Origin of the sequence: Microbacterium sp. CPCC 204701, from assembly GCF_004010105.1 — a bacterium.
Taxonomy (GTDB): Bacteria; Actinomycetota; Actinomycetes; order Actinomycetales; family Microbacteriaceae; genus Microbacterium.
In genome coordinates this window covers 1-57155 of the sequence record NZ_RRYE01000002.1, presented here as the reverse complement: position 1 = coordinate 57155, position 57155 = coordinate 1, and the positions used below count along the sequence as shown (strand labels likewise).

The 57155-nt window shown below is 69.1% G+C and carries 53 protein-coding genes (1 of these 53 running past the window's edge); 30 read left to right on the top strand and 23 right to left on the bottom strand.

Going from position 1 to position 57155, the window contains the following annotated elements:
• The 13 genes in view from EIO58_RS00615 to EIO58_RS00555 are tightly spaced (at most 19 nt apart) and all read left to right on the top strand, a layout consistent with a single transcriptional unit that may run on beyond the window.
• Positions 1-687 carry the 3' portion of a branched-chain amino acid ABC transporter ATP-binding protein/permease gene (locus EIO58_RS00615; protein WP_127817758.1) on the top strand. 1185 nt of this gene lie to the left of the window's left edge, so the window shows 687 of its 1872 coding nt (coding positions 1186-1872); the start codon falls outside the window, past its left edge; it ends in the stop codon at positions 685-687.
• A complete protein-coding gene (locus tag EIO58_RS00610; RefSeq protein WP_127817757.1) occupies positions 684-1457 on the top strand; it encodes an ABC transporter ATP-binding protein in 774 nt (257 codons plus the stop codon). Before EIO58_RS00615 ends, EIO58_RS00610 begins: the two co-directional genes overlap by 4 nt.
• Positions 1454-2158 carry a cyclase family protein gene (locus EIO58_RS00605; RefSeq protein ID WP_127817756.1) on the top strand — a complete coding sequence of 235 codons (705 nt, stop codon included), beginning with the start codon at positions 1454-1456 and terminating at the stop codon, positions 2156-2158. The genes EIO58_RS00610 and EIO58_RS00605 overlap by 4 nt, the downstream gene beginning before the upstream one ends.
• The gene (locus tag EIO58_RS00600; protein WP_164861446.1) at positions 2155-2946 is read left to right on the top strand and encodes an NAD-dependent epimerase/dehydratase family protein; all 792 of its coding nucleotides are present in this window, start codon (positions 2155-2157) and stop codon (positions 2944-2946) included. The genes EIO58_RS00605 and EIO58_RS00600 overlap by 4 nt, the downstream gene beginning before the upstream one ends.
• A 19-nt stretch (positions 2947-2965) precedes the next feature.
• Positions 2966-4126 (top strand): hypothetical protein, encoded by a 1161-nt coding sequence (locus EIO58_RS00595; RefSeq protein WP_127817754.1) that lies wholly within the window; start codon positions 2966-2968, stop codon positions 4124-4126.
• 5 nt (positions 4127-4131) lie between these two features.
• Entirely contained in the window at positions 4132-5193 is a 1062-nt protein-coding gene (locus EIO58_RS00590; protein ID WP_164861445.1) for an Ldh family oxidoreductase, read from the top strand.
• Positions 5190-5963, top strand: a complete 774-nt coding sequence (locus EIO58_RS00585; RefSeq protein WP_127817752.1) for an aldolase/citrate lyase family protein — start codon at positions 5190-5192, stop codon at positions 5961-5963. Before EIO58_RS00590 ends, EIO58_RS00585 begins: the two co-directional genes overlap by 4 nt.
• Positions 5950-6906, top strand: coding sequence for a hypothetical protein (locus EIO58_RS00580; RefSeq protein WP_127817751.1), 957 nt, complete (start codon positions 5950-5952; stop codon positions 6904-6906). The genes EIO58_RS00585 and EIO58_RS00580 overlap by 14 nt, the downstream gene beginning before the upstream one ends.
• Complete coding sequence (locus EIO58_RS00575) at positions 6903-8426, top strand: class I adenylate-forming enzyme family protein (protein ID WP_127817750.1); 1524 nt, start codon at positions 6903-6905, stop codon at positions 8424-8426. Before EIO58_RS00580 ends, EIO58_RS00575 begins: the two co-directional genes overlap by 4 nt.
• Positions 8423-9550, top strand: a complete 1128-nt coding sequence (locus EIO58_RS00570) for a CaiB/BaiF CoA transferase family protein (protein WP_127817749.1) — start codon at positions 8423-8425, stop codon at positions 9548-9550. Before EIO58_RS00575 ends, EIO58_RS00570 begins: the two co-directional genes overlap by 4 nt.
• Positions 9547-10302 carry an enoyl-CoA hydratase/isomerase family protein gene (locus EIO58_RS00565; protein ID WP_127817748.1) on the top strand — a complete coding sequence of 252 codons (756 nt, stop codon included), beginning with the start codon at positions 9547-9549 and terminating at the stop codon, positions 10300-10302. Before EIO58_RS00570 ends, EIO58_RS00565 begins: the two co-directional genes overlap by 4 nt.
• Positions 10299-10787: a MaoC family dehydratase gene (locus EIO58_RS00560; RefSeq protein WP_127817747.1), complete on the top strand. Its 489-nt coding sequence runs from the start codon at positions 10299-10301 to the stop codon at positions 10785-10787. Before EIO58_RS00565 ends, EIO58_RS00560 begins: the two co-directional genes overlap by 4 nt.
• Positions 10780-11151, top strand: coding sequence for a hypothetical protein (locus tag EIO58_RS00555; protein ID WP_127817746.1), 372 nt, complete (start codon positions 10780-10782; stop codon positions 11149-11151). Before EIO58_RS00560 ends, EIO58_RS00555 begins: the two co-directional genes overlap by 8 nt.
• Positions 11152-11809: 658 nt before the next feature.
• Here EIO58_RS00555 and EIO58_RS00550 read toward each other — a convergent pair.
• The 6 genes from EIO58_RS00550 to EIO58_RS00525 are packed head-to-tail and all read right to left on the bottom strand — an operon-like array spanning position 11810 to position 17262.
• Positions 11810-13132, bottom strand: coding sequence for a M20/M25/M40 family metallo-hydrolase (locus tag EIO58_RS00550; RefSeq protein WP_205789051.1), 1323 nt, complete (start codon positions 13130-13132; stop codon positions 11810-11812).
• On the bottom strand, positions 13129-13863 hold the full coding sequence (locus tag EIO58_RS00545) for an HpcH/HpaI aldolase family protein (RefSeq protein WP_127817745.1): 735 nt from the start codon (positions 13861-13863) through the stop codon (positions 13129-13131). Before EIO58_RS00545 ends, EIO58_RS00550 begins: the two co-directional genes overlap by 4 nt.
• Positions 13860-14576 (bottom strand): RraA family protein, encoded by a 717-nt coding sequence (locus EIO58_RS00540; RefSeq protein WP_127817744.1) that lies wholly within the window; start codon positions 14574-14576, stop codon positions 13860-13862. The genes EIO58_RS00545 and EIO58_RS00540 overlap by 4 nt, the downstream gene beginning before the upstream one ends.
• Entirely contained in the window at positions 14573-15349 is a 777-nt protein-coding gene (locus EIO58_RS00535) for an amino acid ABC transporter ATP-binding protein (protein WP_127817743.1), read from the bottom strand. The genes EIO58_RS00540 and EIO58_RS00535 overlap by 4 nt, the downstream gene beginning before the upstream one ends.
• Positions 15346-16278 carry an amino acid ABC transporter permease gene (locus tag EIO58_RS00530; RefSeq protein WP_127817742.1) on the bottom strand — a complete coding sequence of 311 codons (933 nt, stop codon included), beginning with the start codon at positions 16276-16278 and terminating at the stop codon, positions 15346-15348. Before EIO58_RS00530 ends, EIO58_RS00535 begins: the two co-directional genes overlap by 4 nt.
• Positions 16279-16332: 54 nt before the next feature.
• Entirely contained in the window at positions 16333-17262 is a 930-nt protein-coding gene (locus EIO58_RS00525; RefSeq protein ID WP_127817741.1) for a transporter substrate-binding domain-containing protein, read from the bottom strand.
• 157 nt (positions 17263-17419) lie between these two features.
• Between EIO58_RS00525 and EIO58_RS00520 the strand changes: the two genes are divergently transcribed.
• The gene (locus EIO58_RS00520; RefSeq protein ID WP_164861443.1) at positions 17420-18331 is read left to right on the top strand and encodes an amidohydrolase family protein; all 912 of its coding nucleotides are present in this window, start codon (positions 17420-17422) and stop codon (positions 18329-18331) included.
• Positions 18332-18350: 19 nt separating this feature from the next.
• Here EIO58_RS00520 and EIO58_RS00515 read toward each other — a convergent pair whose 3' ends face one another.
• Both EIO58_RS00515 and EIO58_RS00510 read right to left on the bottom strand, forming a co-directional pair.
• The gene (locus EIO58_RS00515) at positions 18351-18920 is read right to left on the bottom strand and encodes an Lrp/AsnC family transcriptional regulator (protein WP_127817739.1); all 570 of its coding nucleotides are present in this window, start codon (positions 18918-18920) and stop codon (positions 18351-18353) included.
• An 87-nt stretch (positions 18921-19007) separates the two neighbouring features.
• Positions 19008-20213: an MFS transporter gene (locus tag EIO58_RS00510; RefSeq protein WP_127817738.1), complete on the bottom strand. Its 1206-nt coding sequence runs from the start codon at positions 20211-20213 to the stop codon at positions 19008-19010.
• A gap of 91 nt (positions 20214-20304) precedes the next feature.
• On the opposite strand from EIO58_RS00510, the gene EIO58_RS00505 reads away from it, so the two are divergent.
• Together EIO58_RS00505 and EIO58_RS00500 are read left to right on the top strand one after the other, a co-directional pair.
• Positions 20305-21555, top strand: coding sequence for an aminotransferase-like domain-containing protein (locus tag EIO58_RS00505; protein WP_164861442.1), 1251 nt, complete (start codon positions 20305-20307; stop codon positions 21553-21555).
• Positions 21552-22712, top strand: coding sequence for an amidohydrolase family protein (locus EIO58_RS00500; RefSeq protein WP_127817737.1), 1161 nt, complete (start codon positions 21552-21554; stop codon positions 22710-22712). Before EIO58_RS00505 ends, EIO58_RS00500 begins: the two co-directional genes overlap by 4 nt.
• Before the next feature lie 839 nt (positions 22713-23551).
• Here EIO58_RS00500 and EIO58_RS00490 read toward each other — a convergent pair.
• From EIO58_RS00490 to EIO58_RS00480, 3 genes are all read right to left on the bottom strand, one after another.
• The gene (locus tag EIO58_RS00490; RefSeq protein ID WP_240658505.1) at positions 23552-24319 is read right to left on the bottom strand and encodes an IclR family transcriptional regulator; all 768 of its coding nucleotides are present in this window, start codon (positions 24317-24319) and stop codon (positions 23552-23554) included.
• A complete protein-coding gene (locus tag EIO58_RS00485; RefSeq protein ID WP_164861441.1) occupies positions 24319-25026 on the bottom strand; it encodes an IclR family transcriptional regulator in 708 nt (235 codons plus the stop codon). The genes EIO58_RS00490 and EIO58_RS00485 overlap by 1 nt, the downstream gene beginning before the upstream one ends.
• Positions 25027-25189: 163 nt before the next feature.
• Positions 25190-27235: a ThuA domain-containing protein gene (locus EIO58_RS00480; protein WP_127817734.1), complete on the bottom strand. Its 2046-nt coding sequence runs from the start codon at positions 27233-27235 to the stop codon at positions 25190-25192.
• Positions 27236-27572: 337 nt separating this feature from the next.
• Between EIO58_RS00480 and EIO58_RS00475 the strand changes: the two genes are divergently transcribed.
• From EIO58_RS00475 to EIO58_RS00465, 3 genes are all read left to right on the top strand, one after another.
• Positions 27573-30551, top strand: a complete 2979-nt coding sequence (locus EIO58_RS00475) for an outer membrane protein assembly factor BamB family protein (RefSeq protein ID WP_127817733.1) — start codon at positions 27573-27575, stop codon at positions 30549-30551.
• Positions 30552-30658: 107 nt separating this feature from the next.
• A complete protein-coding gene (locus tag EIO58_RS00470) occupies positions 30659-31273 on the top strand; it encodes a hypothetical protein (RefSeq protein WP_205789049.1) in 615 nt (204 codons plus the stop codon).
• A 150-nt stretch (positions 31274-31423) separates the two neighbouring features.
• On the top strand, positions 31424-32407 hold the full coding sequence (locus tag EIO58_RS00465; RefSeq protein ID WP_164861440.1) for a COG1470 family protein: 984 nt from the start codon (positions 31424-31426) through the stop codon (positions 32405-32407).
• A 326-nt stretch (positions 32408-32733) separates the two neighbouring features.
• On the opposite strand, the gene EIO58_RS00460 is transcribed toward EIO58_RS00465, so the two are convergent.
• Genes EIO58_RS00460 through EIO58_RS00445 form a run of 4 tightly spaced genes read right to left on the bottom strand, consistent with a single transcriptional unit; the run spans position 32734 to position 36453 of the window.
• The gene (locus EIO58_RS00460) at positions 32734-33396 is read right to left on the bottom strand and encodes a TetR/AcrR family transcriptional regulator (RefSeq protein ID WP_240658503.1); all 663 of its coding nucleotides are present in this window, start codon (positions 33394-33396) and stop codon (positions 32734-32736) included.
• A complete protein-coding gene (locus EIO58_RS00455) occupies positions 33393-34313 on the bottom strand; it encodes a shikimate dehydrogenase (protein WP_127817731.1) in 921 nt (306 codons plus the stop codon). The genes EIO58_RS00460 and EIO58_RS00455 overlap by 4 nt, the downstream gene beginning before the upstream one ends.
• Positions 34310-34612 (bottom strand): Dabb family protein, encoded by a 303-nt coding sequence (locus EIO58_RS00450; protein WP_127817730.1) that lies wholly within the window; start codon positions 34610-34612, stop codon positions 34310-34312. The genes EIO58_RS00455 and EIO58_RS00450 overlap by 4 nt, the downstream gene beginning before the upstream one ends.
• Complete coding sequence (locus tag EIO58_RS00445) at positions 34609-36453, bottom strand: bifunctional sugar phosphate isomerase/epimerase/4-hydroxyphenylpyruvate dioxygenase family protein (protein ID WP_127817729.1); 1845 nt, start codon at positions 36451-36453, stop codon at positions 34609-34611. Before EIO58_RS00445 ends, EIO58_RS00450 begins: the two co-directional genes overlap by 4 nt.
• A gap of 127 nt (positions 36454-36580) precedes the next feature.
• Between EIO58_RS00445 and EIO58_RS00440 the strand changes: the two genes are divergently transcribed.
• Both EIO58_RS00440 and EIO58_RS00435 read left to right on the top strand, forming a co-directional pair.
• Positions 36581-37333: an IclR family transcriptional regulator gene (locus EIO58_RS00440; RefSeq protein WP_127817728.1), complete on the top strand. Its 753-nt coding sequence runs from the start codon at positions 36581-36583 to the stop codon at positions 37331-37333.
• Positions 37334-37336: 3 nt separating this feature from the next.
• Positions 37337-38101 (top strand): IclR family transcriptional regulator, encoded by a 765-nt coding sequence (locus EIO58_RS00435; protein ID WP_127817727.1) that lies wholly within the window; start codon positions 37337-37339, stop codon positions 38099-38101.
• Between the two features lie 81 nt (positions 38102-38182).
• Here EIO58_RS00435 and dctP read toward each other — a convergent pair whose 3' ends face one another.
• Positions 38183-39241 (bottom strand): TRAP transporter substrate-binding protein DctP, encoded by a 1059-nt coding sequence (gene dctP / locus EIO58_RS00430; RefSeq protein WP_127817726.1) that lies wholly within the window; start codon positions 39239-39241, stop codon positions 38183-38185.
• Between the two features lie 279 nt (positions 39242-39520).
• Between dctP and EIO58_RS00425 the strand changes: the two genes are divergently transcribed.
• The gene (locus EIO58_RS00425) at positions 39521-40639 is read left to right on the top strand and encodes a Gfo/Idh/MocA family protein (RefSeq protein ID WP_164861439.1); all 1119 of its coding nucleotides are present in this window, start codon (positions 39521-39523) and stop codon (positions 40637-40639) included.
• 42 nt (positions 40640-40681) lie between these two features.
• Complete coding sequence (locus tag EIO58_RS00420; protein WP_127817724.1) at positions 40682-42022, top strand: FAD-dependent oxidoreductase; 1341 nt, start codon at positions 40682-40684, stop codon at positions 42020-42022.
• Positions 42023-42097: 75 nt separating this feature from the next.
• Here EIO58_RS00420 and EIO58_RS19225 read toward each other — a convergent pair whose 3' ends face one another.
• Positions 42098-42289, bottom strand: coding sequence for a hypothetical protein (locus tag EIO58_RS19225; protein ID WP_240658504.1), 192 nt, complete (start codon positions 42287-42289; stop codon positions 42098-42100).
• Here EIO58_RS19225 and EIO58_RS18550 point away from each other — a divergent pair.
• Positions 42240-42383 (top strand): hypothetical protein, encoded by a 144-nt coding sequence (locus EIO58_RS18550; protein WP_164861437.1) that lies wholly within the window; start codon positions 42240-42242, stop codon positions 42381-42383. The two genes, EIO58_RS19225 and EIO58_RS18550, sit on opposite strands and share 50 nt — an antisense overlap.
• Before the next feature lie 40 nt (positions 42384-42423).
• On the opposite strand, the gene EIO58_RS00410 is transcribed toward EIO58_RS18550, so the two are convergent.
• The 3 genes from EIO58_RS00410 to EIO58_RS00400 form a co-directional block, all read right to left on the bottom strand.
• Positions 42424-42873 carry a type II 3-dehydroquinate dehydratase gene (locus EIO58_RS00410; RefSeq protein ID WP_127817722.1) on the bottom strand — a complete coding sequence of 150 codons (450 nt, stop codon included), beginning with the start codon at positions 42871-42873 and terminating at the stop codon, positions 42424-42426.
• Between the two features lie 76 nt (positions 42874-42949).
• The gene (locus tag EIO58_RS00405) at positions 42950-44230 is read right to left on the bottom strand and encodes a TRAP transporter large permease (RefSeq protein ID WP_127817721.1); all 1281 of its coding nucleotides are present in this window, start codon (positions 44228-44230) and stop codon (positions 42950-42952) included.
• 3 nt (positions 44231-44233) lie between these two features.
• Positions 44234-44887: a TRAP transporter small permease gene (locus EIO58_RS00400; protein WP_164861436.1), complete on the bottom strand. Its 654-nt coding sequence runs from the start codon at positions 44885-44887 to the stop codon at positions 44234-44236.
• A 258-nt stretch (positions 44888-45145) separates the two neighbouring features.
• Between EIO58_RS00400 and EIO58_RS00395 the strand changes: the two genes are divergently transcribed.
• From EIO58_RS00395 to EIO58_RS00380, 4 genes are read left to right on the top strand one after another with little or no spacing between them, the layout of a single operon-like run.
• Entirely contained in the window at positions 45146-46597 is a 1452-nt protein-coding gene (locus tag EIO58_RS00395; RefSeq protein WP_127817719.1) for an aldehyde dehydrogenase family protein, read from the top strand.
• Positions 46594-47481, top strand: a complete 888-nt coding sequence (locus EIO58_RS00390) for a citryl-CoA lyase (protein WP_127817718.1) — start codon at positions 46594-46596, stop codon at positions 47479-47481. Before EIO58_RS00395 ends, EIO58_RS00390 begins: the two co-directional genes overlap by 4 nt.
• A complete protein-coding gene (locus tag EIO58_RS00385; RefSeq protein WP_127817717.1) occupies positions 47478-49241 on the top strand; it encodes a thiamine pyrophosphate-binding protein in 1764 nt (587 codons plus the stop codon). Before EIO58_RS00390 ends, EIO58_RS00385 begins: the two co-directional genes overlap by 4 nt.
• A 22-nt stretch (positions 49242-49263) precedes the next feature.
• Positions 49264-51957, top strand: coding sequence for a TIM barrel protein (locus EIO58_RS00380; protein WP_127817716.1), 2694 nt, complete (start codon positions 49264-49266; stop codon positions 51955-51957).
• A 4-nt stretch (positions 51958-51961) separates the two neighbouring features.
• Here the strand turns inward: EIO58_RS00380 and EIO58_RS00375 are convergent, their stop codons facing one another.
• The 3 genes from EIO58_RS00375 to EIO58_RS00365 all read right to left on the bottom strand — a co-directional run bounded on the left by EIO58_RS00375 (position 51962) and on the right by EIO58_RS00365 (position 55704).
• Positions 51962-52933, bottom strand: a complete 972-nt coding sequence (locus tag EIO58_RS00375) for a YncE family protein (protein ID WP_127817715.1) — start codon at positions 52931-52933, stop codon at positions 51962-51964.
• A gap of 532 nt (positions 52934-53465) precedes the next feature.
• The gene (locus EIO58_RS00370; protein WP_164861435.1) at positions 53466-54659 is read right to left on the bottom strand and encodes an ice-binding family protein; all 1194 of its coding nucleotides are present in this window, start codon (positions 54657-54659) and stop codon (positions 53466-53468) included.
• Positions 54660-55068: 409 nt separating this feature from the next.
• On the bottom strand, positions 55069-55704 hold the full coding sequence (locus EIO58_RS00365) for a hypothetical protein (protein WP_127817713.1): 636 nt from the start codon (positions 55702-55704) through the stop codon (positions 55069-55071).
• A 153-nt stretch (positions 55705-55857) separates the two neighbouring features.
• On the opposite strand from EIO58_RS00365, the gene EIO58_RS00360 reads away from it, so the two are divergent.
• Together EIO58_RS00360 and EIO58_RS00355 are read left to right on the top strand one after the other, a co-directional pair.
• Entirely contained in the window at positions 55858-56799 is a 942-nt protein-coding gene (locus EIO58_RS00360) for a hypothetical protein (protein WP_127817712.1), read from the top strand.
• Between the two features lie 113 nt (positions 56800-56912).
• A partial coding sequence (locus tag EIO58_RS00355; protein WP_205789045.1) for an alanine racemase occupies positions 56913-57155 on the top strand: 243 nt, incomplete at its 3' end.

Genomic DNA, 57155 nt, shown 5'->3' with positions numbered 1-57155 from the left:
GGCAACGGATCGGGCAAGACGACGCTCGCGAACATCGTCTCCGGCCTGCTCAAGGGCGACAGCGGAACCGTCGTGCTCGACGGGACCGACGTCACGCGCATCGCGCCGAACCGCCGGCGCGGACTCGCCCGCACCTTCCAGCACGTTCAGCTCGCGCCCGAGCTCACCGCCCTCGACAACGTCGTGCTGGGCTTCCACCGCGACCGCGGCGCCACCCTGCTCGGCGAGATACTCGGCCTGCCCAGAGCACGCCGGGCCATGGCCGACCGGCGGAGTCGCGCGAGGGAGATCCTCGAGCTGCTCGGCGTGGGAGACGTCGCGGACACCGCGACCGGCGATCTGTCCTACGGCCATCAGCGGCTCATCGAGATGGGCCGGGCGATCGCGCAGCGACCGACCGTGCTGCTCTTCGACGAGCCCGCGGCCGGGATGGGCCGCGACGGGCTGCCGCTCATCGCGCGCGCCATCCAGGTGCTCGCATCGCAGGGCGTGACGGTCGTGCTCATCGAGCATCACGTCGACCTCGTGTTCGCCGTGTGCGAGCGGCTGATCGTCCTGAACGAAGGCCGCAAGATCGCCGACGGCGACACCGACACGGTCCGCGACGATCCCGCCGTCATCTCCGCCTACCTCGGCGGGCACATCGCGCCCGAGGATCGCGACAGCGAAGTGGAGGCAGCGCGATGATGCTCGAGATCCAGGGCCTGAGCGTCGCATATGGGCCGACCCTCGCGGTGAAGTCCGTGGACCTCGAGGTCCCGCGCGGCACGATTGTCTCGGTCATCGGGCACAACGGGGCTGGCAAGAGTTCCACGCTGCGCGCCGTGGCCGGTCTCGTGAAGCCGTCGGCGGGCGACATCCGCTTCGACGGCGCTCCGCTCAAAGGCGTTCCCGCGCATCGCCGACCCGAACTAGGGCTGGTGCTCGTTCCCGAGGGGCGGCAGCTCGTGCCCCAGCTCTCCGTGCAGGAAACGCTGACGGCGGCCGTCGGCTCGTCGAACGCCTCGCGCAGCGAGCGGGCGGGACTGCTCTCGAGGGAGTACGACCGGTTCCCGATCCTCGGCGAGAGGCACAAACAGCAGGCAGGCCAGCTCTCCGGCGGCGAGGCGCAGATGCTCGCGCTCTCCCGCGCGCTCATCAAGAATCCCACCCTCATCATGCTCGATGAGCCCTCGCTCGGACTCGCGCCTCAGGTCGTGGCACGGCTGGCTTCGGAGTTCCGGCGGCTGCGCGACGAGGGCATGACCGTGCTCCTGGTCGAGCAGCAGCCCGAGCTGGCGATCAGCGTCGCCGACACCGTCGTGGTCATCGAGCGCGGCGAGGTGACCCGCCGCGTGGACGGCGACGACGCCCGGCGCCTCGGGGTCGTCGAGCTGCTCGCACCCCAGGGCGGCGCCGCGCACCGCAGCACCTCCCCCGAGAACCCTGCCGAACCCCACACGAAAAAGGACCGATGACCTCCCAGACACTGCTCCGCGAATCGCTTACCCTCCCCGGGGGCGAGTTCGACATCTACGACCTGTCGCACCCCATGTCCGAGACGGATACCGGCCACACCGGCCATCAGCTCGGGATGGAGCACGGCAACTTCGACTACGACGGCACAGCCTGGATCCGCATGTCGATCCATAGTCACGCGGGCAGCCACATGGAGCTGCCGCGCAACCTTCGCGCCGACCTGGCGGACGCCATCGAGACGCCGCTGAGCACTGGGATCGGCTGGATGGAGATCCTCGACCTCAGTGACCTGCCACCCGAGCACGTGCTGACGGTCGAGGACCTCGAGCGAGCCGGCCTCGACCGCGTCAAGGACGGTGAGCTGGCGGGGATATTCTCGAACCCGGCCGCGACGAAGACGGCGGAGGCCGATCGGCGCATCCGGCTGAGCTCCTCCGCGATGCAGGCGATCGCCGACCGCGGGATTAGCGCGATCTGCATGGACAACGGGACGCTCGCCATCGAGGCCACGCCCGAGGAGTGCATCGCGATCCACAACATCTTCCTCGGACACGGCATACCGATCATCGAGAATCTGTACAGCCTCGGCGAAGTTCCCGCCTCGCGCGTGTTCTTCGTCGCCCTGGCCCTCCCCGTCCAGGGCTTGGACTCCTCGCCGGTGCGCGCGATTGCCCTCGTCCCGAAGACGGGAGAGCGGTGACGGCTCGACGGGTGGTCGTCCTCGGGGCGGCCGGGCGCCTGGGATCGGTGCTGCGAGCCGGGCTGGCCGACGAGTACTCCCTGATCTGCGCCGGTCGCGACTCGACCGCCGCCCGGCCCGGGGAGCAATGGGTCACCGTCGACGTCACCGACCTCGTTCAGGTGGAGGCCACCCTCGCGGGCGCGGAGGCGGTGGTGCATCTCGCGGGCATCTCGCAGGAGGGCGCCCCCGCCGACATCCAGCGCGTGAACATCGGAGGGACCGTCAACGTGCTCGAGGCCGCGCGGCGCGCCGGGGTACGCCGGGTGGTGCTGGCCGGATCGAACCACGCGGTGGGCGGATACGAGGCACACGCCGACGAGCTTCCGCCCACGCGGATGGTGTCGGAGGACGATCCGGTGTGGCCGGACAGCTTCTACGGAGCGGCCAAGGCGCACGACGAAGCCGTCGGCCGCTGGTACGCCGAGCGCGACGAGCGCGGCCCGAGCGTCGTGTGCCTGCGCATCGGCACCTGCGGCTTCGACGCCGACGAGAACGCGATGCGCAACGCTCGCATGCGCTCCACCTGGCTGAGCGAACGCGACTTCGTGTCGTTCGTCCGGGCGTCGATCGAGGCATCCGTGCGGTTCGGCATCTACTTCGCGGTCTCCGACAACGACCGCCGGTTCTGGTCGCTCGAACGAGGACAGGCCGAGCTCGGCATCCGTCCCCTCGATCGGGCGGAGGACCTCCGTCCCGCCGGTGAGTGGGACCGATACGACTACCGGCTGCCCGACTGGGTCAGCTGATCCCCGAGGAGGAACAGACATGAACGAACTGCAGCTCGCCGTTGAGCGGCTCCACGACGGCGCGCGCGGGATCATCCGCGAGACCCTGTCGGGTCCCGGCATCCCGAGCCTCGACACCGATACCGGCCGGTATCGCGTGCGTCCCGACTACACACCCAACGAGTGGAAGCACTTCCAGTGGACCGGCTTCCTGACCGGGAAGCTGTGGCTGCTGTCGGAACTCACCGGCGACGCCGCGCTCGCCGACGGGGCGGCCGAGATCTGCCGCCGCATCGAGCCGGTGCTCTCGTCGGGACCGGTCACGAACGAGAACGCCGGATTCGACATCTTCTACACCTTCAGCATCGGCTACAACATCACCGGAGACGAGTGGTACCGGCAGGCCGCGATGCGCGCGCTCGACCACTACCGCACGATGTACCGCCCCGAACTCGGCGTCTTCCTCTGCGACGCGGACGTGTCGGAGATGGTGATCGACACGTCCGGTCCGCTCATGGAATTCTTCTGGGCGCGCGGGTGGGATGCCGACCTAGGACGTGTGCTCAAGGATCACATGGATCGCACGCTCGAACTGGGCTTGGTCAAGGACGATGGATCCACGATGCAGGGGCTCGAGTTCGACCTGCACACCGGCGATGTGGAACGCTACTGGGCGCGCCAGAGCGCCACCGGCTCGTCCCACTGGACGCGGGCGCAGGGCTGGGCGATGTGCAACTACATGAACGGATACGAGGCGACGGGCGACCCCGTGCATCTGGAGACGGTCCTGAACACGGCGCGTTGGTTCGTGGACCACACCCCGCACGACACCTGGGTCAACGCCTACGACTTCGATGACGAGCGCGACGACGCCCCGCGGGACACGTGCACGTCGCTCATGGCGGCGAGCACGTTCCTGCGGCTCGGTCGCACCGAGGTGGCGGACGCGGCGGAGTGGTCGGCGCGCGGGCGGGAGATCCTCGAGGTCGTCTGCCGCGATCACATGACCTACGGCGGCGTCGTGCTGCACGGCTCGTGGGGCAACGTGCGGGCGAGCCGCGGGATCGGGCGCTTCCCGCTCGAGGACGTCATGCCGTACGGCAACTACTGGGTCGTCGAGGGCCTCTACCGGGCACTGCGCGACGACTGGAGCGCGCTCACGCTCACGCCCGCCGCGGAGCGCGCGGCCGCACCGGCATGAGCGGCGTGCTGGTCTCCGCCGGCGAACTCGAGCAGTTCGTCATCGAGGTGCTCACCGGGGCAGGCGTGCCCGGCGACGACGCGGCGACGACGGCGCGCCTGCTGGTGGCCGCCGACGCGCGGGGCGTGTCCACGCACGGCGTCATCCGTCTCATCCCGTATCACCAGCGGCTCGTCGGGGGAGTCGTCAGACCCGATCCGACGCTGGCGACGATCGCGGATTCGGGCGGTTTCGTGCTGCTGGACGGCGACGACGGTCTCGGTCAGGTGAGCGGCACGAGGGCCGCGGCGCTCGCGTCCGACCGAGCGCGGCAGCAGGGCATCGCCGCGGTCGGGGTGCGCAACTCGCATCACATCGGGATGCTCGGGCTCTACGTGGAGCAGATCGCCCGCGCCGGCCAGATCGGCGTCGTGATGAGCAACACGGCCCCCCTCATGGCGCCGACCGGCAGCGCGGAGCGCATCCTCGGCAACAACCCGCTCGCGATCGGCGTGCCGCGGGCCGCTGGAGGTGACCCCGTCGTCGTGGATCTGGCGCTGTCGCCGACCTCGTTCGGGAAGGTGCAGGAGTACGCGCGACGCGGTGAGCCGCTGCCGCCGGGGCAGGTGATCGACGTCGACGGCAATTGGATCACCGACGCCCAGGTGGCGACGAAGACCGGCACGATGGTGCCGATCGCGGGTCATAAGGGTTACGGACTCGCGCTGGCGGTGGAGCTGCTCGCGGGCGCGCTGACGGGATCGGGAACGCTCGACCGCGTCAGCTCGCTGTTCCGCGAGCCGATGCTCCCTATGGCGGCGGGACACCTCACGATCGTGATCGATCCAGACGCCGCCACAGGCGACGCAGCCGCGTTCCTCGCGGCCGTCGAGCGCGTGTGCGAGGTCATCCTCGCCGCCCAGCCGCTTCCGAACGTGGACGGCATTTTGCTTCCCGGGATGCCCGAGCAGCGCTCTCGCGAGCGCGCCGAGGCAGTTGGCATCCTTCTCGCCGAGAACGTGGTGGCCGAGCTCACCCGCTTCGCCGAGACGGCCGGGGTCGCTCTCCCGTCGATGGAGCCGGCGTGACTCTGCTGCCCACCGTCTCGTTCCGCGACCGTCGCGGCCGGCTGATCCGGGCCGTCCGCGAGCGCATCGCCGGCGGCGGCATCCTGCGCGGGTGCTTCATCGGTTTCACCGATCCTCGGATTATCGACGTCTGGGCATCCGCGGGCATCGACCTCGTCGCCCTCGACCTCGAGCACGGTGCGCACACCACCGAGTCGGCGGACGAGATCATCGCGGCGGCCGTGGATGCGGGCGTGCTGCCGCTGGTGCGAGTGTCTGCGACCGACACGCAGCTCGCTCTGCGCGCCCTCGACTCGGGTGCTGCCGGGGTCATGGTCGCCGACGTGCGCACCGCAACGCAGGTGCGCGAATGGCGGACGCGGATCGAGTATCCGCCGGCGGGCACACGCGGCGTATCATCGACGCGGGCCCTGGACTGGGGACTACCGCTCCTGACCACCGACGGTGCGTCGTCGCCGCTGCTCGTGCCGATGCTCGAGACCCTCGAGGCATCGGAGGGGGTGAGGGAGCTGGTGGCGGCGCCTGGCGCGGACTGGTGGCACATCGGCCGCACCGACCTGACGGCGGACCTCACCGTGTACGCCGACGCGCCACCGGTCGGACGGGTCGTCGATGCGATCCACGCCGAGGCCCAGGCGGTGGGCATGCCGCTCGGCGAGAACGGCTCGCTCACCGACGCCGCGGGCGCGGCGCGGGCGCGGGTGGTCATGGTGACGGATCGGCAGCTGACCTTCGCGGCCGGGAGCGGATTCGCCGATGGCCCACGCTGAGACTCCCATCGACTGGTACCCGGGGCCGGTCATCGATGCGCACTGCCATCTCTTCCCCGACCTGACGTTCGTCGGCGCGGATCCCGAGCGGTATCTGGCCGATGCGCCCGTCGACGCGCTCGTCGATGCGGGAACGTTCGGGCCGGATACCTTCGCGGGGTTCGCGGCGGCGGTCGCCCGTCGCGGCCGCGAGCGACCGGCGATCCGGTGCCTGCTCAACGTCGCACGCCGCGGCTTCGTCGAGATCCCGGAGATACGCCGGCCCGACGACTTCGCCCCGGAGGATGCCGCGGCGCTCGCCGCGGAGTCGGCACTCGGCGTCGGTCTGAAAGTGCGCATCACCCGGGCATCCTGGGATGTCGTCGGCAGCGCCCTCATCGAACGCACGACCGCCGCGGCCCGCGCGGCAAACATCCCGGTCGTGGTTCACGTGGGGGAGCAGTCTCCCGACCGCCCGAAGGAGATCCCGCCGGAGGTGTTCGTTCCCTTCCTGCGCGCCGGCGACGTCGTGACGCACCTCTACAGCGCCAAGCCGGGTGCGGTCTTCGGCAGCGCGAGATCGATCGACGCGGCCGGGGAGGCGCGCGACCGCGGCGTGCTGTTCGACCTCGGCCACGGTGCCCACAACTTCGACATCCGCGTCGCGCGGCGCGCGATCCGGCTGGGCTTCGCCCCCGACCTCATCACGAGTGACGTCACCGCCCAAACGCTGGGCTCCCTCGACCTGGGTCGATCGATCGAGACGGCGGTGGCGGCCGGGATGCCGGTGCGCGACGCCGTCGCCGCGGCGACCGCGAACGCGGTGGCGTGGCTGGGGGACAGCATCCCGAAAGACTCCGGCTCGCGCATCGGCATCGAGCACCGGCGACGGATGCGGCGGGACTCCCAGGGCATGCTCTTCACCACCCCCGTGCGCGTGCACATCGAGGCGGGTGCAAGATGATCACCATGAATCTCGGCGCGACGTTGCTCGACTTCGATACGGACCAGGGAGCGCGGAACGCTCTGCTCTCCACACACCGGTCGCTCACGTTCGACGAGTTGAGGAAACGCGCGCACTCGGGCGCGGCCGCCCTCGTCGCGCTCGGTCTCGGATCCGGTGATCGTGTCGCCATCTGGAGCTGGAACCGGGTGGAGTACGTCGAGGCGCTGCTCGCCTGCTTCCTCGCCGGCATCGCCGTCGTGCCGCTGAACCGTCGGCTGCACCCGACGGAGGTCGACACCCTGCTCGCGGCGAGCGGGAGCCGCGCGCTGCTCCACGACGCCGAGTCCGGCGAGCTCGAGATGCTGCACACGGCGGCGTCACTGGTCGGTATACCGCTCGACTCCGCCGACCCGGCGGGCTGGAACGGTCTCGTCGATGCGACGCCGCCGTTGCGTCGCGCGGCCGACGTCGTCGGCGACCACCCCGCGTGGATCTTCCACTCCTCCGGGACGAGCGGCGTGCCGAAGGGCGCGGTCCACACACACGCGTCGGTCGTGAACGGCCTGGTGACCGCGCGTGCCGCGGGCATCGCCTTCCTTCCCACGGATCGGCTGATCCTGGTCTCGCCGCTCTCGCACGGCAGCGGGTTCATGGCGATGCTGGCGCTCACGGCGGGCGCGTGTCAGCTCGTCTACGACTCGCCGCGGTTCGATGGGGAGCGCGTTATGGAGGTGATGCGCGAGCACGACATCAACGGCGTCACCTATCTCGTGCCGACCCAGCTGGAGCGCCTCGTCGAAGCCGTCGCCGACCGCGAGGCCATGGACCTGCGCGTGGTCGTCTACGGCAGCGCCTCCATCGGCGTTGCGGCCCTGGAGCGCGCGGTCGAGGTGTTCGGCGCGGGACTCGTTCAGATCTACGGACAGGCCGAGGCGCCGCCGGTGATCTCCCTGCTCGATGGGCCGTCGCACGTGGAGTTCGCCCGCACGGGCGATCCCCGGCTGCTGTCGGCTGGGCGGTTCGCGCCGGGCGCGCAAGTGCGCCTGGCCCCCGTGGCGCATGGCGGCGGCGACGGGGCGGGGGAGATCCAGCTCCGCGCGACGTTCACCGCGGCCCGGTACTTCGGCGCAGCCGCGCCGGACTTCCCCATGACGGAGGACGGTTGGCTGCGCACCGGCGACGTGGCGAGGGTCAGCGACGACGGATACGTCTTCCTGGTCGATCGCGTCCGCGACATCATCGTGACCGGTGGCACGAACGTCTACGCCGCCGAGGTAGAGCGCGTGCTGCTCGCGCATCCGGCGATCCGCGAGGTGGCTGTGGTCGGCGCGCCGGACGAGCGCTGGGGCGAGCGGGTGCACGCGGTGATCGTTCCCGCGGCGGAGCGGCCCGAGCCCGACGAGCTGTCCGCTTTCGTGCGCACACGCCTCGCGGGCTTCAAGGCGCCCAAGACATACGCATTCGTCCAGGAACTCCCGCGCAACTCCGCCGGGAAGGTGCTCAAGCGTGTGCTGCGAGACATGGTGGGAGAACAATGACAGCCGATCATCCGATGGGGAACGGACTCCCCCTCGACGGCATCCGTGTGATCGACTTCACACAAGTCGAGTTCGGTCCGTGCGGCACGCAGGTGCTCGCCGACTTCGGCGCCGAGGTCATCAAGATCGAGGCGCCACGCGGCGATCATTCCCGGCACCTCGATCCCGATGCCGACTCGATCGACGACTCGTCGTACTACCAGAGCCTCAACCGCAACAAGTCCTCGATCGTCCTCGACCTCAAGGACCCTGCGGGCAACGCGACCGTGCGCGAACTAATAAGGAGTGCCGACCTGGTGGTGCACAACGCGCGCCCCGGGGCCATGGAACGGCTCGGCCTGGGGTACGAGCAGTTGTCGCAGGAGCATCCATCCCTCATCTACGTCTCGGGATCGGGCTTCGGGCAGACGGGGCCGTGGGCGGACCGCAAGGGCCAGGACTTCCTCGCGCAGTCGCTGTCGGGGGCAGCGCACCTCAACATGGGCGACGACGGGCGGCCACGGCTCTACCCCATCGCGATCGCCGACTACACCGCGGGGATGATCCTCGCGCAGGGGGCCCTGCTCGCGATCGTCGAGCGAGCGCGCTCGGGGCAGGGGCAGCTCGTCACCGTCAATCTTTTCGACGCGATGGTGGCCATGCAGTTGCAGGAGCTGACGCTGTACCGCCGACGCGGACGGGTCGCGAACACGCTGAAGGACTTCCTCGTCGGAGTGTTCCAGACCAGCGACGGCTTCGTCACCATCGCCGGGTTCTTCCGCCCCGATCCGCTGTCGGCGATCGGCGAGGCGCTCGAACTGGATGCCGACGACATGGCCCGGCTGCGCGAGCTCGAGGTGAGCGGTCGCGGGAATGCGGAGCTGCTCAGCGAGCTGGACGCGGCGTGCCGGAGGTTCCCGACGCAAACGCTGGTCGACAGGCTCGTCGAGCGCGACGTCCTGGTCGCCCCGGTCCTCGACTACGACGGCCTCCTCGCCCACCCGCAGTTTCGTGAGAACGGCATGGCGATCGAGGTGACGTCGGGCGGGCGTCCGGTGCCCACGATCGGCAACGCCATTCGCATGAGCCGCACCCCGTACCGCGCGTCCGCAGGCGCGCCGGCCCTGGGGGCGGATCGTCCGTGACCGCCGCAGCGCCCGAAGGGCTCACCGACTTCGCCGTCGAGCTGAACGACGGCATCGTGCACGCGAAGCTCGTGCGCCCGGCCGCCCGCAACGCGATCCGCTCGGCGACGCTCGACGACCTCGAATCGCTGCTCGGCTGGCTCGAGGGTGCCGAGGCGCGCGCCCTCGTGCTCTCGGGCGACGGCGGCGTGTTCTCCGCCGGTGCAGATCTCAAGGAGATGGATGCCGCGAGCCCCGACCGGCTCCGGTCGTTCGTCGCTCGCGGCGCCGACCTCTTCCGCGCCCTGTCCGAGCTGGGGATCCCGACCGCTGCAGTCATCGAGGGCGTGGCCGTCGGGGGAGGCCTCGAGCTGGCGCTCGCCTGCGACGAACGGCACGCGGTGGCCGGGTCGCGGGTGGGACTGCCGGAGGTGACGCTCGGTCACCTTCCCGGCTGGGGTGCCGTGGAGCGCGTTCCCGGCCTCGCCGGAACCGACGCGGCGATCGAGGTGCTCGCGACCGGGCGGATCGTCGACGCCGAGCGAGCCGTGGGACTCGGCCTCGTGACGGCCGTGCATCCCGACCGGGCCACGGCGTTGGACGTCGCCGCCCAGCGCGCCGCTGCGCGCCCGCGGGGGCCCCACATCGCGGTGATCAAACGGGCGATGGCCCGCCGTGTGTTCGGAAACGGGGACGCGAGCCGGATCGTGCTCGACGGTGTGATCGACGGGATGCTCCGGTCGCGGACGCTCTCGAGGGAAGGAGTGCGATGAAGGTCGGGATGAGGACGACGTACCGGCGCCGCCTGGAGCAGGTCGACATCGACGGGTTCGCGGACCTGAGCGGTGACACGAACCGCAACCACGTCGATCCCGAGTACATGAGGACCACCCCGTACGGCGGCACTATCGCGCATGGCGCGTTAATGGTCGCGTTCATGACCGGTGCAGCGCATCAGCTGCTTGAAAGGAACTCCGGTGAGATCGCGCTCGCCGACCTCATCATCGTCTCGTATGGATACGACCGTGTGCGGTTCGTCCGTGCTGCTCGGCCGGGCGACGACCTCAGCATCTCCTACGAGGTCGTGGAGATCGACGAGGACGATCACAGAGCGGTGGCCGACGTTCGGGTGACTAATCAGCGCGACGAGGTGGTCGCCGTCGCGAGACACATCTCGAAGCTGTCACCACGAGCTGAGGCTCATCCCGTTTCGGAAAGCGATGCAGTTCGCTCACGGATCCGTGGCGACGATGACTGATCGTTCCGACGCCGCCGTCACTTACTCGCTCGGGGAAACGGCCCAGACGACGCGAATCTTCTCAGCGCATGCGAACAGCGAGGGCAGGGCGATAGTCGACGCCGTTCTTCAGCTTGCCGCCAGTGGCTCCGGTTCGTTCATCTCGGAGATCGCAGGAGCGACGCACTTGTCACGCTTCTCCGCGTCTCGACACCTCGCAGTCCGCCGCGGCGCGGGGATCCTCAGCGCCGAGCGGAGCCGCAGCGGCTTTCGACACCGTGTGAACGTTGCTGCGCTGACGGTGATCGAGGACTGGGCGTACTCCAGGGCTACTCGCGTTGGGTCGACGTGCCTGGCTGGCGCGGTCGAGGAAGCCGGGTTCTGAATGAATCGGCCCCGGGGGTGGATATGACCGAGGAACTACGATCGACCCCACGGCGCTCTCGGCGGCCAACCCTCCGACGAACGCTTCATGAAGAAGCAGCAGCCCCGCTGTCATAGGCCTCCGTCACTTGCACAACATCTCTGCAGACGCCGCGCCCACGGCGTGCCCACGTTCGAGACGGATCGGGCCCGAACGAGAAGGATCGCGAGCGACTCGGATGTGGCCAAACCTGCGGAATTCCGTGGCTCGACGACCCGAACGGGTCTATACGGATCGAATCTCTTTGGGTTCAAATCCCACCGTCACCGCCATTTTTCCCAGATCGGCGCCCGCTTTTGCGGGCGCTGATCTGCGTTTCGGGCAGGATTTGAGCAAGATCTTATGCTCAGATCTTGGTCACAAAGCCTGAGGTAAGCGCTCGTCGATGTGCAGAATTCGCGGATCACGCGGCTCGTTGGTGAAAATAGATGTGACACGCTGGTACCTACGGTGGGAATCACGCTCTTGTTCGGCCCGCGGTCCCGGATGTTTACGATGTGACCGCCAGAAGGCGCGGGCGACGTGCGCACGAGCATCTCCCTACCCGGCTCGAGAATTTGCACCGCGCGCGCTGCTGCGGGTGCGTGAGCGCGAATAACGGGCCGGTCTGAGAGCCCGTTTAACTGCGCTGCAGCAGACGGCGAAGCACTTCCTCGCCGAAGTCGAGCGCCTCGAGCGGCACCCGTTCGTCGACTCCGTGGAACATCCTCGGAAACGCGAAGTCGTCCGGCAGCAGCAAGGGGATGAAGCCATATCCGTCAATCCCGATGCGGCGCAGTGGCTTCGCGTCGGTCCCGCCGGGGATGAGGTGCGGCAGGATGATCGCGCCGGGGTCGACCTCGGCGATGATCTGCTGCAACTGATTGATCACGCGACCGGCGAAAGGCGCCTCGAACGCGGGCAACTCGATGAGCGTGCGCACCTCGACGTCGTCGCCGACCACCTCGCGAACGTGAGCGATCGCCTCGGCCGCGCACCCCGGGATGAAACGCAGATCGACCGTCGCCGTCGCCGTCTCGGGCACGACGTTCTCCTTATAGCCGCCCGCCACGATCGTCACGTTCGAGACGTTGCGCAGGCCGGCCCGGATGCGGGAAGCGCTGGGTCCGACGACCAACGCCAGCTGCTCGGGCGTGACCTCGGGATCAGCGCCGGCGAGTTCGCGAAGACGCGCGAGCAGGGTCGCCGTGGTGTCGGTCATCACGAGCGGCCACTCGATCTCACCGATCCGGCTGACAGCACGGGCAAGGGTGAGGATCGGGTTGTCGACCGCGGGGAGAGACCCGTGACCGGACTGGCCCCGGGCCGAGAGCTCGAGCCACAGCACGCCCTTCTCGCCCGTGTTCATCAGGTACGCGCGCTGCCCAAAGACGTTGACGCTGTATCCGCCACCCTCCCCGATCGCGGTGTCCACCCCGGCGAGCGCCTCGGGGTGTGCGTCGACCAGCCAGTCCGACCCGTCCTCCGTGCCGCCCTCTTCGTCGGCGAAGAACGCCAGCACGATGTCGCTTCGCGGCTTGAACCCTTCAGCCACCAGGCGTGAGACGGCGGCGAGGATCATCGCCGCGTAGTTCTTCATGTCAACGGCACCACGGCCCCACAGCATCCCGTCGACGATCACTCCGGCGAACGGCGGATAGGTCCACGCGGCCGGATCGGCGGGCACGACGTCGAGGTGCGCGTGCAGCATGAGCGCGGGCAGCGAGGGATCGGCGCCGCGCCAACGAGCGACGAGGTTGGTGCGCCCAGGTGTGCGCTCGTAGCGCGTCGCGTCGATCCCGAGTCCGGCCAGGACGGCTTCCACATAGTCGGCGGCGACCGACTCGGGCTCGAAACGGCCGGAGCCGTAGTTCGACGTGTCGATGCGGATGAGATCGCGCGCGATGCGCACGACATCGCTCAGCGCAGTGTCCGCGGGCGGGAAGGGAACGGGCGCACTCACGGCAGCAGCGTTCGGGCCTTCTCGAGCGCGCCGCTGTACGCGACCCGCAGTGCTGTGAACTCCTGCATCACGCCGATGGTGTGCGCACCCTCCTCGATCGCGAGGCGCTGCTCCACCTCGCTCCACGCGGGCATCATCCAGGGCTTGCCCGCCTCGCGCGCCGCCGCGGCGATACGGCGCAGGGAACGATCGCTGAAGTCGTCGAACACGTAGCCCCCTCCGCCGCGACGCGCGAACAGGTCGCCAGGGCCGACGAAGACGCCGTCGACCACGTCGAGGGCGAGGATCGCCTCGACGTCGTCGAGCGCCGCGGGGTCTTCGATCATCGGAAGACAGAGCGTCTGGCGATTGTGCGTGCCCGCCCACGCGGCGTCGAACCCGATGTAGTCCATGGTGCGCCCGCCCGCGAGGCTCCGGTCGCCCAGCGGCGGCAGCTTGGCCAGGCCGCAGACCTCGGCCGCCTGGGCGACGTCGAGGATGTGCGGGATGATGACGCCGTCCGCTCCGAAGTCGAGCGCCTGCTGGATGGGGGAGCGTTCCGGCGCTCCGACCTTGACGAGCATGGTCATGCCGAGCGACTTGGTGAACGGAATCATCCGGTTCAGGTCGGCGAGATCGAAGTTACCGTGCTCGACGTCGAAGATCACCGTGTCGTAGCCGGCGCGGCCGACGATCTCGATGCCGGCGACGTTCGGGGTGCTGAACCAGGCAGCGAATCGTGGGGCGGTCATGCGACGGCGCTCCTTCCCGCGCTCGCGAGCGCGTCCAGGGCGGCCAGGTCATCGCCGGGGAGGATGAGCTCGGCCAGGGTGGTCTCGCCCGCGCGCACGCGGGCCATGGCGGGAGGCTCCCACGCCATCATCTGTCGGACCCGCTCGATGAGGCCCTCGAGCACGGCCGGTTCGGCGAAGAGCACGCCGTTCTCGTCTGCCATCGCGATCATCCCGGGCCGGACGGTGGCGCCTCCGATCGTCACCGGAACGTTGATCCCGCCCTGCACAGGCTTGTCAGGTTGCGTGCGCGTGGTGAAGGGGGCCAGTCCGCGACCGAGGACGACCATGCCGCTCCCGCGCAGTTCGACGACGTCGGTCACCGTACCCTCCACGGCCACGCCGACCGCGCCGCGCGCCGCAAGGGAGCCGGCGACGCCGCCGCCGATGCTCGCGTGCGTCGTGTTGTGCCCGTTGTCGACGACGACGAAGTCGCCCGGCTCGACGAGTTTGGTCATGTAGTGCACGAGCCGCGAGTCTGTCGCGACGAGCTTGACCGTCACGACACGACCGACGGTGAGCGTTTCGCCGCCGGCGACGCGATGGATGCCGCGGGCGACGCCGTCTTCGACGATGTGCCCGAAGGTCGGCAGGTCGAGCCCGCGCAAGGTGTCGAGCAGGTCACGGTCGACCGCCGGTGCCGGCAGCACCTGCACGTCGGCTGCGACGCTCACGCAGCGGCTCCGACGCTGGAGAGGAACGTCCGCAGGCGGGGGTTCTCGCTGCCGACGAAGACCTCTTCGGGGGTGCCGACGACGCGCACGGCGCCCTCGGTCATGAAGACGACGCGGTCGGCCACCTCGCGGGCGAAGCCCATCTCGTGGGTGACGATGATCATCGTCTGGCCCTGCGCGCTGAGTTCGCGCATGACGGCGAGGACGTCTTCGACGAGCTCGGGATCGAGCGCGCTCGTCGGCTCGTCGAAGAGCAGTACTTCGGGCGAGTTCGCGAGCGCGCGGGCGATCGCGACGCGCTGCTGCTGGCCTCCGGACAGCTCCGAAGGGTAGTGCCCCGCACGATCGGCGAGACCGACGCGCTCGAGCAGGGCCGCAGCGGCCTGACGGGCCGCCTTCGGCTTGATCCCGCGCACGTGGATGGGGGCGTGAGCCACGTTCTCGAGAGCGGTCATGTGGGGGAAGAGATTGAACTGCTGGAAGACCATGCCCAGGCGTGCGCGCTGCCGGGTGATCGCCTTGTCGGGCAGGTGCACGAGGCGGTGACCGACCTGCTCGTATCCGAGGAGTTCGTCGTCGAGGTAGATCGAGCCGCTGTCGATGGACTCGAGCATGTTCAGCGTGCGCAGGAACGTCGATTTGCCCGCGCCGGAGGGACCGATGAGAGCGACGGTCTCTCCGCGCTGCACATCCAGCGACACCTTGTCGAGCACGAGGTTGTGGCCGAAGTGCTTGCTGACCTCGTGGGCGCGGAGGAGGGGGGTGGAGGTCATCGGACAGCGCCTTCCATGTCGGTCTCGGTGGCGACGACGACGGCCGCAGCCTTGGGGGTACGTGACCCGGTGCGCTTCACGACCCGGCGGGTGAAACCGCGGCCGAAGCGGCGCTCGAGCCGGCCCTGCAGGAAGTACAGGACGCTGGTGCAGACGAGGTACCAGATGCTGGCGACGATGAGCAGCGGGATGACCTTGCCGGTCGTCACGTAGATGCCCTGCGCCGTGTAGAAGAGGTCGGTCACCGCCATCACCGAGACGAGCGACGTTCCCTTCAACATAATGATGATCTGATTGCCGGTCGGCGGCACGATGCCGCGCATCGCCTGCGGCAGCACGATCTGCAGGAAGGTCTTGCGCCCCGACATACCCAGCGACTGCGCCGCCTCGACCTGGCCGTGCGGCACGGACAGCAGGCCTCCGCGCACGACCTCGCCCATGTACGCGGCCTCGTTGAGGCCGAGGCCCAGGAGGGCCGCCATGATCGGGCTGATCACGTCGTTCGTGCTCGCGCTGATGAACGGCTCCATGCCGGGCAGGCCGATCTCGATACGCGGCACGAAGATCGCGATGTTGTACCAGAAGATCAGCTGCACGAGCGTGGGTGTGCCGCGGAAGAACCAGACGTAGGTGTTGGCGACGCTGCTGACCAGCTTGTTCGACGACATCCGCCCGGCGGCGAGGAGCACGCCGAGCACGATGCCGATGATCATGGCGCCGATCGTGAGATAGATCGTGATCCAGAGACCGTCGAGGATTGCCGGGAAGAAGAGGTACCCCACGATGACGGGCCACTCGACGGTGGGGTTCGTCGCGAAAGTCCAGACGATCGCGGCGGCGAACAGGCCGACGGCGATCGTTGCGAGCCACTGGCCCGGCCGCTGTCTGCGGCCCGCGGTGGAAACGTCGACGGGTGTCGATGCGCTCATGTGGGGTTCCTCTTCCCAGGGGGTGCGTCGGGAGTCAGCGCGGATGCGCCGGGATCAGGGTGCGACGGCGAGGTTGATACCGAACTCGTCCATCGCGTTGCCCTTGATGTCGTACTTGGTGAGCAGCGCGTCGTAGAAACCGGCTTCCTTGAGGCCGTTCCAGACGCCGAGCATCGGATCGATCAGTTCGCTGCCCTTTGGTGCGTAGGTGCCGACCCAGAACGGGGGGAAGCCGTTATCGGTGCTGTTGGCGCCCGAGAGCACGAGGTAGTCGTCCTGGTTCGCGTAGTACGTCAGCGGGATCTGCGACGAGAACGCCGCGTCGGCGCGACCCGACTTCACGGCGAGGATGGCGCTGTCCTGGTCGGCGTAGAGGGCGATGTCGATGGGTTCGTCGGCGCACTTCGCGCTCGCGTTCTCAAGCACGGTCTGCGCCGTGCCGCCCTTGAGGGTGGCTATGGTCGCGCCGCACGCGCTTTCGAGCGAGTCGACTGTGACGGTAGCGTCCTTCGTCTGGATGAAGACGACGTACTCGGCCACCCAGACGGCGAAGTCGTAGTTCTGCTGGGTGGCGGGGATGTTGCTGAGCGGCGAGAGGCCGATGTCGTAGCGGTCGCTCGTGAAGCCGGTGAAGATGTCGGCCTGCGTGGGCGCGACCTCGAGCTCGACGTCGAGGCCGGTGAGGGCTTCGATCGCCGCCGCCGTGTCCCAGTTGATGCCGATGTCGGTCGTGCCGTCGGCATCCTTGTACGAGTACGGCGGCAGGGGGATCGCGGCGGCGCGGATGACGCCCGCCTCGACGACCTCGGCGGGGAAGAGATCCTGGATCTCCTGGCTGAACTCGGGGGTGGGAAGCTCGGATGCGGTGGTCTCCTCTACGGCGGCGGGCTCTGCTGCGGGGGTTGCGCAGCCGGCCATCGCCAGCAGCGACAGGGTCGCGACGCCGGCGACGGCGACGCGGGCGAGAGTGGTGCGAAGGGCCATCGGCCTTCTCCTTCGAGACGGGGTGATGCGCTGGTGTGGGTTGGTGCTGCATCACTGTAGGCAGTCCCGTGTTTCATTCGTGTAACAGAAACGTGCTTGAAACCTAATGTTGTTAGAAAACAAGTCTGCAGAACCTTACTTCTTACGGAGAACGACAGTGCGCTACGACGGTCCGATCATCGACGCCCACACCCACCTCTGGGACCTTTCTATGGGCAAGCACCCGTGGCTGGCGCCGTCGGGCGGCTTCGGTCCGCCGGGACGGCTGGACCAGCTGAAGGGCAAGGACTATCTCCTCGAGCACTACCGCGCAGACATCGACGGAGTCGGCGTGGTCGCGTCGACGCACGTCGAGGCGCTGTGGGATGCCGCGTCCAGCCCCGTCGAGGAGACGGCGTGGCTCGAGAGCCTCGACGGCGGATTGCTCGCTTCGCGTTACGTCGGCGGGGCGGTCTTCGGCCGCGCTGACACCGAAGAGATCCTTCGCGCGCAGGCGTCGTATGAACGGATGCGCGGCGTACGTCAGGTGATCGCGTGGACTCCCGACCCGAATCGCCGCATGGCCGCGACCGAGGGCATCGCGCGCGGCGGGGCCTGGCGGGCGGCCCTGCCGGTGCTGCGAGAGCTCGACCTCCACCTCGAACTGCTCATCTACCCTCATCAGGCGCAGGATGTCGCGGCGCTCGCGGCGGACTACCCCGATCTGCCGATCGTGGTGAACCACATCGGCAGCCCCATTGAACAGGACGAGGCCGGGGTCGGTCGCTGGCGAGCCGCGATCGACACGCTGGCCGCGCACCCGAACACGTTCATGAAGCTCTCTGCCGCGGCCGCCTACCCCGCCGAGAAATCCGTCGACGCCATGCGGCCCTTCGTGGTGCCGATCGTCGAGACGTTCGGCGCGGACCGTGTGATGTGGGGGAGCGATTTTCCCGTCGGCACCCTCGTCGGTTGGAGCTACGGCCGCTACCTCGAGGCGTATCGCCGTCTGCTGGACCAACGAACGCCCGCCGAGCAGGCCGCGATCCTGTTCGGCACGGCGAACCGCCTCTACCGATTCGGATTGTGACGTCGTTCGGCGGAGGGCGTCACTTCTCGCCCGCGAGCGGCAGCGCCATCAGCATCCGCTCCGCCACCTGATCGGGCTCTTCGCGCACGATCACGATCGACGTCTCGGTCTGCTGAACGCCGGGGATCGACCAGATCTGCGACGCGAGGATCTGGCGGAGGTCGTCCCACCCGTGCGCACGGAGCTTGACGAGCATGTCGGCGCCGCCGGTGACGAGGCTGATCTCCTCGACGCCGCGCACCTGGCGCAGCGCATCGAAGACCGCCCCCTGTTCCTGGCCGACGGCATTCTCGATGGAGAGGTAGGCGACCGTGGAGTGGCCGAGCCTCTCCCAGTCGATGTCGACGCTGAACCCGCGGATGATGCCTTTCGCCTTGAGGCGCGCAATCCGATCGGCCACCGCGGGCGACGACATGCCGAGCACTTCGGCGAGATGACGCTGTGCGACCCGGGCATCCCGCAGCAGCTCGACGAGCAGCTGCCTGTCGATCGCGTCGATCTCGACCTCGGTCGCCGACGGCTGGATGCGGTCGGCGAAACTCTTCAGAGGAGTATCGGTCGGGCCCTTGGTCATTCGCGTGTCCCCCATGGTGCGTCGTTGCTTTGGGCGTCCGGGTGCCTTCCATTCGAAGGCCGGACGAGCGTGAAACCTATCACAGACACCCTCTCGCGCAGGTTACGCCGTATTGCCGTCGTCAGCGGTGTCACGCAGTCGCGGCGCCCAGGTGAGGGCGACGAGCGCTGCGACTCCTGCGAACGCCACCGCGCCGAGAGCGGCGACCACGATTCCGGTCATGTTGCCGATCCATCCCACCGCCAGCACGATGACGGCGGCGCCGGCGTAGGTGACGGCCGCGTAGAGCGAGGAGAGCGCCCCCTGGCGAGCGGGCGAGCTGCTGCGTGTGAGGGCGACGAGGCCGGCGCGGTACGAGACCCCGATGCCGGCACCTAGAAGAGCGAAGCCGATCAGGGCGAGGACATCAACGCCCGTCATCGCCCCCGCCACGATGCCGGCGGCGCCGACGGCCATGGCGACCAGGCCGCTCATCCAGGGGGCGACGCGCGCGAACCAGGGGCTCGCGAGCTGGGCCACGGCACTTGCACCCAACATGAGCGCCGGCCCGACGGCGCGGACGACGGGTTGGCCGAGGTCGGCGAAGATCGTGGCGCCGAACACGATGGCGACGCTCACGCCGAACCAGCCAATCACGCCGGTCGCGATCATGCGCACGGCGGAGGGATCGATGCGCATGGTGGCGATCGAGGTCGACACCGTCCCCAGAGCGACGCGGTTCTGTGTGCGGCGCAGGTGCAGCACCACCGACGCCGCCAGCAGCAGGGCCCCCAGCAGTGCGGCGTGGCCGAGGGTGACGGCCTGGGGCGAGCTCTCGGCGAGCAGGCTGACGACGAGCTGCGACGCGGTGGTTCCCAGCACAGCGCCCACGAGGTTGCCGGTCGCGGCCAACGCACGACCCGGGGCGCCGATGGCGGCGACCACGAGGGCCGCGGCCGAGCCGGTGCCCATCCCGCCGCCGATACCGGCCACGGCGCGACCGAGCAGGATCGACCACTCCTGCGTGTTCGCGAGCAGCAGGTCGCTGATGATCGCGACGGCGATGCCGGCCAGCAGCAGCGGGGCGGCGTGCCGGGTGAACCGCGGCCGGGACAGCACCAGCAGCACGACGACGAGCACGCCGACGTAGCTGACGAAGGTGAGCGAGAGCAGGAACGGATCGAGTCCGAGCAGGTCGCGGTAGACGGGCAGCAGCGGGTTGACGGCGTTGGTGCCCGCCAGAAGGGTGGCGAAACTCGCGGCGACGATCGCCGCCTGAGCGAGGGCGAGTGCGCGCTCGGTGTTCACGGTGTTCGGAGCAATGGCCACGTCATCCTCACTTACTAAAACGAAACACGCCTGTTACTTAACATCGTAAACTCCATAGCGATCGGATCTTCTACTTCGAAAGGGGCCTGGAATGGCCATGATCTTCGCCCGCCGGATGTCACGGGTGCGCCCCTCGGCGATCCGGGAGCTGCTCGCGCACGGCGCCGACCCCGACCTCATCTCATTCGGCGGCGGCTATCCCGACCAGCGACTGTTCCCCCTCGACGACCTTCGCGCGGTGCTCGACGACCTGCTGCGCCCCGAGCGGTCGCAAGTGTTGCAGTACGCGACATCCGAGGGTCTTCCGGCGCTTCGGGCCCTCATCGCCGAGCGCATGCGCGCCGGCGGAACCCCGACGTCGGCCGACGACGTCCTCGTGCTCAGCGGGGGTCAGCAGGGGCTCGACCTGGTCGCGAAGCTCCTCGTCGATCCGGGCGACACGATCATCGTCGAAGACCCGACGTTCCTCGGCGCCCTGATCGCCTTCGCGCCACTCGAACCCTCGTACGCCACCGTGCGCATGGACGAGCAGGGCATGGATGTCGAGCGCCTCGCGGAGGTGCTGCGCGCGAATCCCGACGCGAAGTTCATCTACACGGTGCCGGACTTCCACAATCCCACCGGCGTGACGATGTCGATCGAACGCCGGAGGCGACTCATCGAGCTCGCCAACGAGTACGACGTGCTCGTGCTCGAAGACACCCCGTATCGCGAACTGTGTTTCGAAGGAGTGCAGGCGCCGACGCTCGCGAGCCTGGACACCGAGGGACGCGTGGTGCACCTCAGCAGCTTTTCCAAGATCCTGGCTCCCGGCCTGCGGCTGGGGTGGCTCACCGCATCCCCCGAGATCCGAGAGCGGCTCGGGCTGCTCAAGCTCGCCGCCGACACCCAGTCGGGCACTCTGGCGATGGCCGCCACGGCGGCGTACCTGAAGGGTTTCGACATCGACGCCCACGTGCAGAGGCTGCGCGACGTCTACCGCGCCAAGCGCGACCTCATGATCCGCACGATCGACGAGACCTTCCCCGACACCGTGGCGCGCACCTATCCCACCGGCGGTCTGTTCACGTGGCTGACCTTTCCCGAGGGTTTCGACTCCGCCCGCTTCATGGCCGAGGTAGCCGTGCCCGAGGCAAAGGTCGCGTACGTGCCTGGCGCCACGTTCTTCGCCGTCGACCCTCGGCCCAACCACGCGCGGGTCAACTTCTCCAGCGTGCCCGAGGAGCAGATCGTCGCAGGCATCACCCGCCTCGGCGAGGCGCTGCACCGCGCCGTCGCAGAGATCCGTCTCGTCGACGCCGATTTCGCCACCCTCACATCCCAGAAGGAGCCCGTTGCATGACCGCCACGAACCCCGACCTCGCCGCGGCCCTCAAGGCGATGCCTCTCGTCGACCACCACGTGCACAGTGTGCTGAAAGACCCGATGGCCGAGGCGCAGCTGCTCGACGCCCTCACGGAGGCCGACCACCCGATCGATCGGCAGACCACCTTCGACACGCAGGTCGGCTTCGCGATCCGTCGGTACTGCGCGCCGGTGCTCGGTCTCGCGCCCTTCGCGACGCCGGACGAGTACCTCGCCCGGCGTGAGGAGCTCGGTTTCGAGGAGGTGACCCGCCTGCTGCTCTCCGACGCCGGCATCGGTACCTACCTCATCGACGGCGGCTACAACCCGCAGGCGCTGCTGCCGGTCGAACGCATGATGGAGCTCGCCGGGGGCGCCCGGGCCGAGGCGATCATCCGCCTGGAGACGACGGCCGAGGCGGTCATGGCCGCGTCGTCCTCGGGTGCGGACTTCGTCGCGCGCCTTTATCCCGCCCTCGAAGCCGCCGCCGTGGGAGCGGTCGGATGGAAGACCGTCGCGGCGTACCGCACCGGACTCGACCTCGACCCCGCCAAGCCGACCGACGCCGAACTCGCCGAGGCCGTCGAGGCCTGGTTCGCTGCCGGTTCGCCGGGCGCCCCGGCGCGCCTGGTCGACCGGGCAATCGTGCGCCACCTCATCTGGTGGGCGCTGGAGCGTGGCGACGTCGTGCAGGTGCACGCGGGGTTCGGCAACACCAACCTGCACCTGCCGACCGCGAATCCTGCCGTGATGCAGCGCTTCGTCGCGGCGACGCAGCACACGGGCGGACGCATCGTGTTTCTGCACTGCTACCCGTTCCTGCGCGAGGCGGGATACCTCGCGCAGGTGTACCCGCACGTCTATCTGGACGCGGGCCTCACCATCAATTACCTCGGCGCGAACGCCGATGCCGCGGTGCGCGAGACGCTCGATCTCGCCCCGTTCACCAAGGTGCTGTTCTCGAGTGACGCGTGGGGCGCGCCCGAACTCGTGCAGCTCGGAGCGCGCCTGTGGCGCGACGCGACGGCCCGCGTGCTCTCGGACTACATGTCGGTGCACCGGTGGCCGCTCGCCGAGGCGATCCGCGTCGCGGAGTTGGTTGCTTGGCGCAACGCCGAGGCGCTGTACCGACGTGCTTTCCCCTCCGGTCGATGACGTCCTCTCAGCCGACGACGGCCCCAGTCCCCGCGCATCAGCCCTGGGCGGGGTCGGCCATTCGCGCATGCCGAGCAACTGCGCGCGCAGCGAGTCAGGAGAGGTTGGTGAGGGCTTTCGTCGCGACAAGAATGCGCTGGTCTCCGCGAAGATCTGCGTCGTGCTGCCGCACGGTAGCTCGCCGCGGTTCGCACCGCTTCGGTTCCCAAGACCCTGCCAAGGTGGCGTCCTCCTGCACTCTCTAGCACGGCAGCCCGACTGGGCGTGACGCTCGCCGGCGTCGCTCGCCGTGCCGGATACTCCAGTCGACGGCATCTCTCGCATTCCGTGGAAGTTCGCTGGCGGCGTCCACGACAAAGGAGCTCCAGCGTCACAGGCCGGTCGAGGATCTCAACCGCCGGCATCGGCAGGGAGGACGCCGGCCTCCACGTCTTGAAGTGCACGCCGACCAACCCGGTCCAGACGGGGCAGCAGAACTCGTATGCGCGCGACGGCATCGTGACGACGCAGCCGTCGGAGTAGTCGGTCACGCGGATGTCGACGCCGCCGCGGATGCGGAACGCCGCCCGAGGCAGATGATCAGCAGCCTCGCGGACGGCGACGGCGACGGCGACGGCGGCAGCGACGGCGGCAGCGTCAGCCGCGCGTACGGCGGCGTCCCCTCCAAGTAGTCGAGGTCATCGATCAGCCCTCCAGCGGCCGTCGGGGCACTCTGGACACGTGCTCCATGCGGACACGTGTCTCGCAGCGACGCGCGCCGCGTGGCCGAGCGATCGCGGCGGGGAGGGCGCCGCGCCGGGTTCTGCGCGGCGCTGACAGACTGCCCGCATCACGACATGTCACTGCGCGAGCCGCCCCGCCGATGCCAGGCGACGCGTGAGGGTTCGTGCCGCCTGCCGCAGAGGGGATGCGGCTCGAAGCCCGTCGAAGACGTCCGTGCGCCCCGACACCGAGATCGCTCCTACGAGGACGCCGCCGGGCGCGAAGAACGCAGCGGCCAGGGAGGAGGAGTCTGGCGCGAACTCGCGGTCCTCGGTCGCCAGTTCGCCGCTGCGGATCGCGACCAGCTGCCGCTGAAGGGTGGCGTTCTCACTGAAGACCGACGGCGTCTGGGCCGCCGACGATGCGCGGGACCCGTCATCCGGTATCGCGTCGCGCGAGTGCGCGAGGAGGATCTTCCCGGGCGCCGTGGTGGCGCCTGGCAGCCGGGCGCCCACGCGCACGCGCGAGGGCGCTCCCGAGCGGCCGCGCACCGCGGCGATGCAGACCATCTCACCGCCGTCCGGGATCGCCAGGTGCACGTCGTCGCCGGTCGCGTCACGCAGCTCGAGCATCACCGGCAGCGCCACGGATCGAAGCTCGCGCGGTTCCCTGGCCAGCTCGCCGAGTTCGAACACGCGCAGCCCGAGATGGATGAGTCGGCCGTCGCGCTCGAGGTATCGATGCCGAACGAGCGTTGCGACCAGGCGCGAGACCGTGGATTTCGGGAGGCCCGAGTGCCGCGCGAGCTCCGAGAGACCGAGGCCGCGGTCCTGATCGTCGAACGCCTGAAGAATCTGGGTCATGCGGTCCAGCACGCCCAGAGTGGCGTCGGCGCTCTCCTTCATCACCCCGCTGTCGTCGCCAAACGACGGGTCAGCACCAGTGCGGCATGCCGCACGAGCGGTGCCACCCGATCCGGGTCCATGTCGTTCACCGGTCCCGCCGCCGAAATGGCGGCGACCGGAGCGCGCTCGAGCGAAAGTACCGGGCTCGCGATCCCGATCACGCCAGGGAAGGTGCCGCAACGATCGAGTGCGACGCCCTCGGAGCGGATCGACGGGAACTCGCGCTCGAGCGAGTCCCGCTGATCAGCGTCGAGATCCGTGATGACCTGCGTCAAGGTCGCATCGCCATCCGCAAACGCGAGGACCGCCTTGCCCAGGGCCGTGGTCGCCGACGGCACCCGCGCGCCCGCGCGCGACGGAGCCGGCCTCAGCCGGCCGCGCACCGAGATCACCGAGAGCATGTGACAGCCCTCCTGCACCGCGACATTGAGGTGCTCGCCGGTCGCGTTGTAGAGTTCCGCCAGGACCGGCATGGCCGCGGCACGCAGCCTGCGCGGCGTAGTCGCGCGAGCACCGAGTTCGAACAGCCGCAGGCCGATTTGCACGCTACGATCGGTCCGCGTGAGATAGCGCTGGCGGACGAGGTCGCCGACGAGGCGCGACACGGTCGATTTCGGGATGCCGGTGGTCGCGGCGATGTGGGCGATGCTGCTCTCGCCGTCGGCCTCGCGGACGGCGTTCAAAACAGCGAGGATGCGGTCGAGCACTGAAACGCGCTCGTGTCCGGGGGCGGAACGCATGCACTGAAGTATCCGCTTGCACGCCGTCGATTCTCGAGCGGTCCCACTGAGTGGAACACCGGAGGCCCGGAGCCGTCGATGACGCCTCCGGACCTCCGGAATGTTGTTCTGCGCGGTGAGTCGTGTCAACTCAGGCGGCGCAGAAGGGCGTGATGCCCATTGTGCTGTGGATCCCGGCGACGACGTGCTGCTTGAAGAACTGATCTCCGGGCAGGGGTGCGTCGGTCCAGGCCGCGACGTCGTGTCCGAGCGTGGTCAGCCATGCCTTCGCGCCGTCGTAGTACTGGCACCAGCTGATCGGGTGGTGTTCCCCGTGCCCGTCGGGACGGGCCTGGCTGGTGACCGGGTCGACCTCCAGGAGCACGTTCACTCCATCCGGGAACGGGCGCAGGTTGTACCACTCGTCCTTGAACAGCCACGTCTCGGGCATGAATGACGTGGACGTGTCGCGGTTGTTGATGACCTCGACGGTGCCCTCACGGTTGGGGCCGTGGTTGAGGAAGTTCGCGTTGCCCAGGAGGCCCTCGTAGTACTTCCAGTCGTATTCCGCGCCGAACGCGTTGTGGATGCCGACGAACCCGCCGCCACCGCGCACGTACGCCACGAGCCGGTCCTGCGCGGCCGGGTCGAACGTGTCCCGGTTGCCGCTCAGGTTGATGACGGTCTGGTACCGCTCCAGGTTGGTGAACTGCGTCAGGTCCTCGGTGTAGTCCACCGCGATCCCGGACTCCTCCAGCCAGGACTTCAATGCCGCCTGGGCGACGTTGTTCGCCGCCAGCGGCGGGTTCAGTCCGGCCGGCAGCGGGGAGCCCAGGTGCGCGTGACGGGGACCGGCGGTGCGGCTCCAGATCAGCACCCGCTTGTCTTCGCCCTCGACCCAGCCGTTGCCGCCCTCCTCGTTGAAGCACTCCGCATCCACGCCGCGACACACCCCGTAGTACGAGTCGTACCCGCCGGTCGCCGTCGCGGTGAACGGGTTCCCGAACCGCTCACCCGTCGCGGTGACCGTGACCGACCCCGTCGGCAGCGGAAGCGTCTTCACCCGCGTGTTCAGCGACACCGACACGGTCGCATCGGGCGCGACGTTCGTGAACGTCTTCGAACCGAACGAGGCTTCGACCTTGATCGTCGCCGGCACCGCCGCAGTGTTCGTCGCCGACACCGACACATACACCGTCGACCCCAGCATCCGCGGCGTCACCGACACCTCCGGAACGTTGTCCGCCGGCGCCGCGCAGAAAGGCTGGATGCCCATCGTGCTTTCGATGCCCGCGATCACGTGCTGCGCGAAGAATTCCTCTCCGGGAAGGGGCGCGTCGGTCCAGGCGGCGGCGTCGTGTCCGAGCGTGGTCAGCCATGCCTTCGCGCCGTCGTAGTACTGGCACCAGCTGAGGGGATGCACCGCGCCGTGGCCCTGCGGCCGCGCCATGCTGGTCACCGGGTCGACCTCGAGCAGGACGTTGACGTTCGTGGGGAAGGGATCCAGGTTGTAGAACTCATCCTTGAACTGCCACGTGTCGGGCATGAAAGACGTCGACACGTCCTGGTCGTTGATGACCTCGACGGTGCCCTCACGGTTGGGGCCGTGATTGAGGAAGTTTGCGTTGCCCAGGAGGCCCTCGTAGTACGGCCAGTCGTATTCGGCTCCGAAGGCGTTGTGGATTCCGACGAACCCGCCCCCACCCTGCAAGTAGCCGACGAGCTCCGCTTCCGCTGCAGGATCGAACGTGTCCCGGTTCCCGCTCAGGTTGATGACGGTCTGGTACCTTTCGAGGTCGGTGAACTGGCTGAGGTCCTCGGTGTAGTCCACGGCGATGCCGCGGCCTACGAGCCAGGACTTCAGCGCAGCCTGGGCGACATTGTTCGTCGCGAGCGGAGGGTTCAGCCCAGGCGGGAGCGGCGTGCCCAGGTGGGCGTGACGGGGACCAGCGGTGCGGCTCCAGATGAGCACCCGCTTCTCCTCCCCCTCGACCCAGCCGTTGCCGCCGTCCTCGTTGAAGCATTCCGGATCCAACCCACGACACACCCCGTAGACGGGGTCGACGGCTGCAGCGCTGACAGCGGTCACCTGCGTGCTCGTGCCGATACTGCTCACCGCCGCTCCACCGGTCAGCATGCCGATCCCGAGCGTCGCCGCAGAAGCGAGCGCGACCCCCGAGAGAACTCTGAACTTCATGTGATCTCCTTTGATCGTGCCGGCACCCCGGAACGGTCTGAACACACGACGCCCGGGCTCGACACGACGCTAGGACCCTGCCGACAGGACGGGCAAAGCTCGTTCCACCCAGTAGGCCGCGTCGGAAGCTGATGGTCGGGCATCGCGAGGCGACCGCCCACGACGGTGTACCACTCGGTGGGCCGATCGGTTGCCGACGCCGAGAGCCCCGGCTTAGCATCCGAGCGCCGACCAAGCGGCCGACACCCAAGCTTCGGCCCCGGACGGCGACATCCGCAGAGACGCGGGGCGGGCGCGTACCGCCACCCGTCTGATCGACGACGATCAAGGAGCAGCGATGCGCAGACCATGGACGACGAGGCTCGGAGCCGCGGGGGTGTGCGCCCTGGCGCTGACTCTCGCGATCGCGGCCTCACCAGCCACAGCGCTGGGGACAGGATCGGATCCCGTCCCGCCGGCGGGCCTCACCGGGGTGGAGCCGACCGGCGCCAACATGCCGACGGTCGGCGGCAACCTCGGCAATCAGCACTACTCAGGCCTCACGCAGATCACGAAGGAGAACCTCGACCAACTTGCGCCGACGTGGCGCACGCACCTCTCGGCCGTGGCGCCCGCGACCGATGACACGGGCCAGCAGACGACGCCCATCGTCGTCGACGGCGTCATCTACCTCGATACCCCGAGCGGCGGCGTCATCGCGGTGGAGGGCGCTTCCGGCGATCCCGTGTGGAAGTGGGAAGGCGGCACGTACGGGCTGTCCGGGACCCGTCGCGGCGTGTCGGCCGGCGACGGCAAGATCTTCACTCTCGCCGGCGGCAGTCGGGTCGTCGCCCTTGATCAGGCCACGGGAGCCGAGGTCTGGGCAGTGCAGCCCCAGGGCGCCGAGGGCGAGAACCTGGGCCGCGTGGGCAAGGTGGCCACGGTCTACTCGAACGGCATCGTCTATGCCCACGCCGCGGACGGCGACCGCGGGGCCGTCGTGGCGCTCGACGCCGACGACGGATCGTACCTGTGGCACTTCTTCGGGGGGCCGCAGCGCGGCGAGACGTTCACCGGTGTGGATGGCGTCACCTTCGACGCATCCGAGACGTGGGGCCCGGTCCTGCCGGACGGCACCGACTGCGCCGAGGAAGGTGGAGCGACCTCATGGATGCATGGCTCGGTCGACCCCGCGCTCAACATGTACTACATGACCTTCGGCAACGCCCGGAGCTGCACCTCATCGCAGGACGGCTCGCTGCGCCCCGGCGACAACCTGTTCTCGAGCACGATCGTCGCGGTGGATGCCGTCACCGGTGACTACAAGTGGCACCACCAGTCGATCCGTCACGACGTCTGGGACATGGACAACGTCCACCCGCCGACGCTCGCCGACATCCAGGTCGACGGCGTGGAGCGCAAGGTGGTCTTCTACGGCAGCAAGTCGGGTCACCAGTTCGTGATCGACCGCACGAACGGCGAGCCTGTGCTGCCGGTGATCGACAAGCCGATGATCACCGACTCGCGGCAGAATCAGCCGAACACGCAGCCCTTCCCTGAGACGCGGCTGCTGCCGGACTGCCTCGTGTGGGAGAAGCTCGACCCGGCCAACATCCCGGGCGACCCCTGGCGCGGCGTGCCGAACTACAACGGCTACCAGCCCGACGCCGACGGGAACCTCGTGTTCAACCCCGACAGCTACGTCGCGGTGGATGAGCCGTACCTGACGTACCCCGAGGGATCGTCCGGTCACCGCGAGGGATGCATGTACGATCCGCAGTGGAACGCGCCGATCCTGTCGACCACGAGTCAGAACGGCGGCGGCGACTGGTCGAACCAGTCCTACAGCCACAGCACGAACCTCGTGTACTTCCCGTACGGCACCAATCCCGTTGCGCACTACAACGGCGCGTCGGCGAACGGCCTGCGGGCGATCGGTCAATACCAGACCGGCGGCATCCTGGCGTACGACGCGTCGACCGGTGAGGTCGTGTGGCGCAACCACCTCGGCACGGACATGTCGCACGGTCAGGGCCCGCTGACGACGGCATCCGATCTCCTCGTCGTGGGGCAGATCGACGGACGCGCGCTCATCATGGACGCCGTCGACGGCGACGTCCTCTGGGAGTTCCAGACCGGATCGGGCATCTCTGGGGCGCCGGTGACGTACGAGATCGACGGCGAGCAGTACATCGCCGTGATCGCGGCGGGATCGACGAACCCCTACGGAGGCTCGGTCACTCAGGGCGACTCGCTGTGGGCGTTCAAGCTCGGTGGCACCTACACCACCGACTCGGGGAGCCAGGAGGGGCCGCAGACGGCACCCCTGACGATCCGCCGTCCCGTGAGCGGATCGGCCGTCGCGGGCGAGACGGTGGACAACACGGTGCTGCTTGCTCGGACCAGCCGCACCGCCGACACCGCAGCGGCGCGGGACAGCGTGTCGACCAACGCGATGCAGCCGACGCACCTGCGGGTGCCCGTCGGAACGACGGTGACCTTCCGCAACCCGGGCGCCGAGACGTTCCCGAACTTCCCGAACCTGAAGCCGCACTGTGCGACGCAGTTCTTCGAGGGCGAGTTCAACGTCAAGCTGCAGCCGGGCGAGACGTACGAGCACACGTTCACCCGTGCCGGCGAGTACTTCTTCAACGACTGCACCGACCCGCGTCCGACCGGCAAGATCGAGGTCTACCTCGATCCGCAGGACCAGCCGGGTGCGCTGGCGTTCACGTCCGACGTGCTGCGCCTGGGGTCGCTCTCCGGACTCTTCGACGGCGTGCGCGGCACCGTCGCTGCCGAGTTCGCGCTGCCCGCCGGTTACACGTACGACAGCGGAGCGATGCTGATCGCCCCGCTGTCGTCCAAGCCGATCGAGCCGTCGTCGGTGACGGCCGAGGGCAGCCGGCTCCTTCTGGAGTTCGACGCGGCGGACATCGACAACAACGTGCCGACCGGTGAGACCACACTGACGGTGAGGCTCAACGTGCTGAATCCTGAGGGGGCGCAGGAGGCGCTGTCGTCGACCGCGACGGTCACCGTCTCGAAGGACACCCTGGATGTCGCGGCGACGCCGCGCCTGCTCGGAGGGAAGGTGTACGTCTCGGTGTCGACGGTCAACAACGCGTCCGTCCCGGCCGACATCGTGATCGAGTCCGAGTTCGGATCGAAGTCGTTCACCGACGTCGCTCCCGGCGAGCGCGTTGCGGTGTCGCTCAACACCCGCGCGGCGTCGATCCAGCCCGGCACGGCCACGATCACGGCGACCACGGTCGTCGACGGAGAGGAGCTGACGCGAACGAAGACCGCTCCCTTCGACGCGTTCCCGACCGGCTAGCCCATTGCGTGCGGGGCGGCGGGTATCTCACCCGCCGCCCCGCATACCACTCGTGTCCCGGTTCACGACCGGGGCGAACAACCGATCCACAAGAAGGAGATTCAATGATGAACAAGACGACATTCACCCGCGTGGGTGCCATCGCCTTCGGTGCCCTGCTGCTGGTCTCGGCAAGCTCGGCGGTCGCGGCGGCGGAGGAGGAGGTCGGTGACACCGACGTCGACATCAACGTCGATGTCACCGATCGATACCCCTCGGGAATTCTGGCTCTGACCGTCGCGGCCGACGAGACGTCGCTCACCGAGATCGACACAGCCGACCCGCTCGTGCGCGAGTTCACGGGGCAGCTCCCGACGGTGACCGTCACCGACACCCGATCCGAGGTGCCGGACGTCCCGTGGTTCGTGTTGGGGACCGCAAGTGACTTCGTGTCGGGCACCGATGCGATCACGGCCGATCACCTCGGCTGGACGCCGACGCTCGCCGACGACTACGGACCGGCGATCGAGCCCGGCGGTGACATCCCGACAGTCGTCGACGACCCGGAGTCCGAAGGTCTGGCGTACGCGGACGGCGAGTTGCTGTATGCGAACTGGGATCAGTCGGCGACCTACGACCAGGGTTCGTGGAGCGCGACCGCCGGTCTGCAGCTCAAGGTCGACGCCGCGGAGGTGACCGCCGGGTCGTACACCTCGGTACTGACCCTTTCCCTGTTCGAATAGCATCGACCGAATGCGGGGGTGCGGCGCCACCGGCGCGGCACCCCCGCACCGCCGCGAAACGAACCGCGTGCCGGTCACCCGTCGCCCGCCCGTCGCACGAAGGCCCGAATGATCCGCTTCCTCAACCGAACAGCCATCGCCGTCTCTGCGATGGCCGCCTTGCTGCTCCTTCCGGTGCCGGCAGCCCAGGCAGCCGATCAACCCGACGGCGACGTCACATGGATGGTCCGGCCCAGCGACGGTGCCGTCGAGGACGGCCGGTCGTGGATCGAGCTCGAACTGGATCCGGGACAGGCCGTCGTCGAGCATCTGCTCGTGCGCAACCTCAGCGCGTCGCCCGTCACGTTCCATCTGTCGGCCGCTGACGGCTACTTCACCGATACGGGTCGCTTCAACATGCTGACGTCCGACGAGGAGTCCGTCGACGCCGGCACCTGGATCGACATACAGGAAACGGTCGAGGTTCCCGCCGGAGGCGACGTCATCGTGCCGTTCACTCTCACCGTCCCTGAGAACGCGACACCGGGCGATCACCCGGCCGGCGTCGCCGCAGGCATCCGCTCTGGCGGCGACGACCAGGTCGGGATCGAGTCCCGCGTAGGGTTTCGCGTCATGACGCGCGTCCTCGGAGACCTCGCGCCGAGCGTCGGTGCCGAAGTCTCGGGAACGTACGCAGGATCGTGGAATCCCTTCGACTCCGGGAGGCTCGACGTCGACTACGTGATCGAGAACACCGGCAACACGCGTCTCGCGGTCGAGCCACGCGTGACGGTGAGCGCGCTCTTCGGCCTCGTGTCGTTCACTCTCGCGGGCGAGCAGATCACCGAAATCGCCCCGGGCGAGTCCCGGTCGGCGAGCGTCCGATTCTCGCCCGTTTGGCCCCTCTTCGTGTACTCCGCCGATGTCGACGCCACCGCCACTGCGGTCACCGACGAGCTCGCGCCGGGAGTCGTCGCCCCGGCCGACGCCGCGTCGCTCGTCGTGGCCATGCCGTGGCCGCAGCTCATCGTGGTCGTGGTCGCCCTGCTGCTGCTCTGGCTGCTGTGGCGCGATCGTCGCCGTCGGGAGCTTGTCATCGAGGCCCGTGTCGAGCGCGCGCGCCAGGAGGAGCGCGAAGCTGCGGCCGCGACGTAGACAGCCCACAGGAGCGCCGCGGCCGGTTCCGTGGTCGCCGCCATCGTCGCCGTCCTCACCCTCGGCGGCGCGGTACCGGCGAACGCGGCATCCGATCCCGGCTCCGACGAGACCAGCAGCGTCACCATACGCGTCGAGACCAGCGGGGCGACCGCTCCGGCCGCGTCCCCCACCACGCGGACGGTGCCTGCGGGCCGCGAACCCGAGTCAACGACGAGAGCCCCGACCTCGCTCCGGTCGCGCTCGGCGGCGTCGTCGCCGCGGGCGCCGTCGCGCACCTCGTCAGCGTGCGTCGGCGTCGCCCATAGCGGCGCGCTGCCCGTCGCTCAGCGCGGACGTCGCTGCGTCATGGTGGCGACGATCATGTCGCCGATGAGTGCGCGGTGCTCGTCCTGCAGATCGGGAGCGAGCATGTCGCGATGGAAGATCGCGGCGAACGTGTGCCGATTCGCGACATGGAAGAACGCGTAGGCGCTGATCATCATGTGAACGTCGACGGCGTCGACGTCGTCACGGAAGAGCCTGGCGCGGACCCCGCGCTCGATGACCTCCTTCAGGAGCGTGACGGCTGTGACGTTCTCGCGCAGGATCGTCTCGGACCTGCTGAGGTGCTCGGCGCGGTGGATGTTCTCGATGCTGACGAGCTTGATGAACGACTCGTGAGTGGTGTGATGGTCGTACGTGGCGATGGCGATCGTGCGCAGCGCCTCCTGCGGCGAGAGCTCGTCGACGCGGATGTCGCGCTCCACCTGGCGGATCTGTGCGTAGACCCTCTCGAGCACCGCGAGGTACAGGCTCTCCTTCGACCCGAAGTAGTAGTAGAGCATCCGCTTGGTCGTGCGCGTCCGGGCGGCGATCTCGTCCACGCGCGCCCCGGCGTAGCCGTTGGCCGCGAACTCTGCGATCGCGACCTCCAGGATGTCTTCGCGCGCCCGGCGGGCGCGCACCGTCCCGGCGCCCCCCTCGGCGGGGTTCAGCGTCTCACTCACGCGCGTTCCTCTTCTGCCGACGTCTCTTCGCGCACCAGCCCACGGAAGTGCCCCTCCATCCTCTGCCGATCGGGACGCACGCCTGTGATGATCTCGAGGCTCGCGAACGCCTGCCCCACCGCCATTCTGCCCCCGTCCAGCACCGGAAGACCCCGTCGGATCGCCCTGCGGATCAGCTCGGTCTGCAAGGGGCGATAGACCACATCCGACACCCACGTGCCGGGGCGCACGCGGTCGACGTCGAAGGCGACTCCGGGATGATGCGCCATACCGAGGGGCGTGGCGTTCACCACTCCGCTCGCCGCGGCCAGCGCGACGTCCAGCTCTGAAGCAAACACCGTGGTGACGCGCGAAGAGGGGAAGAGCGCGCGCAGCTCGTCGGCGAGCGCCTCCGCGCGCGCATCGTCGACATCCGTCAGCTGCAGTTCGCGCGTACCGCACGCGAGGAGCGCGTACGCCGTCGCCGAGCCGGCCCCGCCGCAGCCGGCCTGCACGACGCGCTCCATCGAGGCGTCGGGAAGCCCGGCGCGCAGACCATCGCGGTATCCGATCCAGTCGGTGTTGTACCCGACCCTCCGCCCCTCGCGCAGCAGCACGAGGTTCACCGCGCGCAGGCGTCCTGCGTCGTGGTCGACATCGTCCACGAGGTCGAAGGCGAGCTGCTTGCACGGATATGTGACATTCACCGCGTCGAATCCCTCGTCGGCGGCCTCGCCGAGCAGGTGCTCGAGGTCTCGGGGGCTGCGGCCCATCTCGATCAGATCCAAGATCCGGTACTCGTACTCGAGCCCCAGCCGGGCCGCTTCAGTCTCGTGCAGCAGGGGAGTGAGGGATGCGGTGAGCCGTTCGCCGATCAGCCCCACGAGATGCGTGGCCGGCGTCGCCTGACGACGATCGCCGATCGGACCGCCGCTCATGCCTGGTCCGCGATCTCGAAGTCGACCGTAGCCAGCGACGCCTTGACGCCGGCCGACACGCGCAACACCGCCTGGTGGGCGGGGTGGCGGTCGTACGCGGCGAGGCCGTCGAGATCGTCGAAGTCGGCGACGATCGCCATCTCGTGCGACGCGGGCCCTCCCACTTGGTCGAGGCCGACGGTCAGGTTGCGCAGCTCGGGAATCGCCGCGGGCAGGGCTCGCAGCATCCGCATCCATTCCTCCCGCTGCTCGGCCGTGAATTCCGGGATGAAACGGAACACGGCTACGTGACGGATCACGCGCCCACCGCCTCGGTCGCGGGGTGTCGCCGGCTGTACTGCGCTGTCAGGCGGACCGGTGCGTTGAGGGCTCCGTAGCCCTCGTAGCCGCTTCGTCGCTCGATCACTTCGAGGAACACGAAGCCGACGGCACGAGTGTAGAAGTGCAAGAACTCCCCCGCGTCGTCACGGTCGTACATCACGTTCAAGTCCTTCAGCTCGGCGAGAAGGTCGGCGGGGATGTCGAAGCGAGCGGCGATGTCGTCGTAGTAGTTCGCCGGGATGTCGAGGGGCTGGAAGCCCCGCGCCCGTGCGGCGCGCGCGAGCCCGAGGACGTCCGTGGACGCGAACGCCACGTGCTGCGGGAGGATCGCCTCGTCGTCCGCCTCCGACGGCACGAGGTTGAGGGCGATGCGGACGACGCCGTCGCTCGAACGCAGCACTTGGCTGCGCACGAGCCCCACGGGCGCCGCGACCTCCGTCGACGGCTGGGCCTCGAGGTGGAGTACGGAGCGGAAGAAGAGCACTCCGGCGTCGAAGTGCTGCCACGGCTGCGCGAGATTGACGTGGTCCACCCGCTCGATGAGGTAGGGGCCGCATTCCTCTGCCTCGCCGAACTCCGTCACCCACGCGGGATCGCCCTGTCGTGCGAGACCGAAGAACACCTCCGACCCGTCCGGGGCGCGCACGCCGACGAGTGGCTCGTCCTCGGCTCGCGCGTCGCGGGCCACTTCGGGAACGAAGAGGTCCATGGCCCGCGAGCGGGAGCGGGCGGGATCGACGACCGAGAACCCGATTCCTGCGACCGCGGAACGTGCCGCGCTCTGATCCGCCGGGCTCAGGATGATCCGCGCCGCGCCCTGCGTCCACAGCTCGACGCTCTTGGTGCGGTGCTCTCCGTGGTCTCGGAATCCCAGCTCGCGCAGGAGCGTGCGCATGTCCTCGAGCTCCGAGGCGCGCAGCTCGACGTACTCGAACTGCGCGGGCTGCGCCACCTCCGGAAGCGGCGAAACGGTCATGCGGACGGTGGGGGATGCCCCAGGACTCAGCCAGCGCGCCGTCTCGTGCTCGAGCCACCGCAGGGATCGGCGGGCCTCGACGGCGGTGGTGCGGGCGTCGGCTTGTCGGAAGGTGTCATTGAAGATCTCCAGGGAGACCGGTCCGTCGTATCCGGTGCGCGCGACGTGACCGAGGAAGGCGGCGAGGTCGAAGTCGCCCTCGCCGGGGAAGAGCCGGTGATGCCGGCTCCATGGGAGCACATCCATCGACAGCTGCGGTGCGTCCGCCACCTGGACGAAGAAGATCCTGTCGCCGGGGATCGCTTCGATCGCCTCGGGACTGTGCGCGCGAGACAGGATGTGGAAGCTGTCGAGGCACACCCCGATCCGCGGATGGTCGGTGAGGCGGACGATGCGCGCGGCCTGCTCGTAGTCGTCGACGAATCGCCCCCAGGCCAGCGCCTCGTACGCGACGCGCACGCCGAACTCCTCGGCGAGGTCGCCGAGCACACGCAGCTGCGATGCCGCGAGCTGCTCGTCCGCGCTGAGCGCCGTCGCGACGTTGCTGCAGAGCAGCATCGTGTCGATCCCGAGTCGTTTCATCAGGCGGAATTTCGCGCTAGCGCGTCGCAGGTTCCGCGCGAGCAGGTCCGGCCGGACCCCTTCGAAGTCGCGGAATGGTTGGTACAGGTCCAGTGTCAGGCCCAGATCGTCCGCCCGTTCCCGGATGTCCTCGGGCGTGCGCGGCGAGGCGACCAGATCAGGCTCGAAGATCTCCACCCCGTCGAAGCCGGCGGCGCGCGCAGCATCCAGCTTCTCATCGAGGGTCCCGCTGAGGCACACCGTGGCGATCGAGGTTCGCATGGCACCTTTCTCAGCGCCGCCATCGACGCTCAATCCGGTCAACAGCATTGCACAGGAACGTACGAACTAGTACGTTCGGACGGAAGGACGATCACCGTTGATTCAACCGTCCGGAAGGGGATGCTCGATGTCGAGTCTCACCGAGTGGGACACCTCTCCCGCGCCTGCGCCGAACTCGGTGCTCGGACGGATCATCGCGATCCTCGACGCGGTCAAGGAAGCGGGCGGATACGTGTCGGTCACCGACATCGCCGCCCGCACGAGTCTGGCGAAGTCGACGGCATCCCGCCTCGTCAGCGAGTTGACGGCGCAGCGCTATCTGCAGCGCACCGATGAGGGGATCACCCTTGGACTGCGCCTGTTCGAGCTCGGTGCCCGTGCGAGCCTGCCCCGCCGCCTCATCGGCGCGGCCGCACCAGTGATCCGCAACCTCGTCCAGGCGACGGGTGAGCGCGTGGTGCTGTGGGTGCACGAGGGGAACGACATGGTGTCGATCGCCGCGGTTCCCGGGCGGCTGCCGATGTTGCCGACGCGCGCCGGCACGAGATCGCCGGCGCTGACGACCGCCAGCGGTAAGGCTTACCTGGCGTTCTGCACCGATCAGCGCATCGTCGATCGGATCAGCGCTCGCCTGGTCGACGCCGCGGCGAGTTCGTTCCGCGACGAGCTGTCGCACGTGCGGGCTGCCGTCCTGGCAGTGGACATCGAGGCTTCTTACCCCGGCATCGCCGCTGTGGCGAGTCCCGTCCTGTCGCCGGATCGTGTCGTCCTGGGAGCCATCTCGCTCGCGGGACCGAGCGATGCCATGGATCCGCACAGCGTCGCGCCGCTCGTGCGCGCTGCGGGGTCGAACGTGACACGGCGACTGGCGGCGGCCTGAGCCGTGCGCACCGCCAGCTGGACCGACACCGTCAGCGTACTCGACCGTGTCACCGCGGTCTTCGACGCCTTCGGTGAGCACGATGAGGGCCTGGGCGTCTCGGAGCTGGCGCGGCGCGCCAAGATTCCGAAGTCGACCGTTTCGCGTATTGCGGCCGAACTCGTCACGGAGAGGCTCCTGGATCGCGAGGGCGACAAGTTCTACCTGGGTGTCAGGCTCTTCGAGCTGGGTCAGACCGTCGAGCAGCCGCAGCGGCTGCGGCGGTTCGCGCACCCGGTGATGGCGGAGCTTCGGGACCTCACGGGCCAGTCCGTGCAGCTCGCCGTGCTGGAGGGGACCGACGTGGTCTTCCTCGCCGTCGCGCGCAGCGAGCCCGCCATCCGGCCGCATGCCCGCATCGGCGGGCGCCTGCCCGCGCACACGACAGGGGTCGGCAAGGCGATCATGGCCTTCTCGCCGGCGGACGTGGTCGAGCGAATTCTGCACGGCGGCCTGCCCGCGCGCACGCCGCACACCATCACGTCGCCCGAGGCCCTCGCAATCGAGCTGAGGCAGGTTCGCAGCGCGGGCGTGGCGATCGAGCGTGAGGAGTGCGTGCTGGGCAGGTCATGCACCGCGAGTCCGATCCTCAACGCCGCGGGTGACGCCTTCGCCGCCATCTCGGTCGCAGGCGCTACCTCGGACGTCATGGTGGACCGCACCGCCGCGGCCGTCCGAGCCGCTGCCGCGACCCTCACCCACCGGGCGAGCACGATCCGCGCGGAGTGATCCGCCTGCGCCGCCGTTTTCCACACGCACGAAGAGGGGGTGGGCGCCGACCGCGCCCACCCCCTCTCCTCGGGTGCGAGCTCAGCCCGCCGACTCGCGAATGGCCTGGTACGCCTCCAGGTTCTCACCCGTGTAATAGCCGTTGAAGAACTCCTCGGCCTGGCTGATGAAGGCCTCCATGTCGATGTCCTCCTGCTCGATCACGGTGTACGCGGCGTCCTCGCGGTACTTGTCCAGGATCTCCTCGGTCGCCTCGTCGACGCACGCGCGGTTGTCGGGGCGAATGTTGTGAATGGTCTCCTCCAGGAGGGCGGCCTGCTCATCGCTCATCTTGTCGTACGTCGCGTCGCTGACGATGATCCAGTGGATGCCGACCTGGTGGTTGTTGAGGACGATCGTGTCGAGCACCTCGAAGTAGCTCGAGGACTCCGTCGCCACGATCGGGTTCTCCTGACCGACGGCGATGCCCTGCTGGAGCGCCGTGTAGACCTCCTCCACGGCAACCGACACCGGGTTGGTCACGCCGAGCGCGTCCGCATTCGCGAGGAACTGCGGCGAGTTGGGGAACCGCAATGGCACGCCGGCGAGGTCGTCGGGACCGGTGATCTCGACATCCTTTGTGGTGAAGGTGCGGTCGCCGAAGAACCAGCCGTCGACGATCCGCACGCCCGTCGCGTCGTGGAACTGTGTGAACAGGTCCTCCGAGCTCGCGTCGATCCACTCGAACGCGTGGTCGACGTCGTTGAACGCGTACGCCGCGTCCACGACGCCGATCGGCTCGAAGGTCGAACTCAGCGCCGAGGCGCCCTGCAGATCGATGTCGATGTCTCCGGCCTGCACGAGCGGGAAGCGGTCGGCGTCAGGGCCGAGTTGGCTCGCCGGGAAGAGCTCCACTGTGAAGCCGATGTCGGCGCCCTCGAGCTCTTCCTTGAGGACCTCGACGCCGCAGTAGAAGTTGGGCGTCTGCTCGTTCTGACTGGTCGCGACGGTGAGGGTGACGGGATTGTTCTCTTCAGCCGGCGCCTCGGAACCCGAGCCTTCCGGAGTGCCGCCGCCGGCGCAGCCGGTGGCGACGAGGGCGGATCCTGCGAGCACTGCTGCGGCGAATCGGCTCCGACGCGTCGATCGGGCTGTGGCCATGTGACTCTCCTCCTTCTATGCGCACGTCTTCGTGCGGGTGCGGACGTGATGCTCGATCGCCGCAACATGTCTCGCGGGAGGTGGACTCCTCGCGGTCTCCACCGTCCACGCTGTCACACTGCGGCAGGCGGGCAGTGCTGACTCTGACCGACTTCGAGAGGTTCGCAAAGCGATGTCCCGACGAATGGAACAAGCATTCGGGCGACCGAGAACGGCCGCGGTCGCTGAATGGAACACCCTCACGCGGCAGCCTCGCCCCGCCATATCGTAAGTGCCACGATGACTCCCGTCACGCGCGCAGGCCGCACGATGGCCGGCTCCGATCCGCCGCCGGTCCGCATCGCCGTGGCGGGAGCGGGATTCATGGGCCGTCAGCACATCGCGTTGATCCACGAGTCGCCGCGTGCGCAGCTCGTCGCGGTCGCAGATCCGTCGTTGCCCGATCCGACCGAGATCGGATGCCCGGTGTATCCCGGTGTCGAGGCTATGCTCGACGCCGCCAGGCCGGAAGCAGTCGTGATCGCCAATCCCAACGCGCTGCACGTCGACACCGCTCTGGTCTGCATCGACGCAGGCGCCGCCGTGCTGCTCGAGAAGCCGATGGCAAGCGACTTCGCGTCGTCGCTGCGACTCGTCGACACCGTCTCGCGCAGAAGGGCGCGGCTTCTGGTCGGCCACCAGCGCCGCCACCACCCCGCTGTGGCCCGCGCGCGCGAGGCCCTCGGCGAGGAGGCCATCGGGCAGCTCGTGGCGGTGAACGGACTATGGGCGGCGCGCAAAGACGACGCGTACTTCGATGACGTGCCGTGGCATCGCCAGCGAGGCGCGGGCGTGTCGCTGATCAACCTCGTGCATGATCTCGATCTGCTGCGTCATCTGTGCGGCGAGGTGGCCGAAGTGCAGGCGATGGCCAGCACTCACGCGCGCGGACTCGATGTCGAGGACACGATCTCGGTGGGGCTCCGGTTCGAGAGCGGCGTCGTGGGAAGCTTCCTCGCCTCGGACTCCGGCGTGTCACCGTGGGGATGGGATCAGGCAACCGAGGAGACGCTCGCCTTCCCGTACATCCCCGACGGCGTCGCCTACCGCCTGGTCGGCACACGCGGGGCTCTGTCGGTGCCGAACCTGGCCCTCTACACGTACGAAGCTGCGGTCTCGCCGGACTGGCACTCGCCCCTCTCTCGCACCTACCTCCCGTTCGCGCCGCGCAATTCGTTCCAGGCGCAGCTCGACCACTTCATCGATGTCGCCGCCGGGGCGGCCGAGCCCCTCGTGTCAGCCGAAGACGCCTCGCGCACGCTCGCTCTGGTCGAAGCGGCCACGCTCGCCGCCGCGACCGGGACGACCGTCGATCTCGCCCGCTTCCGGGACGACATCGCCTGGTCCGACGGTGCCTGACGTGCCGCTGAGGTCGGCGACCTTCCGCACGGGGAGGAGCAGATGACCGACGTCGTCGTCGTGGGGGGCGGTCTGGCGGGGCTCGCGGCGTCGCGCCGCCTCGCCCGGCACGGCTTGCGAGTCGCCCTGCTGGAGAAGCGCCCCGAGCTCGGCGGCAGCTCGGCGATGAGCGGAGGCTGGTTCGCGCTGTGCGGAACCGCGCTGCAGCAGCGATCGGGCGTCCGCGACTCCGACGACGTCTTCGTGGCCGACATGGTCGACACCGGCGGCGGCTACTCCGACGAAGCGCTCCTGCGCGCCCTCGTCGAGCGCCAGGCGCACGCGATCGCCGCGATCGACCGGGCGGAGGCGTGGACCGACGAGCTGAAGGGCAGCGCCGGCATGACGGTGCCGCGGGCGCACCTCGTGCGCATCCGCCGCCTGATGGCGGCGCTCGCGGCGGATGCCGTCGGCGCCGGCGTGGCGATCCATCGGGAACGCGGGGCGGACGGGCTCGTCGTCGACGGGTCCCGGGTGGTCGGCGTGCGCTGCGGATCCGACAGCCTGCCATCTCCCGCGGGCGTCGTGCTCACCACCGGCGGCTTCTCGCGATCCCGGGAGCTGCTCGATCTCTTCGTTCCCGCGCAGGCTTCGGCGATGCCCTACGGCGGCGCGGGCAACACCGGCGACGGACTTCGCATGGCGTGGATGCTCGGTGCAGGACTGGCCGACATCGGTCACGTGACAGGCACGTACGGGCAGCACGCCGACACGTCCGACGACGAGCACGAGCTGCTGACGGCCAACTATCTCGGCGCCATCCTGATCAACGTGCGGGGCGAGCGCTTCACGGACGAATCGGCGTCGTACAAGCGCCTGGGCGCCGAGGTCCTCGCGCAGCCGGAGGGGATGGCGTTCCAGGTGTTCGACTCCGTCGTGCGCGCGCGCTCGCGGCCGGGGGTGCCGCTGTCCGACATCGACCGCATCGCCGAGCTCGGGCACCTCGTCACGGCGCCCTCGATCCCCGTCCTGGCCGCCGAGTTGGGGATTCCTGCCAGGGTGCTCGAGGGCACTATCGAGCGGTACAACGCCGCGGTCGCCGGCGCTCGGCAGGACGATCACGGCCGCACCGGACTGGTCAACGGTGTGGGTGCGCTCACTCCGGTGGAGTCGGCGCCGTTCTTCGCCTACCCGGCGGTGACGGCCATGACCTCCACGTACGGCGGGCTGCGCGTCGCGCCCGACACCGCCGTCCTGCGCGTCGACGGCAGCCGGATCGACGGGCTCTTCGCGGCCGGCGAGGTCGTGGGCGGGTTCCACGGCTCGTCGTACATGACCGGGACGGCGCTCACGAAGGCGCTCGTCTTCGGCGTCGAGGCCGCGGACGCCATCGTCCGAGGCTGATAGGGCCGCTCAGGCCCGCAGCTCAGTCAGTACTCCTCGTGGGAGTCCGCGTCGCGGATGCGTCGCTCACCCTCGTCAAGGGGATCCAGGCCGTCGAGGTCGGCCAAGACCTCGGGCGACAGCGGCGGCATCGAGACGGCGGCCAGGTTCTCGCGCTGACGCACGGCCGCAGCTTCGTGGTGATGAGGATTTCTCGCGCGGGACGGACGATTCGCGGATGCCGCGTCCGACCGCCTGCTCGTTCTCGTATCGCGCCGCCGTGTCGATGTGCCGGTATCCCGCGGCCATCCCCGCCGCGATGGCGCGCTGCGCGTCCCGGCGGAGCGGCTACGTCCCCAGGGTCATCACGGGCATCGCGTGACCGGAGGCCAGCGGCATCGTCGGAGCCGTCTGCGCCACGATCAGCCGCCCTGGTCCCGGCTCAGCCGGTCGGCGGCGCGGATCGCCAGGTCGTACCCGTACGGCCCGGCCCCCGCGATCACGGCGTGCGAGACGGTGGAGATGAGCGAGTGCTGGTGCACCGCATCCCGGGCGTGGATGTTCGTGATGTGCACCTCGACGATGGGCGTCTCGAGCATGCGGAGCGCGTCCAGGAGGGCGATGGAGGCGAAGCTGTACGCCGCCGGATTGATCACGATCGACGCGCCCTGGCGGAACGCCTCGTGCACCCATTCGACGAGCTCGCTCTCGGCGTTGGACTGGGCGAAGAAGAGGTCGAAGCCGAGCTCGCCGGCCAGCCGGGCGCAGTCCGCCTCGATGTCGGCGAGGGTCTCGCTGCCGTAGAGGTGCGGCTCCCGCATCCCGAGCATGTTGAGGTTGGGCCCGTTCAGCACGAACAGCCGTCTGCTCATCGCGCCTCCTTCCTTGTCGCGCGTCCGGGGCTCCCCGCGATGTTGGGCCTCGCGCATCGCGGGGAGCCCCCTGGCGCTACATCAAGCCGAGCAGCGCCGGCAGCAGCGTCACGATCACCGGGAAGATCGTCAGGAGCAGCAGCACGGTTCCGAGCGGGATCAGGAACGGCAGGATTCCGCGGAACAGCTCGCCCATCGGTCTGCGGGTGATCGAGCCGACGACGAAGAGCACCGCGCCGACCGGTGGAGTCAGCGATCCGATCATCAGGTTGAGGATCATGAGGACGCCCAGCTGCACCGGGTCGATGCCGAACTGCGCCACGATCGGCATGAGGATCGGGACCAGCACGAGGATCACCGGCGGGGCCTCGAGCGGAATGCCGAGCAGGATCAGCAGCACGTTGAGCATCAGCAGGAACACGAGGGGGTTGTCGGTGAAGCTCGTGAGCCACTCGCCAAGGGCGCGGGAGACCTGCTCGCGGGCCAGGACCTGACCCATGAGGTTCGACGCGCCGAGGATGAGCAGGATGCCGCCCGAGATCACGACGGTCTCCTTGGCGGATTTCCAGAACACCTTCCAGGTCAGCGTCCGGTAGATGACGCCGAGGATCAGCATGTAGACCGCTGCGATGCCCGCGCTCTCGGTGGGGGTGAACCATCCGCTGAAGATCCCGCCGAGGATGATGACGGGAAGCAGAGCCGGACCGATGACGCGCACGGCCGCCTTGCCGAGCAGGGCTCCGTCGAACGCGCGTCCGCCCGCGATCTGGGGGTGGCGGCGCACCCAGAAGAAGATGTAGGCGGCCAGGCCGAGCGCCATGAGCAGGGCCGGGATGATCGACCCGGCGAACAGCGCCCCGGTGGAGATGGAGGCCGTCGCGGCGAAGAGGACCGCGGGAACGCTGGGGGGCATCACGGTGCTCAGGAGAGACCCGGACGCCGTCAGTCCCGCCGAGAAGCCGTAGGGGTACCCCGCCTTGAGCATCTGCGGGATCTGCACCTTGCTCGTCGAGGCCGCATCGGCCAAGGCGGAGCCGCTGATCCACGAGAACCCGATCGCGGTGCCGAGGTTGACGTACGCGAGGCTTCCGGGAAGCCGAGGGAGAAGGGCCCGGGCCAGGTCGTACAGGCGGGTGGCGATGCCGAGGTTGTTGGCGATCGACCCCACGAAGATGAACAGCGGCACCGCGAGCAGCGGGAAGCTGTTGATCCCGTTGACGATCGACGAGATCGCGTACCCCGCGGACAGGCCGTTGGTGTAGAAGTACAGCATGCTCGCGGCGATCATCGAGAAGGCGACCGGAACCCGCAGCAGCAGGAGGGCGACGAAGATCAGGATATAGAGCCAGAGATCCACGGGTCAGGCCTCCATCTCGCCGATGTCGAGCTTGCGCTCGGGGCGGTTGGCGAAGGGGATCTTGAACGCCGAGTGGATCGCCGCCGACACGAAGGCGATGAAGGCGAAGACGTACAGCGTCCCCAGCGGCACGTGCATCGCCGCGCTCAGCCGGCCCCATTCGATCTCGATCTTGATGAACGCCTCGTAGGCCAGGGCGAGACTCGTGAGGACCATGATGATCGCCGAGACGACGCGCAGCGCTACGAACAGCCGAGTACCCGCCAGAAGCTCGTCGAAGATCTCCAGCACGATGTGGCCGTTGCGTCCGACGAGGTATCCGGTCGTGATGAAGGTGAGGGCGATCATCGACAGCAGCGCGAGCTCGCCGGCGCCGACCCAGCTGATCGATGGGAAGTACCGCCCCGCCACCTGGTACATCACGCCGACGACTATGAGCACGAACAGGATGACACCGAGCGAGATCTCGACGGCCGAGAGGCCACGGATGAAGGTCGGGTCGGCGGGCACGCCCTTGTTCATCCGGGGCGTTGTGAAGAAGGTCTTCGTGGCCGGGAAGATCGAGCTCTCTAGGGGGGTCTCGACGGTCTCGGGCGCGGCATCCGGATCGGGGTTCTGCGCGTCGTCGGGCTCGGGTCGCCGGCCATCGTCGGTCATGACGTCACCCTCGGTGTCTGTGGCTGCATTGCCGACCTTCCTCTTCGTCCGGGCGGGGCCGCGCGTCACCGCCCCTGGCACTCTCGCCGCCAAACGAATGGCTGCATAGTCGAGTCTCGCCGAATGGGACACCATCCGCACGAGCCCTTCCGAGGTCACGCCGAGGGTGTTTCTGCCCAGTGGGACACGCTTTGTCGCCGATGACGGCGTGTGCGTAGCATGCGGCAGTCGGCACCACAGCCGACGGACGGAGTTGTCATGGTCGCCTCAGCACCCAAGTCCCTCTCGCCGGAGCAGGAGCAGGAGCTCGACGAGGTCTTCGCTCGCGCCAACGCGGCGTTGCGCATCATCGAGACCTACGATCAGGCCCGCGTCGATCGCCTCATCCAGGCCGTGGCGTGGGCCGTGGCCAACCGCGCGTCGTTCCACCGCCTGGTCGGCATGGGCATCGAAGAATCGGGTCTCGGCGACTTCGACAGCCGGATGAACAAGCGAATGAAGATCCGCGGCGTCCTGCGCGACGCCCTGCGCAGCCCCTCCGTCGGCATCATCGAGGAGGACCGCGATAGAGGACTGGTCAAGTACGGCAAGCCCGTCGGAGTGATCGGATGTGTCGTTCCGACCACGAACCCCGATCTGACCCCGGCGGGCAACGCGATCTACGCCATCAAGGCCCGCGACGTCGTCGTGTTCTCGCCGCACCCGCGCTCGAAGAACACCACGCTCGAGACTGTCCGGCTCATGCGCGAGGCGCTCCAGGCCGAGGGCGCGCCGGCCGACATCCTGCAGTGCATCACGCTGCCGAGCCTCGTGGCGTCCCAGGAGATCATGCGCCGAGCCGATCTCGTGATCGCGACCGGGGGGCAGGGGCTCGTGCGCGCCGCATACAGCTCTGGCACGCCGGCCTACGGCGTCGGTGCGGGCAACGCGACCGAGTTCGTGGACGAGACTGCCGACCTGCAGGAGACTGCGCGCAACTGCATGCTGTCCAAGACCTCGGATTTCGGCTCGGGCTGCTCGGCCGATGGCAACGTGCTCGTCCCCGCCGGACGGTATCGCGCGATGCTGGATGCGCTTGTTGCGGAGGGCGGCTACCTCGCCGACGCGACGCAGCGCGCCGCGCTGCAGGCCGTCATGTGGGATGACGAGGGCCACCGCCTTCCCGATACCGTGGCGATCTCGCCGCAAGTCCTCGCGCAGGCTGCGGGCTTCGACATTCCGGCCGATCGTCGCTTCATCGTCGTCGAGGGCGACGGCATCGGCGAGGACCGGCAGTTCTGCAAGGAGAAGCTCACGACGCTGATGGCCGTCCATGCTTACGAGGGCGCTTTCGAGGACGGCGTCGAACTGGCGAAGCGGCTGTATGAGATCGGCGGGAAGGGGCACTCCTGCGGGATCGCCTCTACGGACGACGCACATATCGACTACTTCGCGCGGCATATGCCGGTGTCGCGGATCATGGTCCGCCAGCCCAACTCGAAGGCGAACGCCGGCGCATTCACCAACGGGATGCCCATGACCTCGTCGATGGGGTGCGGAACCTGGGGCGGCAATATCACGTCCGAGAACGTCTCCCTCCGGCACTACCTGAACACGACGTGGGTGTCGCGCGTCATACCGGAAGACCGCCCGTCCGACGAGGAGCTGTTCGGGGAGTTCTTCGACGCCGACCTCGAGTCGGTCGACGCGATCGCGGCCACGGCGCCATGACCCCCGCCGCATCGAGCAGCGATGCCGGATCGTCGGCGACGCCGGAGGACCTCGTCGACGAGGCGCGGCAGTGGTGGCAGACCGACATCATCGACATCCATCCCGGGCAGATCGCGCTGCGCGGCTATCCGATCGAGGAGCTGATCGGCAGCGTCGGCTTCGTCGACACCATCTGGCTCATGCTGCGGGGCGAGCTCCCCTCGAGGGCGCAGGCGGCCCTTCTGGAGGCGGCGCTGGTCGCCTCGGTCGACCACGGCCCGCAGGCGCCCTCGATCGCGATCGCGCGGATGGCGACGACGTGCGGTCTGCAGGTCAACGGCGCGATGGCGTCGGCGATCAACGTGCTCGACGACATCCACGGCGGTCCGGGTCAGCAGTGCATGGAGCTGTACAACGAGATCGACGCCGAACGGCAGTCCTCCGGCGACCTCGACCGAGCCGTCGCGGACGTGCTGCAGCGGCGCCGCGACGACGGCATGCGCTACGTTCCCGGCTTCGGGCATCGGTTCCACCCGACCGACCCGCGCACGCCCCGGCTGCTCTCGCTGGTGCAGGCGGCGGCCGACGACGGCGTCGTCGAGGGGCGGTTCACGGCCATCGGCGGTGCCGTCGAGGAGGCGATCAACGCCGGCAGGCCCCGGCGCATCCCGATGAACGTCGATGGCGCCACGGCGGTCATCTACTGCGAACTCGGCCTCTCACCCGAGCTCGGCCGGGGCGTCTTCATCCTCGCCCGCTCGGTGGGCATTCTCGCCCACGCCAGCGAGCAGATGACCCAGGGCGGCCGCATCAAGGGCCCCATGCCGAAATCGATCGGCTACACCTACACCGGACCGGGCCGCCGATCGGTCCCTCGGGACGACGAGAGAAGGAGCACGTCATGAAGGACCTGGTCTCGAACCAGATCACGCGATACCTGGAGGCGCGAGCCGTCGAGCATGTGTTCGGCCTGTGCGGCCACACCAACATCGCGCTGCTCGCGGCGCTGGAGAAGAGCGAGCAGATCTCCTTCGTGAACGTCCGTCACGAGCAGATCGCCGCGCACGCCGCGGACGGCTACGCGCGAGCGAGGCAGGAGACGGCCGTGGTCCTGACGCACCTCGGCCCCGGTCTCACCAACGCCGCGACGGGAGTGGCCAACGCGGCGCTGGACTCGATCCCGATGGTGGTGATCGCCGGCGACGTGCCGACGCACTACTTCGGCAAGCACCCGCACCAGGAGATCAACCTCCACGCAGACGCGTCGCAGTACGAGATCTACCGGCCGTTCGTCAAGCGCGCGTGGCGCGTCGACCAGCCGCACCTCGTCGCCGAGATCCTGGACAAGGCGTTCACGCTCGCGCAGAGCGGGCGCCCCGGCCCCGTGCTCGTCGACGTGCCGATGGACGTCTTCTCGGCCGAGGTCGACGTGGAGTCGTTCGACCGCGTCATCGCCGGGTCCCGCTCGCTCGCCAAGCCCAGCATCGACGAGCCGGTCGCCGAGCAGATCGTCCGCAACCTCCTCGATGCCGAGCGTCCCGTGCTGTACGTCGGCGGCGGGATCGTCGCCGCGGACGCGGCGGCCGAGCTCGCCGAGTTCGCCGACCACCTCTCGCTGCCGGTCTCGCACAGCCTCATGGGCAAGGGCGCCGTCCCCGACGACAGTCCTCTTGTGCTCGGGATGACGGGGTTCTGGGGCACCGCCTTCACCAACGAGACCACCCGCACGGCCGATTGGATCCTTGCTCTGGGCACCCGGTTCGCCGAGGCGGACTCGAGCTCCTGGTACACCGAGTACACCTTCGACATCCCCGCGACGAAGCTCATGCAGATCGACATCGATCCCGCCGAGCTCGGACGCAACTATCCGCTCGAGATCGGCGCGCTCGCCGACGTGAAGTCGGCCCTCAGGGTGCTCGTGCGGGTCGCGCGCCGCCTGGCGCCCGAGGGGGTGCAGCGGCCGGAGCTGCTCGCGCGCATCGCCGCCCACCGGTCGAGCGAGAGGCTCCGCAACGCCGAGGCCCAGGCGTCCGACGCCTGGCCGATGCGTCCCGAGCGCATTCTCTCCGAGACGAGGGACGTGCTTCCCGCCGACGCGATCATCACGACCGACGTCGGCTGGAACAAGAACGGGGTGGGTCAGCAGTTCGACATCCTCACACCCGGCACGTTCCTGACGCCCGGCGGGTTCGCGACCATGGGATTCGGCGCCCCCGCCGCCGTCGGCGCGAAGATCGCGTGCCCCGACCGCGTCGTCGTCTCGCTCGTCGGCGACGGCGGGTTCGGCCAGAACCCCGCCGTCCTGTCGACGGCGCGCGAGGAGAACGTGCCGGTGGTGTGGGTCGTGATGAACAACAACGCCTTCGGCACGATCGCGGGACTGGAGAAGGCCGCGTTCGACACGACGTATGGGACGGTGTTCGGCTCCGCCGAGGATCCGATGTACACCGACTACGCCAAGATCGCCGACGCCTACGGCGTCACCGGCATCAAGGTCGACTCGGCCGCGGAGTTCAAGCCGGCGCTGCAGCGCGCCATCGCCGCGGGGAAGCCCGTCGTCATCGACGTCTCGATGGTGAACGTGCCGACCCCGACGACCGGGCACTGGAACATCCTCGACATCTATTCGCCGGGCGAGGCGATCGAGCACGTCGCCACGCCCTGACCGGCAGCGCAGGCGCCCGCTCATGACGGTTCGGCTCCGCCCCGAGGACGTGCACATCTCGTCGGTGTGCCTGTCAGGCACGCTCGAGGACAAGCTGCACGCCGCCGCGGATGCCGGCTTCACCGGCGTGGAGCTGCTCGAGTACGACCTGCTCCTGTCGACGTGGTCGCCGCGGCGACTGGCGGCCGAGGCGGCCGGGCTCGGCCTGACGCTCGGCGTCTATCAGCCGTTCCACGTCGAGACCGTGCCGCACGACGCGTTCGGCGGGCACCTTCGCCGCGCGGAGCGGAAGTTCGACCTTCTGTCCGAACTGGGTGCCCGGGTGCTGGTGTGCTGCTCCTCCCGGACCACGGAGGGGATCGACGACCGTGACCTGACGGCCGAGCAGCTGCACGCGCTGGCCGAACGTGCCCACGCGCGCGGTCTCAGGCTCGCGTACGAGGCCGTGCCCTGGGGGCGGGTGCGGACCCACGCGGAGGCGTGGCGCCTGATCGAGCAGGTGGATCACCCGGCGCTGGGGCTCTGCCTGGACACCTTCCACGTGCTGTCCGTCGACAACTCGCCCCGCGCGCTCGACGGGATCGCACCGGACAAGGTGTTCCACGTGCAGCTCGCCGACTCCCCGCTGCCAAGCATCGACGTGCGGGAGTGGAGCCTTCATCACCGCATGTTCCCCGGTCAGGGCGTTCTCGACATCGGCGGGTTCCTCCGCCGCTTGCTGGAGACCGATTACGACGGACCCCTGGCGCTGGAGGTGTTCAACGACGTCTACCAGCAGGAGGATCCGCGGCACACCGCGACCGACGCCATGCGCTCGGTGCGGGTCCTGACCGAGGCGTCGGCGCGTGGGTCTGCGGGAGGCCGGCTCCCACCCGCCCCTCGCCTCGAGGGATTCGCGTTCGCCGAGCTCGCCGTGGACGACGTCTCCGGCCCCCTCTTGGCGCGCGCTCTGCGCACCCTCGGCTTCGAGCACACCGGTCAGCACCGCTCCAAGCCCGTGCAGCTCTGGAAGCAAGGCGACGCCCGCGTGCTGCTGAACCTCGACCCCGAGCGTTCGGTCGCGCCGGCGACGGCGTCGATCTGCGCGCTCGCGGTCGAGAGCACGGATCCTGCCGCATCCATGCGGCGAGCTGAGAGTCTCCTCGCGCCCAGGCTGGCGCGGCCCCGCGGGCCGCAGGAGACCGACCTCGCGTCGGTGGCGACGCCCGGCGGCACGGCGCTGTTCTTCTGCCGGTCGAGCGACGAGCACTCCTGGCTGGACGACTTCGCGCCGACCGGGGCGGTGGCGTCGGCATCCCCGCTCGTGCGTGCCGTCGATCACGTGTCGATCGCCGAGTCGATCGACGACTTCGACCAGTCGGCGCTGTTCTTCCGCACCGTGCTGGGACTTGTCGCGGGCGAGCCCGCAGAGATCACGGCGCCCTTCGGAGTGGTGCGCACCTGGTCGGCGCACGACCCCGGACGCCGCGTGCGCGTGGCCCTGAGCACGAGCCCCCTGCGCCGCGGCGACTGGGCGCCGACCGTGTCGAGCCCGCAGTTCATCGCCTTCGCGACGGACGACGCCGTCCGCTGCGCGCAGGACATGCGCGAGCGGGGCGCCCCCATCCTGAAGATCCCCGACAACTACTACGACGACCTCGACGCCCGCCTCGATCTTCCGCGAGACCTCGTCACGCGCCTGCGCGAGAACTCGGTCCTCTACCATCGCGACGCGACCGGCGAGTTCCTGCACTTCTTCACCGAGATGCTCGGCTCGCGCGTGTTCTTCCAGGTCGTCCAGCGCATCGACGGCTACGACGGCTTCGGCGACCTGCACAGCGTTCCGCTGCGCATGGCGGCGCACCGTCGGCAGCGGATGCGGATGCTCGTCGATGCGCCCGCCAGCGGGGCCGACGATCGGCACGACTACTCGCTGGCACACCTGACCGCGCTCAGCCTGACGCCTCCCGAGCTGGTCGACGCCGCCGCCAGCGCCGGGTACCGGTACGTGGGCCTGCGCATGACCAAGGTCACCACGCAGGAGCCCCACTACCCGCTGGCCTACGATCCGGCGCTCATGCGCGCGACGAAGACGCACCTCGCCGCGACGGGGATCGAGGTCCTCGACATCGAGCTGGCGCGCATGACGTCGGGCGACGATCCCCGGGATTATCTGCGCTTCCTCGAAGCCGGCGCCGAGCTCGGCGCGCGCCACGTCATCGCGCAGCTGCCCGACGCCGACTTCGGCCGCAAGTCCGAGCGCTTCGCCGAGCTGTGCGACCTGGCGGCTCCTCTCGGGCTGACCATCGACCTCGAGTTCCCGTCGTGGACCGAGACGCCGAACCTGACCGAGGCCGTGCGCGTCCTCCGTGCGGCCGATCGCCCGAACGCCGGGCTGCTCATCGATCTGCTCCACTTCGCACGATCCGGGTCGAGCGTCGAGGAGCTGCGGGACCTTCCGTCGGAGTGGTTCCACTACGTCCACGTGTGCGACGCGCCGGGCGAGATCCCGGCGACGACGTCCGGCCTGATCCACACGGCTCGGTTCGAACGCCTCTTCCCTGGCGAGGGGGGCCTCGACATGCACGGAATCCTCTCGGCGCTGCCGGACGGCATCCCCTATGCGCTGGAGATCCCCCGCGCGATGCTCGTGGCGCAGGTGGGACCCAAGGAGCACGCGCGTCTGGCGATCGAAGCGGCGCGGCGGCACCTCGATGCCGCTCGCGCGCTCGTGTGAGGATTCACCGCGAGCGTCCGTCTGCTCGTCCGACCCAGCACAGCCCGTCCGGGTTCCGGCCCGTCGGGACGATCCTCGTGACCAGCGCGGATGGCAGGTCGATTTCGACCACGACATCGGCGAGGTGGCACGCCGAATACGCGCGGCGGTGCTCGTCGTCCAGCACGATCGCCTGCGGTCCCCCCGGCACGTCGACGACCCGGGTCGCGTGCGGCGGGTCGAAGTCGATGATGGCGACGGCGTGCTCCGCCCGCAGGGCGACGACCAGCAGGTTGTCCCGGGTCAGCGCGGAGCCGAACCCGATCCCCGGCAGCTCGATCCACGACGCCAGCCTCAGCCCGGGCACATCCACGACCGCCATCCGCGGAGTCGTCTGATCGGCGGTGAAGGCGAGGCGGCCGTCCGCCGACATGGCGATGCGGTTGACCTTGTCCGACACCGGGACCACGCCGCGAAGCGAGCGAGAGGGAACGTCGAGCACGCTGACGCTGCCGGAGCGGACGTTGGCGGTGCACGCGACGGTGCGGTCGGCGGAGAGGGCGAGCATGTGCGACTGCTCGGCGCCGGTCGGGATCGCGCCGACGAGGGCGAGGGTGCGTTCGTCGAGCAGCAGGACCTCGTTGCGTGCCTCCGCGGTGAGGTACAGGATGCCGTCGCCGGCGCTGATCGCGTCGTGCGGCCTCGCGGGAGCGCCGAGGTCGTGCGTGCGCCGGCGCTCGGCCGACGCCGTGTCGACGACGTCGACAGTGCGGCCATCGACGCCGGGCTCGCCGACGCCGGCGTCGGAGTAGATCGGAACGAAGGCGGTCCGCCCGTCGGCGGTGACGGCCACCTCGTGCCCGGTGACGCCGCTGAGCGGCACCACGTGCGACTGCGCGCCGCGCGCGAGGTCGATCAGGCCGAGGTGCCGGTCCGCCTTATTGACCACGAGCAGATCGACGCGCGCGGGGTCGCCGTGCCGGCTCCTGCGGCTCACCGGTGTTCATCCTTCCCGGCATCCGGTCTCGACGCCTGGCCCGATGCTGGCAGCGCGGCACGCGGATCGCGACCGACGGCTCATTGACCGGACGGACACGTTGCACCACCTGGTTCAGTGGAAGTCGAGGCCTCGGGATCGGAGGCGCGACCGGTTCAATCCGCCTGATCTTCAGAGTCCGCCCGACCTCATTGAATCCGGGGGAGCCAGGGCGTTGTGATCGGGGTGGAACTCGGGCGTGCGGGTTCGAATCGCACCGTCGCCGCCGGCTTTCCACCAGATCAGCCTCGCGTTTGCGGGGCCGATCGGCCGTTCGGGACAGGTGCGGGAACAGGGCCACGACGCGGGCGTCTGACGTACTACACGGCCGTCTCGCTGCTGGACGAGCCCGCGCGCGTCGGCGACGTCGTCCAGCCGGAGCTCCGAGGGATCGCACGCGCCACCGGCCCGGCTGCGCTCCGCAGGGACGCCTGACCGACTTCGGCCTCAGCCCGGTCGGGACGAATCGACCGCGCCGGCGGCCTTTCGGACGTCATCCGCTGACGCGCCGACGACTGATCGGGCGGTGGGCCCATCGCACGACGCCACCGAACGCGATCAGCGCGAACCCGATCAGGAGCGCGGGGACGATGTCGGCACCGCTTTCGGCAAGTGCTGCTCCGGCGCCGCTTGACGCAGAGCCGACGTCGACGCCGGTTCCCCCGGAGGGGACTTGAACCCCTGATGACGAAGGGGCGATCGTGATGGCGTACGTCGCTGTGGTGTCCGGGGCGGTGCTGTTGGCGGCGGTGACGGCGAACGGGTAGTCACCGGGCGTCGTGGGCTGCCCTGCGATCACTCCCGTCTCGGGGTTCAGGGAAAGGCCTGGCGGAAGCGATCCACTCGTCACCGCGAACGTCGCGGCGGGCGTGCCCGTAGCGGTGATCGTGTGCGAGTAGTCCGTGCCGACTGTTCCGGCCGGAGGCGCAGCGGAGGTGATCGCGGGGCTCGTCGTGACGGTGCCCGGGGTGGTGTCGCAGCCCGCAGGTGCGGTGATGGTGTTGGTGTCGAGGGTGACTGCTCCGGTTCGGGCGAGCAGCCGCCCGGTGATCGTCGCGGCAGTCTGCGCGCTGATCGACGCGTCCGCCAGGACGGTGCCGACGAACTGCGCACCTGGGTTGAGCGTCGCCGAGCTGCTGACTTGCCAGAACACATTGCACGCGCTCGCGCCGCCGGTGAGGGTCACGATGGCGCCCGACCCGATCGTGAGCGTGGACGCAGCCTGGAAAACCCACACGGAGTCTGCTGAGCCCGCCAGCGTGAGAGAGCCGCTCAGCGACAGCTCACCTCCCGCATAGATGCCGGGTGACAGGCTCTGCCCAGCGAGGTCGCCCAGTCCAGTCGCGGTCGGCGTCAGGCTCGCCGCAACCCCGTACGCGGTGGTCAGGTCGACTTGGGCCTGGGCCGCGACAGCGTTGGTTGCGTGCACCGTGCCGTTCACGACGGCGGGTGGGATGCCGGTGATCGACGTACCGGGGCTCAGCCCGACGTCTCCGTTGAGAACGGACGGGCCGGTGTTCGTCACCGTGGACGAGCCGAGGACAGCGAAAGGCGCGGCCGTGCCCAGCCCGATCGGGCCGTCGATGCTGGTCGCGGCGGACGCGGGCGATACCGCCCCGCCGATAAGCACAACAGCACCGGCGAACGCAACGGCAAGCAACGTGCGACGTGAGGAGATCCGGACCATCGACGGTCCCTTCCATTGGGAGGGCGTCGTCATCAACGGCGGTCAACGGTGTCAGTACCCTGGTGCAGGTCTACCACGCATCCCTCCCGAACCGCCGGCATCGAGTGAAACGTGTACCCAACCGTGACCGGAGGTCGCCGCGCCGCGAACCAGCTGGGTGCGGGAACCGACATCCGCATCAAGACGCCGTTCGGGGAGAAGAAGTTCACGGCGACGCCCAAGGAGCGGGCCGTGTACCACCTCTTCCCCGCGGGAGCCGACGCGATCGAGGCCGGCCGGGTCGAGGTCGCGCTCTACCGCTGGAACAACGGCAGCCCGTCTACAAGCGCCACACTGTCGAGTATCCGGCGCTCACCATCCGGCCCCTCGCCTGATGCGCTTCAAGAGACGTGCTCGGGTCGCCGCCGGGTCAGCCGCCCGGTCCTACGGGGTCGATCGGCGCACCGTCGCCGTTCTGGGGCACGTCTCCCCGCTCGACCGGCGCGCCGGGAGCCTCAGGAAGGTCGGAGAGGAGCAGTTCCAGTTCGGCGTCCGACGGCACGCGTACAGCCATCGCGGCCGCCAGAAGGTCTGTGGGCGCTGCGTTGTTCATCCCGGTCACCCGGATCGCTGCACCGTCCTGAACCACGATGTACTCATGGACGCCGCCCCCTGACCTGTGCCAGACGCCCTCCTCATCGGCGCACGTCACCGGTTCGTCGGGTGCCTCCCACAGCGGGGTCTGCGCGCAGGACTCCGCCGTCATCTCACCGCGGTCCGTTCGGATGGTCACCATGGCCCCTGTGGTCTCGTTGAACCAGGTGGCTGACATTCCGCCGGCGGCGCCAGACCCGACGGACTGCGGCGCGAGGTCGTAGCCGTCCACCTCGGTGATGTACACGAGTTCGGGCGCGATGCCCGCCGCGCTCGCGCGCTCGGCGATCTGGTCCGGGTCAGCGGCATCCCGGCCCGGTGCCGCCGACGCGCATCCACCGAGCGCGACGGCGACGAAAGCGACGAGGGCGCTCAGAGTCGCCGGAGCGCGGAGCGGACGTGATCGAGCCATGAGAGCATCCTCCCCCACGGGCATCAGGTTCGGACGCCGGAAGGCTTGTCGATGAAGGTTCGCGATCTGTTCGAGGTTTCGTTTGTGCGACAGCACACGCGCGCACTACCTTCGACACCGGCGGGGCCGCGGGGCTCGCCGGGAGGCGATGCGATGTCGGCGACACTCGGCTCGGTGCCGGAGGAGGCTCCCCAAGGCGAAGGAGACGACGGCAAGCGATCTCGCGCGAAGATCGTGAAGCGCGTCTGGCTGTCGGTGATGGTGTTCGCGATCGCAGGTGTCGTGGTCGGTGCGGTCGTGCTGATCGGCTGGATGGTGGACGAAACACACTTCGACCGTGCGAGTCGGGAGTTCGACGCATTCGAGGCGCAGCTCGAGAACCTCCCCGGCGTCGACGGCGTCGACAAGGAGCGCTGGGTAGAGGCCCCGACGTTCTCGAGCCCGACCTCCTGGATGTCTGTGACGGTGGACGAGGCCGCGCTGCCCGGCCTGCTCGAAGCGGCCTGCTCGACCGACTATGCCGACCCGGTCACGTGGGCGATTCACGTCCGCACCCCCGCAGGAGCCGAGGTGTCGCTGCACACGGCGCCGACCAGCCCGAACCGCTCGGACGACGCCGCACGGTGTCCGGACTTCGGGTTCGATGCGGTGCGACTCGTCGATGAGCTCGACCGTGTCGCCCCCGGTCTCGACATGCAGCCTGCGATCTGGGACAACGGCAGATTCGCAGTCGTGGCGATCGAGGATGCGCCGTCGACCGGGTTCGCCCATCTCCTGCCGCTCATCGAGCACGCCGACGACCTCCTGGCCGCCGCGGGTCTCGACGCGACAGAGCTTCTCGATGTCAATTCGGCGAATCTGGCGGTCACGCTGCGTCCGGATGAGCGTCTCGGGTATCTCGCGCTGCTTTCCGAGCTCACCGCGGAGCACCATGTCAGCAGCTACTGGGCCGGCGACGGCGGCGGTGCGCCGGTCGACGGAGTCGACAGGGTGCAGATCGTCGCCCCCGACCAGCAGCACGCGATGATCCAGAACGCGATCCGATCCTCCCGGCTGAGCGTCGCCGATCTTCCGGTCCGGTTTCTGGAACAATGACCATGCGTTGAGGCGACGCGGTCCGCGGGTCGCCCGAAGTCAGCTGGTGAATTGCTCGGCGACCGCTCTCGGTGAATACGCCGACGATACGTCGCGCTGAGTAGGTTCTGAGCATGGCCTCGCCCCTCGCCCCCACTCGACTCATACACCGCGCGCCGTCGGCGGTCACGATCTCGACCGCCGCGGTCGCCGCGAACACGGCCCTCCTGCGCGAGCACTGCGGCGCCCCGGTCATGGCGGTCGTGAAGGCGGACGGCTTCGGTCTGGGCGCCGAAGCCGTCGCGCGCGCCGCCCTCGCGGGCGGAGCCGGCGAGCTCGGCGTCGCGACGTGCGATGAGGCGCTCGCGCTCCGGGCC

Excerpts from the sequence above, each read along its gene's own strand:
- EIO58_RS00610 (WP_127817757.1), top strand. The coding sequence starts at position 684 with ATGATGCTCGAGATCCAGGGCCTGAGCGTCGCATATGGGCCGACCCTC.
- EIO58_RS00605 (WP_127817756.1), top strand. The coding sequence starts at position 1,454 with ATGACCTCCCAGACACTGCTCCGCGAATCGCTTACCCTCCCCGGGGGC.
- EIO58_RS00595 (WP_127817754.1), top strand. The coding sequence starts at position 2,966 with ATGAACGAACTGCAGCTCGCCGTTGAGCGGCTCCACGACGGCGCGCGC.
- EIO58_RS00580 (WP_127817751.1), top strand. The coding sequence starts at position 5,950 with ATGGCCCACGCTGAGACTCCCATCGACTGGTACCCGGGGCCGGTCATC.
- EIO58_RS00575 (WP_127817750.1), top strand. The coding sequence starts at position 6,903 with ATGATCACCATGAATCTCGGCGCGACGTTGCTCGACTTCGATACGGAC.
- EIO58_RS00570 (WP_127817749.1), top strand. The coding sequence starts at position 8,423 with ATGACAGCCGATCATCCGATGGGGAACGGACTCCCCCTCGACGGCATC.
- EIO58_RS00560 (WP_127817747.1), top strand. The coding sequence starts at position 10,299 with ATGAAGGTCGGGATGAGGACGACGTACCGGCGCCGCCTGGAGCAGGTC.
- EIO58_RS00555 (WP_127817746.1), top strand. The coding sequence starts at position 10,780 with ATGACTGATCGTTCCGACGCCGCCGTCACTTACTCGCTCGGGGAAACG.
- EIO58_RS00545 (WP_127817745.1), bottom strand. The coding sequence starts at position 13,863 with ATGACCGCCCCACGATTCGCTGCCTGGTTCAGCACCCCGAACGTCGCC.
- EIO58_RS00535 (WP_127817743.1), bottom strand. The coding sequence starts at position 15,349 with ATGACCTCCACCCCCCTCCTCCGCGCCCACGAGGTCAGCAAGCACTTC.
- EIO58_RS00530 (WP_127817742.1), bottom strand. The coding sequence starts at position 16,278 with ATGAGCGCATCGACACCCGTCGACGTTTCCACCGCGGGCCGCAGACAG.
- EIO58_RS00525 (WP_127817741.1), bottom strand. The coding sequence starts at position 17,262 with ATGGCCCTTCGCACCACTCTCGCCCGCGTCGCCGTCGCCGGCGTCGCG.
- EIO58_RS00515 (WP_127817739.1), bottom strand. The coding sequence starts at position 18,920 with ATGGGGGACACGCGAATGACCAAGGGCCCGACCGATACTCCTCTGAAG.
- EIO58_RS00505 (WP_164861442.1), top strand. The coding sequence starts at position 20,305 with ATGGCCATGATCTTCGCCCGCCGGATGTCACGGGTGCGCCCCTCGGCG.
- EIO58_RS00500 (WP_127817737.1), top strand. The coding sequence starts at position 21,552 with ATGACCGCCACGAACCCCGACCTCGCCGCGGCCCTCAAGGCGATGCCT.
- EIO58_RS00490 (WP_240658505.1), bottom strand. The coding sequence starts at position 24,319 with ATGAAGGAGAGCGCCGACGCCACTCTGGGCGTGCTGGACCGCATGACC.
- EIO58_RS00480 (WP_127817734.1), bottom strand. The coding sequence starts at position 27,235 with ATGAAGTTCAGAGTTCTCTCGGGGGTCGCGCTCGCTTCTGCGGCGACG.
- EIO58_RS00475 (WP_127817733.1), top strand. The coding sequence starts at position 27,573 with ATGCGCAGACCATGGACGACGAGGCTCGGAGCCGCGGGGGTGTGCGCC.
- EIO58_RS00470 (WP_205789049.1), top strand. The coding sequence starts at position 30,659 with ATGAACAAGACGACATTCACCCGCGTGGGTGCCATCGCCTTCGGTGCC.
- EIO58_RS00465 (WP_164861440.1), top strand. The coding sequence starts at position 31,424 with ATGGCCGCCTTGCTGCTCCTTCCGGTGCCGGCAGCCCAGGCAGCCGAT.
- EIO58_RS00455 (WP_127817731.1), bottom strand. The coding sequence starts at position 34,313 with ATGAGCGGCGGTCCGATCGGCGATCGTCGTCAGGCGACGCCGGCCACG.
- EIO58_RS00445 (WP_127817729.1), bottom strand. The coding sequence starts at position 36,453 with ATGCGAACCTCGATCGCCACGGTGTGCCTCAGCGGGACCCTCGATGAG.
- EIO58_RS00440 (WP_127817728.1), top strand. The coding sequence starts at position 36,581 with ATGTCGAGTCTCACCGAGTGGGACACCTCTCCCGCGCCTGCGCCGAAC.
- dctP (WP_127817726.1), bottom strand. The coding sequence starts at position 39,241 with ATGGCCACAGCCCGATCGACGCGTCGGAGCCGATTCGCCGCAGCAGTG.
- EIO58_RS00425 (WP_164861439.1), top strand. The coding sequence starts at position 39,521 with ATGACTCCCGTCACGCGCGCAGGCCGCACGATGGCCGGCTCCGATCCG.
- EIO58_RS00420 (WP_127817724.1), top strand. The coding sequence starts at position 40,682 with ATGACCGACGTCGTCGTCGTGGGGGGCGGTCTGGCGGGGCTCGCGGCG.
- EIO58_RS18550 (WP_164861437.1), top strand. The coding sequence starts at position 42,240 with ATGCCGCGTCCGACCGCCTGCTCGTTCTCGTATCGCGCCGCCGTGTCG.
- EIO58_RS00410 (WP_127817722.1), bottom strand. The coding sequence starts at position 42,873 with ATGAGCAGACGGCTGTTCGTGCTGAACGGGCCCAACCTCAACATGCTC.
- EIO58_RS00400 (WP_164861436.1), bottom strand. The coding sequence starts at position 44,887 with ATGACCGACGATGGCCGGCGACCCGAGCCCGACGACGCGCAGAACCCC.
- EIO58_RS00395 (WP_127817719.1), top strand. The coding sequence starts at position 45,146 with ATGGTCGCCTCAGCACCCAAGTCCCTCTCGCCGGAGCAGGAGCAGGAG.
- EIO58_RS00390 (WP_127817718.1), top strand. The coding sequence starts at position 46,594 with ATGACCCCCGCCGCATCGAGCAGCGATGCCGGATCGTCGGCGACGCCG.
- EIO58_RS00385 (WP_127817717.1), top strand. The coding sequence starts at position 47,478 with ATGAAGGACCTGGTCTCGAACCAGATCACGCGATACCTGGAGGCGCGA.
- EIO58_RS00380 (WP_127817716.1), top strand. The coding sequence starts at position 49,264 with ATGACGGTTCGGCTCCGCCCCGAGGACGTGCACATCTCGTCGGTGTGC.
- EIO58_RS00370 (WP_164861435.1), bottom strand. The coding sequence starts at position 54,659 with ATGGTCCGGATCTCCTCACGTCGCACGTTGCTTGCCGTTGCGTTCGCC.
- EIO58_RS00365 (WP_127817713.1), bottom strand. The coding sequence starts at position 55,704 with ATGGCTCGATCACGTCCGCTCCGCGCTCCGGCGACTCTGAGCGCCCTC.
- EIO58_RS00360 (WP_127817712.1), top strand. The coding sequence starts at position 55,858 with ATGTCGGCGACACTCGGCTCGGTGCCGGAGGAGGCTCCCCAAGGCGAA.